This window comes from Paenarthrobacter sp. FR1 (genome assembly GCF_051106045.1).
Classification (GTDB): Bacteria; Actinomycetota; Actinomycetes; order Actinomycetales; family Micrococcaceae; genus Arthrobacter; species Arthrobacter nitroguajacolicus_A.
In genome coordinates this window covers 166,228-223,898 of the sequence record NZ_JBPFSF010000008.1, presented here as the reverse complement: position 1 = coordinate 223,898, position 57,671 = coordinate 166,228, and the positions used below count along the sequence as shown (strand labels likewise).

The window sequence follows — 57,671 nt, the reverse complement described above, 5'->3', positions numbered from 1 at the left end:
GACGTCGCCGGCCAGAGTCTTTCCGGCGATGCCGAGTTCACCCGCTCGCTGGTGTATTTCATGACCGACATCGAGACAGGCAAGGCTTGGCTCGCCGTCACCATCATCGCGGCCGTGGTAACCACTGCGCTGTTCGGGGTCCGTTCGTTGACCGGGCTCGCGTTCACGCTCCTGCTGGCCCTCATCGGCCTGATTCCCACTGCCCTCATCGGTCACTCCTCGAGCTCCAGCGACCACGAGGGTGCCATCAATTCCTTGGGCCTCCACCTGGTGGGTGTCTCCACGTGGGTGGGCGGCATCATCATGCTGGCGGTCCTCTCGGGGATTCTCACAGGGACCAGGAGCAAGGGAACCCAGGACATCACGGAACAGACGCTGAGGCGCTTCTCGTCCTTGGCGGGCTTCGCCTTTGTCTTGGTCTTCGCCTCGGGCGTGATCAACGCAGCCATCAGGGTCACCAACCCCGCCGACCTTTTCGGCTCACCCTACGGCCAACTCATCCTTGCGAAATCGCTGGCCACGCTGGTGCTGGGTGGTATCGGGTTCATGCACCGGCAGTGGGTCATTCCGCAGCTCGGCAAGAACGGGTCCATGTCTGCCCGCCGCGTGCTGTGGCAGCTGGTTTTGGTTGAACTGCTGGTGATGGGCGCGACGTCGGGACTCGCCGTTGCGCTGGGGCGATCGGCTCCGCCGCAGCCCACCACCTACGCACCGGATGCGTCGCCGTCGTTCATTCTCTCCGGCTACGAACTGCCGCCTGAACTCACCCCCGAGCGCTGGCTCACGGAATGGCGCTTCGACTGGCTGTGGGTGGGTGTAGCGCTGTTCGGTGCTGTGACCTACATCCTCGGCATCGTCAAGGTACGCAGGCGTGGCGACAAGTGGTCCTGGTTCCGCACGGTGAACTGGCTGATCGGCCTGATCGTGCTCACGTACATCACCTCCGGTCCGCCCGCCGTCTACGGACGGGTGCTGTTCTCCGCGCACATGGTGGACCACATGGCCCTCACCATGGTGGCGCCTATCTTCCTGGTCCTCGGCGCCCCGGTGACCCTTGCTCTTCGTGCACTTCCGGCCAGGGGCGAAGGCGCCCACGGTTCGCGCGGCCTGCGGGAGTGGTTGCTGCTGTTCGTGCATTCCAAGTTCTCGCAGGTAGTGACGCACCCGTTGTTCGCCGCGGCAAACTTTGCGGGTTCCATTGTCCTGTTCTACTACTCGGATCTCTTCGGCTTGGCGATGCGTGAGCACGTGGGTCACGAACTCATGAACCTCCACTTCCTGCTGACGGGCTACATCTTCGTGCTGAGCATGATCGGCAGCGATCCGCTGCCTCGTCGCGCTCCGTACCCGATGCGCTTGTTGCTCCTGCTGGCCACCATGGGCTTCCACGCCTTCTTCGGAGTGGCCATCATGGGCGGCACCGGGTTGCTTGCCGCTGACTACTTCGGAAACCTTGGCCGAGCCTGGGGGCCGTCAGCCATCGGAGACCAGCAATTGGGCGGTGCCGTGGCCTGGGGCATCGGCGAAGTACCTACGTTGCTGGTGGCGATTGGCGTGGCCGTGATGTGGTCGCGTTCGGACGAACGGGAGACCCGCAGGGTGGATCGGGCAGCCGACAGGAATAACGACGCCGATCTCAGTGCTTACAACGATATGTTTGCCCGGCTTGCTGACCGCGACGCCAAGATGGCCGGCCGAACAGCCCAAGCCACCCGGACGGCCACGGCCGAACCCACCCGGACGGTCACGGCCGAACACTCCGCCAACGACAGCGCACCGGAGCAAGATGGCGCGGTCCAGCCGGACAGCACCACCGGGCAGAACGAACGAAACACCAAGCTGGAAGGACGCTGATGAGCGAAACCGTACGTACCCAACACCGGGTCCGGGCCTCCGAACTGGAGGGCCGCGGCTGGCTCAACACGGGCGGCAAATCCCTGGACCTCGAGTCCTTGCGCGGAAAGATCGTGCTGCTCGACTTCTGGACCTTCTGCTGCATCAACTGCCTGCACGTGCTGGATGAGCTGCGCCCCCTCGAGGAAAAGTACTCGGACGTCCTGGTGACGGTCGGCGTGCATTCGCCCAAGTTCGAGCATGAGGCGGATCCCGTGGCACTGGCATCCGCTGTTGAGCGCTACGAAATCCACCACCCGGTCCTGGATGATCCCGAGCTCGCCACGTGGAAGGCCTACACAGCCCGTGCATGGCCAACCCTGGTTGTGGTGGATCCCGAGGGCTACATCGTGGCCCACCTTTCCGGTGAAGGCCACGCAGACGGACTGGCAGTCCTGCTGGAGGAACTCGTGGCTGAGCACGAAGCCAAGGGGACCCTCCACCGCGGTAACGGTCCGTACGTGGCGCCGGTGCCGACGTCGGGCACTTTGCGTTTCCCCGGAAAGGCCACGCAGCTCGCCAACGGCAACTACCTGGTGGTGGACTCCGGCCACCACCGCTTGGTGGAGCTACGCCCCGACTTGGAGACCGTGGAGCGCGTCATCGGCTCCGGCACCAAGGGGTACTTGGACGGACAATCGGAGATCGCACAGTTCAACGAACCTCAGGGCGTGACCCTGCTGCCGTCGGAACTCGCCTGGAAGCTGGGCTACGACGCCGTGGTCGCCGATACCGTCAACCACCGCCTGCGGGGAGTCACGCTGAGCTCGGGTTACGTGCAGACGCTCGCCGGCAACGGCGTGCAGCGACTGCTCGACGCTGGTCCCGCCCGCGTGACGGACACGGGCGCAGGCACCTGGTCTGAACACCACGACGGCGGTCCGGACGACTTTGCTGCCGACGCCATCGATGTTGGGGCGCTGGGTCTCGGTACCGAGGTTTCCCTGTCCTCGCCATGGGATGTGGTGTGGAGCGAAAAGTTGCAGCGCGTTGTCATCGCGATGGCCGGAACGCACCAGATCTTCGCTTTCGACCCCTTGGCCAACGAGGTTTCCATCCTTGCCGGCTCCGGGCTTGAGGGCCTGCTGGATGGCAAGGCCGAGGAAGCCTGGTTCGCCCAGTCGTCAGGCCTGGCGATCGACGGCGAAGACAACATCTGGGTGGCTGACTCGGAAACGTCGTCATTGCGTCGCTTGGTTGTCAGCGATTCGGGCGTGACCGTGGAGACCGCAGTAGGCAAGGGCCTGTTCGATTTCGGGTTCCGTGACGGTGCAGCCGGTGAAGCGCGACTCCAGCACCCCCTGGGGGTCACCGTACTGCCGGACAACTCCGTAGCCATCGCCGACACCTATAACGGTGCCGTGCGCCGGTACGACCCCGCTACCAAGTCTGTTTCCACGTTGGCCAGGGGCCTCGCTGAGCCCAGTGACGTGGTGGTGGTTCAGGTGGAAGGCAGCGATCCGCTGCTGATCGTGGTGGAGTCCAACAAGCACCAGCTTGTCCTGGTGCCGATTCCCAAGGAAGCCCAGCAGGTGGATGAGGGTGCGTCGCAGACGCACCGGCCAAAGAGCCCGGTCACGCCAGGAAACCTGGAGCTCGCAGTCCGGTTCAAGGCTCCCACTGGACAGAAGCTGGATGACCGCTGGGGTGACCCGACGCAGTTGAAGATTTCCTCCACGCCGCCTGAACTGCTGGTCTCTGGAGGCGGGACGTCTGTGGGACTGTTGCGCACCCTTGAGTTGTCCGCCGATGTTCCGGAGGGCATCCTGCACATCACTGCCCGGGCTGCTGCCTGTGACGGACCCGAGACTGAAGACGGCGAAATCCCGGACCACGCAGCCTGCCACCTCTACCAGCAGGACTGGGGCATCCCTGTGATCCTGCAGGCAGACGGTGAATCCGAGCTGGTGCTGGACCTGCGCGGCATGGACTAAGCCTTATTGATTGACATGGCCCGGGTTGCCCCTCAGGGGATAGCCCGGGCCATTCTCATGCTGTCGGTCTTGTCAGGAACGGTCTTGTCAGGAATACCCTGGTCAGGAATGGTGCCCCGTCAAACGTGGGCGGCACGACGACTAGAACGTCAGCAGCGGGGTGACCGTCACGGTGTCTTTGCTGGTGTCCAGTTGTGTGGTGAAGCTGAAATCGTGCTCCACGTTGAGGTCCTTGCCGAAGCCGGTGAACAGATCGATCTCCCTGGCGGTCAGCTTGGCCTTGCCGTTCAAAGGCGCCACCACCCATTTGCCGCCGAAGGGCTCGATGGTGATTTTGGGGTAATCCGTGATTTCCCATTTGATGGTTCCGTCCACGACGCGCGCGTTACTGGCGTGGTAGAACGGGCAGTCGGGCTGGAGGCGCTGTTGCTCTGTTGCTTGGGCGGCGCAGGTGTCCAGGAACTCGCGGACCTTCCCGGCGACGGCCTCGTTCAGGGCCTTCGTGGAGCGGGTCTGCAGGTTCAGGGGCGCCAAGCCGCCATCGCGGGTGGTCACCAGGGCCGACGCAGCGGGGGCTTCGAAGTAGGTGCCGTTCAGGCTTGCCTCGTACTTGCCGGGGAAGAACACGGCGAAAGTGTTGCGGCCATTGGGCATGTTTACGGGCACACCGTTGAGCGTGGCCTCGCTGGAGTTGACCACGGTGACGTCAATGGTGGGCAGCGTGGTGGGCACGAACGCCCACTTCCCGAAGAACAGCCACTGTGTCCCGGTCCGTTCCATCAGGAACTCGGTGTGGAGTCGGCTGCCGTCCAAGGTGTAGTCGACGGGCACGGCCATCCGGTTGTTGCCCCGTGCTTCGGGGTTGCCCACCTTGACGTCCGACATCTTGGAAGCGGCAGTTTGCAAGGCCGTCCCGTCGAGCATGGCGGCGTTGGCGCTGGGGACTTTAGCGCGGAGCAGTCCAAGTGCCTGCTCGCCTTCGCCCTTCTGCAGGGCTTCCAGATACTCCTTGACGGGCTGCTGGGGACTGGCAACGGACGAGCTCACCAAGTTGATGCAGACGATGGCCCCGGCGGCAGCAAGCATTAGACCGAGCAGCCATCCGGCTGCGGTCTTGACGAATGCTTGACTCAACTGCACGCCCTTTACGTTACCTGCCGCGGCAGCAATCGCTGTGCAGGAAGACCTCCGATTGACTTATATCCATCGTGTGGAGAAGGCTCGACGGCGGGCGGCAGCACGCGGTGCCGCCACCCGTCGTCGTGGTTGTGGGAGCCCGGAAGGGCTAGCGGCGACGCCGTGAGGAGGTGCCGAAGACACCCCGCATGAGATCGCGGCCGAGCTGAGTCCCCATGGAACGGACCATGCTCTTGAGCCCACCGCCCAAGGCTCCACCAAGCGCCCCTGCGATGTCCCCGAACATTCCGTCCTGCTGGGGGGCTTGTTGCGGAGCAGGGGCGGGGGCCGGGGGCGCCGGGTACGACTCGGGTGTCGAACTCCGTGAGCTCGGGCGGCCGAGGATTTCCTCCTCGATGCGGCGTGCCTCGGCGTCGATGTCGGCCTGGGAGGCGCCCGATGAGGAAGCTGGTACCGGCGGCAACCCCGGCGCAGCGTCCCCAGTGGGCACTGCGGTGTTGCCGTTGAGTTTCTCGTAGGCCGAGAGGTTGTCCACTGCCGTGCCGTATTTCACCAACAGCGAGGACGCAGCCACCGTGCTGGTGACCAGTTCGTCGGTGCTGGGCCCCATGACGGACTCCGGAGCCCGGAGTCGGGTCAAAGCCACTGGCGTGGGTGCGCCTTTCTCGTTCATGACGGTGATGACTGCCTCGCCAATGCCCGCGGAGGTGAGTGTTTTTTCCAGGTCGTAGTCGCTCACGGGGAACGTGGACACGGTGGCTTTGAGTGCTTTGGCGTCTTCGGGGGTGAAGGCTCGCAGGGCGTGCTGGATGCGGTTGGCCAGCTGGCCGAGGACGTCGGCAGGAACATCCTTGGGCGTTTGGGTGACGAAGAAGATGCCCACGCCCTTGGAACGGATGAGGCGCACGGTGGTGGTGATGGCTTCCAGGAAGGCCTTGGAGGCGCCGTTGAACAGAAGGTGGGCCTCGTCCAGGAAGAAGACCAGCTTGGGCTTGTCCAGGTCGCCGGCTTCGGGAAGATCCTCAAAAAGGTCCGCGAGGAGCCACATGAGGAACGTGGAGAACAGGAGCGGCTTGGTTTGCAACGTGGGGAGCTCGAGGCAGCTGATCACGCCGCGGCCGTCCGGGGCGGTGCGGAGAAGCTCGGCGGTATCGAATTCGGGTTCGCCGAAGAACTTCTCCATGCCCTGCGCTTCAAGGGTGACGAGCTCGCGCAGGATCACACCGGCCGTGGCCTTGGAGAGTCCGCCAAGGTTCTCCAGTTCTGCCTTGCCCTCGTCCGAGGTGAGGAACTGGATGACGGCGCGGAGGTCCTTGAGGTCGATCAGTTCCAGGTTGTTCTTGTCCGCGAAGTGGAAGATCAACTGGAGGCTGGATTCCTGGGTGTCGTTGAGGTCCATGATCCGGGAGAGCAGGATGGGCCCGAACGAAGTGATGGTGGCGCGGACAGGAATTCCGTGGCCGTCTCCGCCCAGCGAAAGGAACTCCACCGGGAAGTTCTTGGCCTGCCACTGCTGGCCGAGTGCCTCGGTACGTGCCAACAGCTTCTCACTGCCCGTGGCCGGCGTCGCCAGCCCGGACAGATCGCCCTTAATGTCTGCGAGGAAAACCGGAACGCCCGCCGTCGAAAGCTGTTCGGCGATCATGTGCAGGGTGACCGTCTTGCCCGTACCGGTGGCGCCGGCCACCAAGCCGTGGCGGTTCATCATGGCGAGGGGCAGGCGGACCTGCGCTTCCTTATGGATCTCGCCGTCAACGATTGCGGCGCCGAGTTCAATGGTGGCACCTTCCAAGGTGTACCCCTGCTGGATGGTGGCGAGTTTTTCGGCAGTTGTTGCGTTGGGTTCGTTGGCCATGCGGATAGCTTAGCTCTGCAAGGCAAGATCCTTGCTGAAGGCCAAATGCTTGATTTCTTCGGGGTCAGCGGCGAGGTCGAACAGCGCCCGGTAGCCAGTGGCAAGGTACAGATTCTTGGCCTCGGGTTGGCGCGGGCCGGTGGTCAGGTACAGCTTCCGGTACCCGCGGCGACGGGCTTCATTCTCCAGTTCAGTCAGAACCAGGCGGGCCAGGCCGCGGCGACGGTGTGCTGAATGGGTCCAGATCCGCTTGAGTTCGGCCGTGTGCTCGTCGTAGCGGCGGAAGGCGCCGCCGGCCACAGACTCGCCGTTTTCCTGGATGATGATCAGCGCTCCGTGCGGAGCTTCGAATTCCTCGGCCGGGTAGCGGCTCAATTCTTCCGCTGCGCCGCCTGTGCCGAACAGGTTGCCGTAGCGGGTCTCGTATTCGACGGCGAGCTCGTCCAGGAGCGGGCGAACGCGGGGATCGCGCATGGGAAGGCTGAGGACGGTAAGGCCCGACGTCGGCAGGGTGGGGGTGGTGGTCATGTCAGGCCTTTCGTAGGTGGAACCCAAGGAGGGGTCAGCTGATGGTGTAATGACGGTCCAGTGCGGCGTTTGCTGTCCCCTGGTTGGGATGGCTGGTTGGGATGGCTGGTTGGGAAGGGGCGCTGGTACTGAGGCTGAGGCACTCATGCCGGCCCCCTCCAGCGTGGCAGCAACGGTGGTCAGGAGCCGGCGCGCCAAGGCGTCGTTCTCCCTGAAGGGGGCGGCGTTGGTGTTGGGACGGGCGAACGCTCCCGCGCCCCAACCGGAGGTCCATGGGCCCACAGCAAATAAACCATTCTGTGGTGTACCAACAGGGGACAGGACCTGGTGATTCCCGGAGACCAGGAGTTTGCCGGTGGAGTGGGCGCCCTCAGAGGTGAGCAGCCTCTGTTCGGTGCCCCATCCGGCGTCGTGCAGGTTTGCCAAGGCGGGATTCGCTGAGCGTTCCACGGATGCAGACGGCAACCGCGCCTCAATGTAGGCCGACGCATCCACCACAACGGGCGACTGGAAAGACCCGGCCACGAACCGTCCAACGGACTCGTCCGTACGAACCCACATGCCCGGCCCCAGGAATTTCAGGAGTCCGGCACGGTGCAGGGCAAGCATCTCGCGGAGGCGGTGCGACGGCGGACCGGAGTCCACAAAGCTGAAGAATCCGTGCCACCAGCCGTGGATGGCCTGCTGGGAGCGGGCATTGAGCCGTTCCTGGGGGACCAGCCTGCCGAGGTCCATGTACACGAACAGCAATGCGGTGAACAGGGCCAGGGTTTCCGAATGGTCGGGGCTGGTGCGGAGGTTGAGGTCGTTCTGGATGTAGGCAGCTACGGAGCGCTGCACGGCGTCATGGTCGGCGAAAGCGCAGCCGCTGAGCGGGTGGTCAAGCTTCTCAAGATCGAGCCGCAACGCGGGGTCCGGCACGGAGAAGTTCACCAGTTCCTCCCGGGCGGCGCTGTACCAGTCGACGGCGTCGAACCGCGACTCGAAGCTGGTCCACGTCCCCAGGACCCGCTCCGGGTAACCGGTGAACAGCTCACGGTAGTACGCGTAGCCGGCGTCCTTGGCAATCAGCGGCCACAACTGCGTGCGGAAATCGAGCTCGTGGTGCTCCGCAAGCAGCGCGTCGATGGCATCAGCGGTGAAGTATCGCGGCCGCGCAATCGGCTCCCCGCGCAGGGTGGAGGAGATCTTGGAGTGGTACGGCACTCCGCGCCGTGACCCGGCCCAGACGCGCGGCTCGGCGCCGGAGGGCACATAGTCCAGTTCGCCGTCGGGCCTTTCTTCAAAGCGGCCACCCCGGCCCTCGAACAACAGCACCAGCAGGTCCACGAACGCCAAACCCATGCCGGCCACGATCACGTCCTGCCCGGCCTTGACCCCGCTGTAGTCCACGTCCGTGGTGTACGACGGCGGCGCATGGAACCCGCCGTGCCGGGCAGCGAACTCGCTGATCCGGGCTGACTCGTCGTCAAGGGCGGAGTCGGTGTGGCCCAACGCGTAAACCACGACGTCGGCCGTCACCTCCGCGCCGGAAGCCAGCCGCACGCGGTGCGCACCGGCGTCGGGGTTCGTAGCCGCTGCGGGCGCGACGGCGGTGGCCGTGTCCCGGTGGACGGTCACTGTCACGTCGGGGCCGAGACTGGCGACAGCCCGGCGGAAGAACCACTCAAGGTATTTGCTCTGCAGCTGCCGGGTGGGAAAGGACGCTGGCGTCAGGGAGCGGAGCTGTTCAAGCAGGTGCGGCTCCAGCGCAGGAACGTCCCGGATGGTGCCATCCAGCACACCCGCGGCCCAGCTGGACAGGCCGGGGCCGTCAAGGGACGGTCCATCGCAGGCAACAGAAGCGTCAGTGAACATGGTGACGTCCGCGGCGGTGGAGTTCAGGAGCAGGCCGGGATCCTGGTCGTAACGCCAGATCCTCCCGGAACCGGGTTCGTGGGGTTCGATGACGTGGAGGTGCAGGGGGCCCTCGAACAGCGCGGGCCGGTTGGCGGCCAATCGTTCGAGGACGCCGGCCGTGCGCGGGCCGCCGCCGATGAAGGCGATGGCGGGAACTCGTGACGGCATGGGATCTCCTGAAAAACAGTGGGTGGTGCAGCCCAATCTAGGGAGCTTGGGGGACGCCGGTCGAGCAGCGGGTAACCGCCGTTCACTGCACGTCACGCAACGTCAACGCACGCAAAACCACGACGCATAAGACGGCCGGTGTCAGCGATTGTGACGCCGTGAGAACCCCGAAGAAGCCGCGCGAAGTCCAGTGAAGAAGTGCAAATTCCCGCCTTGCTGCAGGGTTTGGCGCCGCCCTAGATTGGCAGCCATCCGATAGACAACAACCGATCTGAAATGAGGTGGCGCATGAGTGCAATCGCACCGCCTGCCACGGCGGACACTGCACCGCCCACCCCGGACTACTCCGAGTACAAGCTTGTCCCTGCCCGCCATCCGTGGCGATGGGTGGGCACCGTGCTGGTTGCCGCCGGTGTCGCTGCCATCGCCTGGTCGCTGGTCACCAACCCCCGCTGGGAGTGGGGAGTGGTGGCCGAGTGGTTCACGGCCCAGTCGGTGGTCAACGGACTCATCGAGACCCTGAAGCTCACAGCCATTTCCGGTGTGCTGGGCTTCGTGCTTGGCTTCATCCTCGCCCTCATGCGCTTGTCGGCCTCACCGCTGCTGGTTTCGGTGTCCTGGACGTTCTCCTGGATTTTCCGTTCGACGCCGCTGCTGGTCCAGCTCCTGCTTTGGTACAACCTGGGCTACCTCTACGAGAAGATCAGCTTGGGCATCCCCTTCACGGACGTCCGTTTCTTCGAAGCCCAAACCACCACGCTCATCAGCCAATTCGCCGCAGCTGTCCTGGGCCTCACGCTTAACCAGGCTGCCTACTCGGCGGAGATCATCCGCGGCGGCATCCTCTCCGTGGACCAAGGCCAGCTTGAGGCTGCGTCGGCTTTGGGCATCCCGGCGTGGAAGCGCTCCACCAGGATCGTGCTGCCGCAAGCCATGCGCGCCATTTTGCCCAACGCGTTCAACGAGATCATCGGGCTGGTCAAGGGCACCTCCATTGTTTACGTGTTGGCCTACTCCGAGCTCTTCTACACGGTCCAGGTCATTTACAACCGGACCCAGCAGGTGCTGCCGCTGCTGCTCGTCGCCACGCTCTGGTACGTGGTGATCACCTCGGTGCTGAGCGTCTTCCAGTACTACATTGAGCGCCACTTCTCCAAGGGCGCCCTCCGGACCCTGCCGCTCACGCCCCTGCAGAAGGCCCGGAAGTTCTTTGCCACCCACGTTGCCGCCTCTCCCACGAAGGACGCCCGATGAGCATCATCGCTGCACGCAAGGAATCCACCACCACGGCACAGGCCGCACACCAGACTCAGGCTGAAACTTCGGCTGCCGCATCAGCGGGCACGACGACGGCCCGGCCCGCCTCTGCTGACCAGCAAGCCACCCGTGGCCAGGTGGACATCGCCAACGTCCGCAAATCGTTCGGCGTCACCGAGGTCCTCAAGGGTGTTTCCTTGTCCGTTCCGCCGGGTGGCGTCGCTGTGATCGTCGGTCCGTCCGGCTCCGGCAAGTCCACCCTGCTCCGGACCATCAACCACTTGGAAAAGGTGGATGGCGGCTACATCACCATCGACGGCGAACTGGTGGGGTATGAGGTCCGCGGCAACAAGCTCCACGAACTGCGTGAGAAGGACATCCTCAAGCAGCGCACCCACATTGGCATGGTGTTCCAGAGCTTCAACCTGTTCCCGCACCTTACGGCGCTGGAGAACGTCATCGAGGCGCCGATCGTGGCGCAGAAGCGCTCCAAGGCCGAGGCCCGGAAGCGTGGCTTGGAACTCCTGGACCGCGTGGGCCTGAAGGACCGGGCCGACGCCTACCCGCGCCAGCTCTCCGGCGGCCAGCAGCAGCGCGTCGCGATTGCCCGTGCCCTGGCGCTCGATCCCAAGATCCTGCTCTTCGACGAGCCCACCTCCGCGCTGGACCCTGAACTCGTCAACGAGGTACTGGACGTCATCCGGGAACTCGCCAAGTCCGGCACAACGCTGATCATCGTGACCCACGAGATGGGCTTTGCCCGGGACGTCGCGGACACCGTGGTTTTCATGGACCAGGGACAGATCGTCGAAGCCGGCACACCGCAGGACATCTTCGCCAACCCCCGCGAAGAACGTACCCGCAGCTTCTTCTCCAAAGTCATCGAACCAGCTTTCAACATCTAGGACACCCTCCATGCTTCGCACTGCCCACGGCTTCGCCGCTCATGAAACAAAACCGCGCTCAATCAAAAGCAGGCTCCTGGCATTCGCTGTACTGCCCGCCGTCGTACTTCCTGCGCTGGCCGGGTGCTCCGATCCCGGGGCGTCGGCTGCCAAGCCGGAGTCGGAAGCTGCCAAGAACGGCATCGTCTACAACACCTCCGTTGACCAGAACCGGATCCGTGGAGAGAAGGACGCTGCCGCAGCAGGGGCCGTTCCCGCGGCCATCGCCAAGGACGGGAAACTGACCGTCGCCACCACGGCCGGCTCGATTCCGCTGTCCTTCCACGCCACGGACGACAAGACTCCCATCGGCGTGGAGGTGGACATCGCCCAGCTCGTGGCCGACAAGCTCGGCCTGGAACTGGACCTGCAGGTGACATCGTGGGAGAACTGGCCACTCAAGACCCAGTCCGGCGACTTCGAGGCCGTCTTCTCCAATGTGGGCATCAACGCCGCCCGCGTTAAGCTCTTCGACTTCTCCACCTACCGAGCCGCGTACATGGGTTTCGAGGCCAAGAAGAGTTCCAGTTATGACATCAAAGGCTCGGACGACATTTCCGGCCTGAAGATTTCCGTGGGCTCCGGCACCAACCAGGAGAAGATCCTGTTGGCCTGGAACAAGGAACTCGAGGCCAAGGGCAAGGCGCCAGCGGTCCTGCAGTACTACTCGTCCGATGCCGACACCATCCTGGCACTCTCCTCAGGCCGCACCGACTTGAACCTGGCTCCGTACCCGTCCGTGACGTATCGCGAGAACACCCGCGACGACCTGAAGGTAGTGGGCAAGGTCAACGCAGGCTGGCCCGCCGAGACGCTGGTGGCAGCCACCACCCTCAAGGGCAACGGCCTGGCCCCGGCCATCACCGAAGCCCTGAACTCCACCATCAAGGACGGTTCCTACGGCAAGGTCCTGGAACGCTGGGGCCTGTCGGAAGAAGCCGTGCCGGAATCCAAGACTGTCACCGAAGCTACTTTCGGAGCAGGCAAGTGAAGTTCCAAGTCCTTGACATCATCCCGCACGTGAAGAACCCGGTGACGGGGGAGATCGTCTCCACCGCCGACCGGCTCAACCAGGTGGTGGAAACGGCTCGCCGCGCGGAGGAACTGGGCTTCGACAGCTTCTCCGTGGGGGAGCGTCACGCCGGCGAATTCGTCTCGTCATCCCCGACGACGGTCCTCGCCGCAATTGCCGCCGTCACCGGCCGCATCCGCCTCCAGACCGGTGTCACCGTGCTCTCCGTTCTGGACCCTGTGCGCGTGGCCGAGGACTACGCCACCATCGACCAACTGAGTCGAGGCCGCCTGGAACTGGTGATCGGCAAGGGCAACGAGGTGCTGCAATATCCGCTTTTTGGCCTGTCCCTGGACGAGCAATGGGATCTGCTCGCCGAGAAATATGCGCTGCTTCGCACGCTGTGGCGTAAGGAAAGCGTCACATGGTCGGGTCGCTTCAGGCCCGCGCTCACCGAACCAACGACGACGACGCCCCGCCCGTTCGCGGGGTCACCCCGGATTTGGCACGGCTCGGCTACAACGCTGACGTCCGCTGCGCTCGCCGCCAAATGGGGTGATCCGCTGTTCACGGCCAACGCCATCCAGCCGCGCGGGAACTACAAGGTCCTGATCGACCATTACCGCGAAGAGTACGAGCGCCACGGGCACGATCCTCGGCACCAGTACCTCGGCTCGGGCAGCGGCGCCGGCGGGGTGTTCATCGCGGACACCACGCAGGAAGCCATCCGCCAGTACGGCCCGGTCTATGAGGCACTTACCGCCAGCCGTAACGTCCCCGGCAACAACTCGCCGTTCCGCGATATCCAGCACGCCGTGGCAGAAGGCCCGGCCCTGGTGGGCAGCCCCGAGCAGGTCATCGACAAGATCCTCAGCTACCACACGCTGTACAACCACGATCTCCAGTCGATCTCCCTGCCCACCACGCTGCCCTTTGAACAGCAGCTCGAGATCCTGGAACGCTTCGCGCTGGAAGTCATTCCGGCCGTCCGAGCTTCTGCGCCGAGCACCTTGTGGGAAACCGAAGACCCCTTCGGTGGCCGGCCGGAGTTTGCCGGGGCCACCGAAGCCGACGCCGCAGCAACCGTCACCGCAGACCACGCCTTCAACAGGAGCGATACCGCCAATGTCTACGCACACTAATAGCGCTACGCACGCCGCATCCGCACTCGAAGCCTTTGACGAGGAATGGCAGGAATGGCACGACGCCCATGAGCGTCACCGTGCCCACCCGCATGGCTTCCTCGCCGTGACGCACCTGCACTGGCTGACCGGGGACGCGACCCGGCTGGAAGGTGCGCCCGGCACCTGGAGTGCGGGAGACGACGTCGTACGGGTTGTCCTGGAACCGGGCGAGAGCCTGCAGCAGGACGGCGTGGAACTGAACACCGGCACTCCTCTTGAGCTTGGGCCGATCGAAGAACGCGGCGGGATCAACCTGGTCTCGGGCGATGCGGTGATCGAGGTGGCCAAGCGTGGCGGCGAGTATATCGTTCGGCCGCGCAACCCTTCGAATGCCCTCTTGCAGGAGTATCAGGGGACCCCCGCCTACACCCCGAACGCGGCATTCGCCGTTGCCGGAACCTTTGTGCCCTTCGAGGCTCCGCGACCCACTACGGTGGGTGCCGCCGTCGAAGGTATCCAGCACGTGTACGAAGCTCCGGGCGAGATTCGCTTCAAGCTGGCCGGCGAGGAGCTCGCGCTGACGGCCTTCAACGGCCACGCTCCCGGTTCACTGTCCGTGCTGTTCACCGACCAGACCTCCGGCAAGACCACCTACGCGGCCAACCGTTCGCTGTCCGTGGTCCCCGCCGCCGACGGCACGGTGCAGCTCGACTTCAATCGGGCCGTGAACCTGCCGTGCGCCTACACCGACCTTGCCACCTGCCCGCTGCCGCCCGCCGAAAACCGCCTTCCGGTGGCCGTCGAAGCCGGCGAAAGATCCCCTACGAACGTCAGGACCAGAAGTGAGCAATGCTGAGAAGGCCGGATTCCTGGCCATTGAACTCGATGGCGCCGGGTATGAGAACCTTGCCCGCACCGTCCTCGCCGCCGAATCCGCCGGCTTCCACGTGGCAACCTTCAAGGACGCCCCGGAAGCCGGGCGGGCCAACGCCCTGCAGCGGGCAGCGTTTGCCGGTCCCGTAACGCGCACCATCGCCGTGGTTCCGGAAGTGGACACCGTCTATACGGAGCCGTTCCACATCTCCACGCAGCTCGCCAGCTTGGACTACGTATCCGGTGGCCGTGCCGGGTGGATCGCCACCGCAGTCGAAGCGCCCGAGGCCGCTGCCGCCGTCGGACGTTCTTACGTTGAAGGCGACGCCCTGGCCCAGGAAGCCGCTGCGTCCATCGAGGTCGGCCGCCGATTGTGGGACTCCTGGGAGGACGACGCCGTGATCCGCGATGTTGCTACCGGCCGCTACATCGACGTGGACAAGCTGCACTACGTGGACTTCGAAACCCCGGAGGACTTCCACGGCGCCGCCTATTCCGTGAAGGGCCCGTCCATCATCCCGAGGCCGCTTCAGGGCCAGCTTCCGGTGCTCGCCGCTGCGTCACTGGTAGGCGAGGGCCTGGTGCCCGCTGACGCCGTGGACGCAGTGCTCGTCACCGCCCCCACTGCGGAGCTGCTCGCAGGCGAGGTTCGCGACGTTCGGGCCCGCCTCGGTGCCGGCGTCGCGATTGTGGCGGAGCTCGACGTCGTCCTGGACGCGCGCGGGCAGGCTGCAGCCTCTCGTTCGGTAGCCGCTCAGGGCGACCGGGCGGGCTTTGTTGGCTCGGCAGCCGGTCTCGCCGAGCTTCTCGACTCACTTCTTCGAGAAGCCGACGGAGTCCGCCTCCACCCGGCCGTTCTGGACGTGGAACTCGAAGAACTGTCACGGCGTGTTCTTCCGGAACTGCGCCGCCGAGGTTCACTGCGGCCGCCCATCCAGGACGGCACGTTCCGCGATGTGCTGGGACTGGGACCGGCGGAGAACCGCTATTCGACGTCTGCCGCGGCTATTGCCGCCGCCGGAAAGTAAGGATCACCATGACACAGCACAACCGTGCTATTTTCCAGCCGAGCGGCCAGATCCAGTTCGGCATCTTCTTCCAGGGCGTCAATTCCGGCACCATCTGGAAGGCAGCCGAGGCTGGCTCGCAGACGGACTTCGAGTCGTTCCGCCACATCGTCCAGACCGCAGAGCGCGGCAAGTTCGCCGCCTTCTTCCTGGGCGAAGGACTACGCCTCCGCGAACACCTCGGGCGTCCCCACGCCCTGGATGTGGTGGGCAGGCCCGACGCCCAGACCATGCTCGCCGCACTGGCAGCTGTCACCACGAACATTGGCTTGGTGGCCACTCAGAACACCACGTACAACGACCCCGCGGACCTGGCACACCGCTTGTCATCGTTGGACCTGATCTCCGGCGGACGCGCGGCCTGGAATGTGGTGACCACGGACAACGCCTGGACCGGCGCCAACTTCCGCCGCGGCGGGTATCTCGACCACGCCGATCGGTACAAGCACGCAGAGGCTTTCGTTGAGACTGCCAAGCGTATCTGGGACTCCTGGGAGACCTCCTCCGGCCCGGCTCGGCGAGTGCTGCACGAAGGCCAGCACTACACCGTGGATGTCACCCCGCGCTTGCCCCGCAGTGCCCAGTACCGGCCCGTGCTGTTCCAGGCCGGTGACTCACCCGAGGGCCGCGACTTCGCTGCCCGCCAGGCTGACGTGATCTTCTCTGCCCACCCCAAGTTCGACGACGCTGTGGAGTTCCGCCGCGACATCGTGGCCCGGTCCGTGGCAGCAGGGCGCGGTGCCAACGCCGTGCAGATCATGCCGGCCAGCGAGTTCATCCTCGCCGCCACTGACCAGGAAGCGCAGGAGAAGAAAGCCTGGGTCCGCAGCCTGCAGATTGGCCCGCAGCAGGCCATCGCGTACCTGGAACAGTTCTGGGGCAGGGAGCTTTCGTCCTACGACCCCGACGGCCCCCTCCCGGAGATCGATCCCGTGGTGGAGGAAACCTCGGAGACCCGTGGCAGCGGCTTCCACGGTGCCAAGGCCCGCCAGCTTGCGGATCAGTGGAGGGCCGAGGCCAAGGACAAGGGCCTCACCATCCGCCAGTTCGTCACCTCAAAGACGGCACGCATCGATGCCACCTTCACTGGTTCCTACACCGCCGTCGCCGATCACCTCGCCGAATACGCCCGGGTTGGCGCCGTGGATGGCTTCAACATTTCGCCATGGCTCATCCCCACCGGCCTGGACGAGATCGTGAACCACCTTGTGCCCGAACTCCAGGACCGCGGCGTGTACCCCACGGAGTACCGGGGCACCACGCTCCGCGAAAACCTGGGCCTGGAAACGCCGGTGCGTTCAGACGAGGCAGTCCGGGCCTGATGATGAAGCGTGCAGATTCTGCTGGATCATTCCGTTGGCGCTGGCGAAAAACCCCGAAAAAGCGGGGGCCGTTCCGCCTGCTTCTGGCAATGATCCAGCAGAATTCGGCATCGGAGGGCGGGGATGATGCCCGTTCGACGGTAAAGCTCCAGCTGGCTGTGTGGGGGCAGCCCCTCTAACAGACCACTAGAGCAGTTCCTTGAACACGTTCCAGCCGCGGCCGATGGGACCGTACGGGCCGTACATTCCTGTAGTTGAAGCACCAGTGGTGTAGGTGATGAGGTCGCCGTTGGCGTCGACGGCGAAGAGCTCGTTGTATTTCGAGTGGCCGGAGCTGCCAAGTCCGGCCACCTCGGAGAAGGTCTGCCACCCGGTGCCGAGGTACCTCGGTTCTTCCCAGCCGCCCTCGCCGTCAGATGGGTACAGGCGCAGATAGCCCTCCCGGTCGCGCCCAAAAACGTCGACGGCGCCGTCCGCGTTCATATCGCCACCGGTGATGATCTTGTTCATGACCTGCCAACCCCATCCCACCTGCTCCGGATCGAGCCAGCCGCCCTCGCCATCACCCGGGTAGAGGAAAAGACCACCTGCGGCGTCGCGTGCGAGCACATCGTTGGTGCCGTCGCCATTGAAGTCGCCCGGGCCCACGATGGTGTTGAAAATGTTCCATCCCTGGCCCACCTGCTCCCGATCGAACCAGCCGCCCTCGCCGTCCCCGGGGTAGAGGAAGAGTTTCCCGGCAGCGTCCCTGGCCAGAAGATCGTTATAGCCATCGCCGTCAAAGTCGCCGGGAGAGAACACGATGTCAAAGACGTTCCACCCCTGGCCTACCTGCCGGGGTTCGTCCCATGAGCCCCAGTACGCAGGGCAGGGCCCCTCGCAGGCCCCCTTGTAGTAGATGTACGTCCGCGGGTACAAGATGAGCCTGCCGTCGTGGGTGCGGGCCAGGGGCTCGAAGTTGCCCCGCGCGGTCCAACCCATCGCCCTGCTGGAAGCCTTGATGGGCTGCGTTTCTGCACTCAGTTGCGTGCCTGTGGGGCAGCCCTGGTTACCGGGAGTGAGGGGATGGACACGCATGGACAAGCGGCTGCCCTGGTCTTCGGGCAGGATGCGCAACGTTTCTCCCTGCCGCTCCTCCGGGAGCGGCTCGCCGTCGCGGAGCCATTCCAAGGTAATGCCATCCGAGGTGCCGTCCGGGTTCCTGCAACCCCAATAGCTGTAGTCGTACTGCCGGCGAAGCTCCGCACCCACGTACGGGACGCCGTCGATAATGGGCGTCGGCTGGGTGTCCGCCGTGGCGGGCTGGATACCCACCAAGGTGGCTGCCATAGCCACGGCAGCGGCGGTTGCAGCAGTCAAAGTCCGCGCACGAAAAATCCCCATTGTTCCCCCAGAAGCCGGCTCGTAAATGCTTAGGTTTGTGCCGAGGTTACCGTACTTCGGGCGCTGTGGTCAGAGGCGCCCGGGAGCCACCATGAAGACGTCGATCGGGTCCTCGGATTCCAGCACGAAGCCGTGCCGCTCGTAGAGGTTCCGGGCAGCGCTGCCCTGCAGCACATTCAGCCGGAAGGGCCGTTCGTCGACGGAAGCTTCCATGACGTGGCGGAGCACCGCCCCACCGAGTCCCTTGCCCTGATGCGCTGGGGCCACGTAGAAGTGTTCAATCCACCTGGCATCGGGCTCGGGCCGGACAGCAATCACTCCCGCATCCACGCCGTCGCTGTGGATCACATACGTGTGTTCCGGCTGGAAGCCGTTCAGGAAGCGCTCGCGGACACGAACGGGGTCGTAGCGCTCCAGCCGTTCCAGGTCCGGGCGCATCACCACGGCACGGAGTTCGGCGATCCACGCAGCATCGGTGGCAATGGAGGGGCGGAGGATGAAGTCGGGCATGGGAACAAGCCTATTCCGCCCGCCTGGCTTTGGAACCATAGGATGAAACGGACGAAAGGTGCCGCCACGATGGTCACACGCGAAGAAGTAGAAGCCGCATACTCACGGACATCAGGCTGGGTCCGCCACACGCCCTTGGCGGAGAGCGGCAACCTGGAGCCCTATCACCTGTGGTTCAAGTGCGAGTACATGCAGCACACGGGTTCGTTCAAGGCCCGGGGTGCGTTCAACCGCCTTCTCACGGCAAAGGAGAACGGCGAGCTGGACCCGGGGGTCGGGATCGTGGTGGCCTCCGGTGGAAATGCGGGCTTGGCCAACGCGTACGCCGCCGCCAAGCTTGGTGTTCCGGCCACCGTGTTCGTTCCTGAGTCGGCGCCGGCCAACAAGGTCCATAAGCTCTACGCTATTGGCGCCAAGGTGGTCCAAGGGGGCGCCGAATACGCCGAGGCCTACGCCGCCGCCATCCGCTTCGCCGAGGAGAAGGGCGCTGTCTACTGCCATGCCTACGACCAGCCGGAGATCGTGGCCGGTGCCGGTGGCGTGGGGCTTGAGTTGTTGGACGAACTACCCGACGTCGAGACCATCCTTGTTGCAGTTGGCGGCGGTGGGCTGATGGGCGGCATCGCGGCAGCCACCGAAGGGCGGGCGCACGTAGTGGGCGTTGAACCTGAGACTGTCCCCACTTTGCATACCGCGCTGGCCCACGGGGGGCCCGTGGATGTGGCCGTCTCCGGGATAGCCGCTGATTCCCTGGGCGCCCGGCGGATTGGCGAGATCGGCTTCGGCGTTGCCCGCCGAACGGGTGTGCAGAGCGTCCTTGTCAGTGACGAGGACATTGTCGAAGCCCGGCGCACACTGTGGGAGAAGCACCGCATCGTGGTGGAGCATGGAGCTGCGGCAGCCTACGCGGCGCTGCTCTCGGGTGCGTACAAACCCCACGACGGCGAAACGGTGGCGGTCATTCTCTGCGGCGCGAACACCGACCCCGCGCACTTCTAACCCCACCCTGGTTGGGGCAGCGTGCGCAAGAATCCCCGCCGGCTGGTGTCCGGCGGGGATTCGGCGTCGGCAGGTCTGCCCTGCCACAGCGGTTCCTACTTCTTGGGCAGGCCTGCCGGGTTCAGTTCGGACGTCGGGATGGCCTCGGAGGACAGTCCCCAGCGGTCCAGGATCTTGGCGTAATTGCCATCTTTGATGAGGGTGTTCAGCGCGGCCTGGGCTGCCACTGCCAAGCCGTTGTCCTTCTTGGTGGTGAAGGCGATCTCAGCCTTCAGCGGCCAGCCGCCTTCCAGCGTGCCCACTTCCTTGGTCTTTCCATCCTTCGCGGCCTTGTAGGCTGCGGACGCGTTGGGCCCGAACGTCAGGTCGGCGCGGCCCGACTGGAGGGCGAGCTGGGAGGCGGAGTCGTCGTCGTAGTACTGGAATTCAACCGGCTTCAGGCCGTTCTTCTTGTTCTCTTCGTCCCAGCGAACCAGGATGGCTTCCTGGTTGGTGCCCGAACCGACGATGATGCGCTTACCAGCGACGTCCTTGGCTTCCTTGATGGTGCTGATGTCGGAGTCTGACTTGGCGTAGAAGCCCAGGAGGTCGTTGCGGTAGGTGGCAAAGTCGAACTTTTCCTTGCGGGCTTCGGTAACGGTCACATTGGAGAGGACGGCCTCGTACTTGCCCGATTCAACGCCGAGGGGCCAGTCGGCCCACGCGACGGGAAGGACCTCGACGTCGAGCCCCAGCGTCTCACCCACGGCGTAGGCAATGTCCACTTCGCTGCCGATCAGCGTCTTGTTGTCGGTAGCGAAGGTACTCAGCGGCGGAGTGCCGCCGGTGGTCACTACCGTCAGCTTGCCATCGGCCTTGATGGCGTCCGGAACCTTGGCGGCTGCAGCCGAATCCACCGTCACCTTGACGCGGTCCTGCTGAGGCGTCAGGTTGAATTCCTTGGTGGTGCTGGTGGATGAGCTTGATGCCGACGGCGCCGTCGCCGCCGTCGCGCCCGGGTCCGAGCAGGCCGCGAGCCCCAGCAGGGCGGTGGCGGCCAGAGCCGCGGTCACGCCGGATTTGGCTGCAAAACGTGCCACTTTATTCTCCTTGGTTTACCCGAATCGGGAAGTCTGATGCGTACTTGTGGCTGCAACTATCCGGCAGGCCTCGGGAGGCGGTCAAAGCGCTCTGAAACGCTGGGATACAAGGGGTCACGGCGGTTAATCGGGCGTCGAACGGTGTCACAAAACCGTCCCTGAAACCCAAGACAGCCACGGCGCGACGCAACTCACAGAAATAAGCCGGGGGCCGCCGTCGTTGTCGCTAGAGTGCCCGGCAACCAACGCGCGGGCATCGCGAAACGTACCGAAAGGCCTCCCCGTGACTGTTCCTCTTTCCATCCTCGACCTGGCAACCATCGGGAAGGGCCAGACGGCGGCGGAAAGCCTCGCAGGCAGCGTGGCCATGGCGCAGAAAGCGGAAGAGCTCGGCTACCGTCGTGTTTGGTACGCAGAGCACCACAACATGTCCGCGATTGCTTCCTCTGCCACGAGCGTGCTGATCGCCCACGTCGCAGCGCACACCAACACCATCCGGCTCGGCGCCGGCGGCGTCATGTTGCCCAACCACTCCCCGCTAACCATCGCGGAACAGTTCGGCACCCTGGAGACGCTGCACCCGGGACGCATCGATCTCGGCCTGGGACGTGCTCCCGGCAGCGACCAGAACACCATGCGCGCGCTGCGCCGTGACCACACGTCCTCGGATGCGTTCCCGCAGGATGTCCTTGAACTGCAGGGCTACCTCACCGGGCCCACCCGCATCCAGGGCGTGGAAGCGACGCCGGGCAAAGGCACCAACGTTCCGCTCTACATCCTGGGATCCTCCCTGTTTGGGGCACAGTTGGCCGCCCAATTCGGCCTCCCGTACGCCTTTGCGTCCCACTTTGCGCCTGCCGCCCTGCAGGATGCCGTGGCTATCTACCGCCGCGATTTCAAGCCCTCCGAACAGTTGTCCGAGCCCTACGTGATTGCCGGCGTGAACGTCACAGCTGCGGACACCAATGCCGAGGCACAGGCCATCCACCTCGCAGTGAAGCGCGCCCGCGTCTCGCTGTTCTTCGGCGGCGGACGCCAGTTCACCGATGACGAGGCGGACATGGTCCTCGACTCTCCGCAGGGCCAGCACATCGCCCAAATGATGAAGTTCTCGGCCGTGGGCACCAAGGACGTGGTGCGCGATTACCTGGACGAGTTCGCACAGCACGCGGACGCAGACGAGCTGATCGTGGCCCACCAGAGCAATGGCACTGAGGAAAGGCTGCGGTCCGTGGAGCTTGTGGCGGAAGTAGCGGGCCTGGTTCCCGCATAAATCCAAGGAAAAGCTTTACGCATTTGCAATCTACTAGGTAGTCAAGCGAAACCGTCCGGGCGGAGACTGTAGCTATCCGCTTCGGAAGGGTCCACCATGCCTACGCATTTGAATCAATCAGTTGCCGATTCAGCGCTGCTGATGAAGTCGCTCCCGCTTGGCCTGCTCCGGACCGTCCTTCAATCCGATGCACAGAACGGCATCACGCCGCAGCTGTTCGCGGAGCTCAGAGTCCTGGCACGCGTCCCGGGCCTGCTGGTGGCGTGCAACTACGGGGGCACCCTCTGCGCCGCCGAGGGCGTGTCCACGGAGACGCTTCCCTTGGACAGTGCGGCGGTTGCCCTCCGTGCACTCGCAGCGTTGCCGAACACGCACACGGCCATCATTTCCGGCAGGTCCCTCAGGGACTTGGCGGCGGTGTCCCGGCTCCCGGCCGAGGTCCATCTGGTGGGCTCCCACGGTATGGAGTTCGACATGGGCTACGCCTACACGCTCTCCATGGCCACGGAGCAACTGCTCCAGCAAGTCGCGGCCGCATTGACCGAGGCCGTGGGATTCGAGAAGGGCATCAGCGTTGTCCGAAAGCCCGTAGGCGTTGCTGTGCACACCCGGCCGGCGACGCCCGAAGTGGTGGACAGGGTGCTCTTCGCCTCCCAGAAGATCGCCATCGAGTTCGGGCTCTACTTCATCGTCGACGGTACGGTGCTTGACCTGACGGTGGAGGAACCGGCAAAAGGCCAAGCACTGGAGCAGCTCCGCGCGCGGCTTGGAGTCAGCGCTGCGCTGTACGCGGGCGACGCCGAAAGCGACGAGAAGGCACTGGCCACCCTGCGGGGACCGGACCTTGGCCTGCACGTCGGTCCGGGGGATACGACGGCGGCGCACACCATTCCGGATCCGGAAGCCTTTGCGCACGTGCTTGCTTTGTTGTTCGAGCTGCGGCGGGCGTGGCTTTTCGGCGAAGATGCGGTTGGCCTGGAACGGCACTCGATGATCGGCAACGGAAGCTCCACGGCCTTGCTCACCCCGGACGCCAAGGTCTGTTGGATGAGCCACCCGTTGCCGGACTCAGGCTCGCTGTTCGCGCACATCCTCGGCGGTGATCCTGCGGGCCACTTCAGCGTTGAGCCCGTGAAGCCTTCGCCGGTGCTGGCACAGCGCTATGTGGACAACACCATGATCGTCGAGACCCGCTGGGCGGATGTCACGGTGACCGACTACTTGGAGCCCGCACCGGAAGGCATCACCAGTTTGGTCCGGGTTCTTTCGGGGACGGGTACGGCGCGAGTGGTGTTCGCACCACGGCCCGATTACGCCAACGCACCATTCAACATGGAGATCCGCGGCGACGAAGTGCACATCATCGGCACCTCGGATCCGATCATCCTTGCCGCGCCGGGAGTCACCTTCCTCATCACGAGCGATGGCAAATACGCGACGGCGACCGCTGAAGTCGCCCTTCAGGACGGGCCCGTCGTATTGAACCTGAGGTGCGGCGACACTGAGCCGCCACCCGCAGACCCGGCCGGCGAGCCTTCCCGGCGTGCCGCCGTCGGGCGGGTTGCGCGTGAGTGGGTCAAAGCACTGCAGCTGCCCACCATCAAAACTTCGCTGGTGCGGCGTTCCGCGCTGGTACTGAAGTCACTGGTCCACGAGCCCACCGGCGCCGTCCTGGCCGCGCCCACCACGTCCCTGCCCGAGGGCATCGGTGGAACAAGGAACTGGGACTACCGTTATTGCTGGCTGCGCGACGGATCCATGACCGTGAACTCGCTGGTGTCCTTGGGATCCACGGATGAAGCGGACGGGTTCCTGCGGTGGCTGGGCCGCATCCTGGACAACGCCCCCGGCCCGGAATGGCTGCACCCCCTGTACTCGGTGACGGGCTCGCCGCTGTCCACGGAGGCCATCGTGGAGAGCCTGCCGGGGTATGCGGGGTCCCGTCCTGTGCGGATCGGCAATGCGGCGGACCACCAGGTGCAACTGGACGTCTTTGGTCCCATCGCCGAGCTGATCCACGATCTGTCCGAGCGGCGCGGGTTCCTGCCGGACGAACACTGGTTCCTGATGGAGCAGATGGCACACGCTGTGCTGGCCCGCTGGCATGAACCCGACCACGGCATTTGGGAGGCACGCCGGCCGCCGCGTCATCACGTGTACACCAAGGTCATGTGCTGGGTGACGCTTGACCGGGCTCTGCGTTCCGCGGCCTTGCACGGACGCTCTCCGCACATGGACTGGGAGCCCACAGCGGCCACGATCCGTGAGGAAGTCCTGCGCGAAGGCTGGGATTCGTCCGCGCGGTCCTACACCGTGGCCTACGACAGCCCGGACCTGGACGCGGCAGTTCTTCACATCGGACTGTCCGGCCTGCTGGACGTCCAGGACCAGCGGTTCCTGGATACCGTGACCGCCGTGGAGCGGGAGTTGCGCGTCGGGCCCACGGTTTTCCGGTACAGGTACGACGACGGCCTGCCTGGTTTGGAGGGCGGCTTCCACATCTGCACCACATGGCTGATCGAGGCGTACCTTGCGGTTGGCCGCCTGGACGATGCGTTGGAGTTGTTCAACCAACTGGTGGCATTGTTCGGCCCCACGGGTTTGCTGCCGGAGGAATACGACCCCGGCACGGAAACCCACCTTGGCAACCATCCCCAGGCGTACTCTCATTTGGGTTTCATCCGCTGTGCGCAACTCCTGGATCACTACCTGGCCAGAGCGGACGTGGAGTAACCCAAGCAGGGGGCAGCGCTAGGTGAGCAGCAGCGCCACTGCGATCATCGCCGGCACGGCCACGATCGTGGTGATGAGGACGGTGTCCTTGGCTACGGTAATTCCTGCTTGGTAGCGGTTGGCAGCGACGAACACGTTCTGTGCCGTGGGCAGGGCCGAGGTGACCACCACGGCGAACAGGGCATGACCGTCCATTCCCAGGGCAAAGCGGGCGAACAGGTACGCGATCGTCGGGTGGACAATCAACTTGAAGCCGCTCGCCAACAGGGTGTCGAGTCGGCGTCCTGTGGACTTCTGCAAAGGCTTGGATCCATTGAGGCTCATCCCGAACGCCATCAGCATTGCCGGAATCGCGGCCCCGCCAATGAGGTGGATCGGCTCCAGGATGAGCGTGGGCACTTGGAAGCCGGTACCCGCCACCAGGAGCCCCAGTGCAGAGCCCACGATCATCGGATTCCTGACGATCATCAGCAGGAAACGCAGGGGAGTGGTGCGGTGCGAACTGGTGCTGGCATCGAGCGCCATGAGGTACAGGGGCGTGAAGAACGCGAGTTGGAAAATCAGCAGCGGCGCCACGTAGCTCGCGTCGCCTAGAACAAAGACAGCGATGGGAATGCCGAGGTTCGCGGAGTTGGCCAAGGACGAGCTCATCGAGGACATGAGCGCTTCGGGCATGCTGCGCTTCAGCCAGAACTTGGCGATCAGGAAGAACAGCAGGCCCGTGATGACCGCACCCACGGCGGTGACCAACAAGGGTGCGGCGAAGACATCATGCAGCTTGGCCTTGCTCAGGGTTTCAAACAGGAGCGCGGGACTGGCCACGAAGAACGTCAGGGAGCTCAGCACCGAGCGGGCATTTTCACCCAGGATGCCGCGACGGCCAACGAACATGCCCACCAGGATGATGGCCCAGACAACGAAGAACCCGGACAGGACGCCGATCATGACAGCAGGCGGGCGGGGATTCGTTGGATCACGGTTCCCAGCCTAGTCAGAACAGGCCGCCGGGTAAGCGTTTTCAGGCGGGTATTCCGTCATATGGACCTCACAACGCGCTCGACGCCGGCACCCTGGTGAGTGCCGACGTCGAGCGTTGCTGTGAAGACTTAGCTGAGGTGCGCTGCGTTGCTGAGTGCGTGCGGCGGGCGCATGAGCCCGGGGGTGTGGCCTTCGGCGGGGTCGTTGCCGAGCTGGAGGATCTTATTGTCCTTGCTGACGTGGACCACCTTGGGCTCGTAGGCCCGGGCCTCTTCCGTGGTCATTTCCGCATAGGTGATGAGGATGACCGTATCGCCGACGTGGACCATGTGGGCGGCCGCGCCGTTGATCCCGATCACGCCGGACCCGCGCTCGCCGGCAATGGTGTACGTCTCCAGCCGGGCGCCGTTGGTGACGTCCACAATGGACACGAGCTCACCGGGAAGGATGTCGGCCGCGTCCAGCAGGTCCAGGTCGACAGTCACCGAGCCGACGTAATGGAGGTCGGCATGGGTCACCGTGGCGCGGTGGATCTTGGACTTGAACATTGTGCGGATCATAGTGGGATCAGTTTAGCGCGGGACCCTCACCCGGCGCTGTGACGTACCAGACTTGGAGCCTGCCGTAGAGCGGGAGATTCACAAGCACGAGACCGGGGGCCTGTTGCTTCCTGACCTTGTTCAGATGCAGGATGGCCGCGGATCAACCTCACTCGGTTGATCCGCGGCCGCATCCGGTTCAAAGAGGGTCAGGACCGGCTGGACTGCAAGGCGCCGGCCGGCTCGTACCTCTCCAACTCCGTTCCCGCAGCCACGAGTTCGCGCAGCTCAGCCAGGTTTCCTTTGACCACACCGGCAGCCCTCGCCTGTACCAGGACGTTGCCCTGCGCGGTGGCTTCAACGGGCCCCGCGATGACGGGTTTGCCTGTTGCGTCGGCAGTGAGCTGGCACAGGAGCCGGTTCTGCGAACCGCCGCCCACGATGTGCACCACGCTGGTGCTTCTGCCGGTCAGCCGTTCGGCGTCGCCCAGGGTTCGCGCGTAACCGGCCGCGAGGCTGTCCATAATGCAACGCACGACGGCGGCAGGTCGGTCCGGGAGTACGGCGCCGGTGTTGCGCACGGCTGCGCGGATGCGATCCGGCATGTTGTCCGGGGCGGTGAAGCCGGGGTCGTCGGCGTTGATCTGAGGTCCGCCGGCAGGTAGTGCCGCAGCGGAATCGAGTAACGCGGTGAGCGCTTGCGTGTAGCCCTCGGCGGCCCAGGCACGTTGGCATTCGCTCAGCAACCACAGACCACCGACGTTACGGAGGTACCGGATGGTTCCATCGACGCCGCGTTCGTTGGTGAAGTTGGCCTTGCGACTGGCCTCGCTGAGGACCGGCAATGCGAGTTCCACGCCTACCAGGGACCACGTGCCGGAGGAGATGTACGCGAAATCCTGGTCCACGGCGGGGACGGCTGCCACGGCAGAGGCGGTGTCGTGCGAACCAACCGCCACCACGGTGGTCTCGGCGGGCAGCCCAGTGTGCTCAAGAATCGCCGGCAGGAGCGTGCCCACGGTTTCGCCGGGCTGAATCAGGGGCGGGAAGATATTCCGGGGCAACCCGAGGGCATCCAGGAATTCCGTGGCCCACTCTCCCGCCACGGCGTCAAAGAGCCCCGTGGTGGAGGCGTTGGTGGCTTCAGTCCGGCGCTCACCCGTCAGCAGGAACGCGATCAGGTCCGGGATGAGGAGGGCCTGGACCCCGTCCAGTTCCGGTTCGGCCGCGAGCTGGTAAAGGGTATTGAACTGCAGGAACTGCAGGCCGGTGGTGGCATACAGCTTCTCCGGGGGAATTGCTGAGTGCACCCGCTCCACTGTTGCCCGGCTGCGTTCGTCCCGGTAGCTGTAGGGTTGCGCGGTGAGTTCACCGGCGTCGTTGACCAGTCCGTAGTCCACGGCCCAGGTGTCGATGCCGATGCTCACGATGCGCTCGCCGTTCGTGGCCGCAACGGAAGCCGCGGCTGTGAGTCCCCTGAGTACCTCAGCGAACAGCGCGTCGAAATCCCAGCGGAGGCCGCCGTCGAGTTCTACGACGCCGTTGGGGAAGCGGTGGATGGTCTCGAGCGAAACCCCTGACGTTGGGGTGACGCGGCCGAGCATGACGCGGCCGGAGGAGGCCCCGATATCTATTGCTGCGAACACTGCGTTGGGGGCTGCCGGAGCGGACACCGCCCCGGCGTCTGCCGGGGCGGTGTTCGTGGTGGTTCCGTTGGTCACTGGTGGTCCTAGCGGAGGAAGGCTGCTGCCACGCCGGCGTCCACGGGGATGTGGAGGCCGGTGGTGTGGGAGAGCTCGTTGCTGGTGAGCACGGACGCGGCGTTGGCCACGTGTTCGGGGAGGACTTCGCGCTTGAGGAGCGTGCGTTGGGCGTAGTACTTGCCCAGTTCCTGCTCGTCCACGCCGTACACGGCTGCGCGCTTGGCGCCCCAGCCGCCGGCGAAGATACCGGAGCCGCGGACCACGCCGTCGGGGTTGATGCCGTTGACGCGGACGCCGTACTCGCCCAGTTCGGCGGCGAGCAGGCGGACCTGGTGGGCTTGGTCTGCCTTGGTGGCGGAGTAGGCGATGTTGTTCGGACCGGCGAACACAGAGTTCTTGGAGGAGATGTAGATGATGTCTCCGCCCAAGCTTTGGTCGATCATGACCTTCGCCGCGGCCTTGGACACCAGGAACGAACCCTTCGCCATGACGTTGTGCTGCAAATCCCAGTCCGTCTCGGTGGTTTCCAGCAACGGCTTGGAGATGGACAGGCCGGCGTTGTTGACCACCAGGTCCAGGCCGCCGAACGCGAGCACGGCCTCCTGGATCGCAGCAGCGATCTGGGCTTCGTCGGTCACGTCGGCCTGGACGCCGATGGCGACATCGGAACCGCCCAGTTCCTCGGCAACCTTTTGCGCGTTCTCAAGGTTCAGGTCGGCAATCACCACGCACGCGCCGTCGGACGCCAAGCGGGTGGCGATCGCCTTGCCGATGCCCGACGCCGCACCGGTCACCAGCGCGATGCGGGTGGCGTGGGACTTGGGCTTGGGCATCCGGGCGAGCTTGGCTTCCTCCAGGGCCCAGTACTCGATGCGGAACTTCTCGGATTCCTCGATCGGGGCGTAGGTGGAGATGGCCTCGGCGCCGCGCATCACGTTGATGGCGTTGATGTAGAACTCGCCGGCGACGCGGGCGGTCTGCTTGTCCTTGCCGAAGGAGAACATGCCGACGCCGGGAACCAGCACGATGGCCGGGTCAGCGCCGCGCAGCGCCGGTGAATCAGCGTCAGCGTGCCGGTCGTAGTACGCCTGGTAGTCCTCGCGATAGGCGGCGTGCAGTTCCTTGAGCCGGGCCACGGAGTCTTCGATCGTGGCGTCGGCCGGGAGGTCCAGGACCAGCGGCTTGACCTTGGTGCGCAGGAAGTGGTCCGGGCAGGACGTGCCCAGCGCGCCCAGGCGCGGGTGCTCTTCCGCGGCAAGGAATTCAAGCACGACGGCGTCATCGCTGAAGTGCCCCAGCTGCGGTTTGTCGGTGGAGGCCAGGCCCCGGATCACCGGTGCGAGGGCGGCTGCCTTGGCCCTGCGCTCAGCTTCGGGGAGGGCGCCGTAGCCGGGGAGCTTGGCACCGAAGGGCTCGGACTTGCCGTTGTCCTTGATGTAGGTCTCTGCCTGATCGATGATCCAGAGCGAGTTGGCCTCGGCCTCTTCGGACGTGGCGCCCCAGGCGGTGATGCCGTGGCCGCCCAGGATGGTGCCGATGGCCTGCGGGTTGGCTTCCTTGATCGCCGCGATGTCCAGGCCCAGCTGGAAACCGGGACGACGCCACGGAACCCAGACAACCTTGTCGCCGAAGACCTTGGAGGTCAGCGCTTCGCCGTCCATGGCGGTGGCGATCGCGATGCCCGAGTCCGGGTGCAGGTGGTCAACGTGCGCTGCGTCCACGAGGCCGTGCATAGCGGTATCGATCGAGGGCGCGGCGCCACCCTTGCCGTGCAGGCAGTAGTCAAAGGCGGCCACCATTTCGTCTTCACGCTCGACGCCGGGGTAAACGGACTTCAGAGCCTGCAGCCGGTCCAGCCGGAGTACGGCAAGGTTCTCCGCCTTCAGCGTGCCGAGGTCGCCGCCGGAGCCCTTGACCCAGAGGAGTTCGACGTCCTGGCCCGTGACGGGGTCCTTCTCGGTGCCCTTGGCGGAGGTGTTGCCGCCGGCGAAGTTGGTGTTCCGCTTGTCCGCACCGAGGCGGTTGGAACGGGAGATCAGTTCTTCAACAGTGGTGTTGGTAGTCATGCTTAGGCGCCCCATCCGGCTTGCTGGCCGCCTGCGCGGTCCTCGTTGATCTTCTTCTGGTATCCGCTGGCCTTGTAGGCGGCCATCGGGTCGGCGGGCAGGCCGCGGGATTCGCGCCACTCGGCCAGGACCGGGCGGACGTCGGTGTAGAAGGCATCGTTGAAGATGCCGTTGGCGGCCAGGACGTCCCCGGCGCGCTGGGCTTCGCTGAGTGCGGCGGTGTCCACCAGCAGGGCGCGGGCCGTCATTTCCTGGACGTTCAGCACCGAGCGGATCTGGCCCGGGATCTTCTCTTCCAGGTTGTGGCACTGGTCCAGCATCAGGGCGACGCCGGAATCCTTCCCGAAGCCGCCGCCACGGATGACCTCGTGCATGATGCGGAACAGCTGGAACGGATCAGCCGCGCCCACAATCAGGTCATCGTCGGCGTAGAAGCGGGAGTTGAAGTCGAAGGAACCCAGTTTGCCCAGGCGCAGGAGCTGCATCACGATGAACTCGATGTTGGTCCCAGGGGCATGGTGGCCGGTGTCCAGGCAGACAAAGGCCTTCTCGCCCAGGGCAAGGGTCTGCGCGTAGGACGTGCCCCAGTCCGGAACATCGGTGTGATAGAAAGCCGGCTCGAAGAACTTGTACTCCAGGACCAGGCGCTGCTCATCGCCCAAGCCCGCGTAGATCTCCTGAAGCGACTCAGCCAGGCGGTCCTGGCGGCCGCGGATGTCATCCTGGCCCGGGTAGTTGGTGCCATCGGCCAGCCAGATCTTGAGATCGCGCGAACCCGTGGCGTGCATGATCTCGATGCACTCCAAGTGATGGTCGATCGCCCGGCGGCGCACGGACTCGTTGGACGAGGTCAGGGAGCCGAACTTGTACTCGTCATCCTGGAACGTGTTCGAGTTGATCGTGCCCAGTCCGACGCCCAAACCAGCGGCGTACTCGCGCAGGGCGGCGTAGTCATCCACCTTGTCCCACGGGATATGAAGGGCCACGGTGGGAGCAAGGCCGGTGAGCTCGTGGACCTTGGCAGCGTCGGCGATCTTTTCCTGGACGGTGCGCGGAGTACCGGGGGTGCCGAAGACCTTGAACCGGGTCCCGGAGTTACCGTAGGCCCAGGACGGCACTTCAATGGCCAATTCCCCGAGACGGCCCAGGGCCGATTCTGTGGTGTTCATGCTTGTTCCTTTTGGTATTCGTGGGCTGAGTCTTTGTCTATGTGTGTGGTGCCGGTGGCATCTGTGACGATGCCTGCAGCGGCCAGTTGGTCCTCAAGGTTGAAAACTTCCTCGACGATCTCGAAGCCCTGGTCCGGAGGGACGTTGCTGTTTGCGAACAGGGTTGCCATCTCGGCCTGCCAGCGGGCGTTGACGTCTGTCAGGGCCATGTGGGCCTGCGCTGCTGCGTAGTCTTCGCATTCCAGGTAGCCGATGAGTTGGCCGTCGGAACCGAGGAACAGCGAGTAGTTGTTCCACCCGGCGTTCTTCAATGCCAGCAGCATTTCCGGCCATACGGCGGCGTGGCGCTCCTTGTACTCGTCCATCAGTTCCGGCTGGACGGAAGAGCGGAAACATACCCTCATGTGCGGATCTCCAGGGTTACTCGTCTTTGAATCGTTTCATTTGTTACGATTCAAATTACCCTCGGAAACGGGAGGGTGTCAAGGCGTTTCCAGCACATTGACGTCAGCCATCGGAGATCGGAAAGCATGTCCCAGACAGCCAGCATCAAAGACGTTGCCACCCACGCCCAGGTAGCCGTGGGAACTGTTTCCAACGTGCTGAATTACCCGGACCGCGTTTCGCAGCGAACCAAGGAACGCGTCCTTAAATCCATTGCCGAACTCGGCTTCGTGCGCAACGACGCTGCCCGCCAACTCCGCGCGGGCCAGAGCAGGACCATCGGCCTCATTGTGCTGGACGTCGGGAACCCCTTCTTCTCCTCCGTCGCCCGCGCTGCGGAGGATGCTGCCGCAGCCCTGGGCAGTGTGGTGCTTGTTGGTGACAGCGGGCAGGACACCTCTCGCGAGGCGCACTACATGGACCTGTTCCAGGAGCAGCGAGTTCAAGGCCTGCTTATTTCGCCCGTCGGCGACGTGACCGAACGTATCGACACCCTTCGCGAACGTGGCGTCCCCACGGTGCTGGTGGACCAACTCGCCGATGAGAACCGCTGCAGCTCGGTCTCCGTGGATGACGACGCCGGGGGATATCTGGCCGCCAAGCACCTGCTGGACACGGGCCGCCGTCGTCTGGCTTTTGTTGGCACCCCCTCCATCCGTCAGGTGGCGCACCGACTCAAGGGTGCGCAACGTGCTGTTGCCGAAGTGCCCGGTGCCACCATCGAAGTCCTCGACTCCGCCGGTCAGACAGTCTTGGCCGGACGGCAAGTGGGCAACAAGCTGGTGGAGCGGGACCCGGAGAAGCGGCCCGAAGCGGCTTTTTGCTCCAACGACCTCCTGGCGCTTGGCCTCATGCAGTCGTTGACCATGCTGCGGACGGTTCGCATTCCCGAGGACATTGCCCTGATCGGCTACGACGACATCGACTTCGCCATCTCCGCTGTGGTTCCCCTGTCCTCCATCCGCCAGCCCACCGAGGCGCTGGGCCGGACTGCGATCGAGTTGCTCGCGGAGGAGCAGGACAGCGGCGGAACCAAGCACAGGGCCGTGGTCTTTACGCCCGAGCTCGTGGTGCGGCAAAGCACTGGCGGCTCACCCGACTAAGTCGAAATCATGGGCGACTTGAGCGGTCATGACGCGCTCTGCTGCGACTCAGTTGGGAGGATTACGACGCGCGGAGACCGGCAAGGTAGCCCATCGGCACCATCGCCTCGGGCTGCTTCGTCTGACGGACAATTCCGGTGTGGGACGCGGCCAGCTTGTCCGCAGCGCGTCCCAGGCATTGCAGGAAGCTCGTGATGGAAACGCCGGCCTGCGTCTTGTGCCGGAGCGCGGATACGTACCGCCGGGCGGTGCATCCGCTGATGCTCGTGGCAATGACCGTGTCCGTGGGCACATGGTCCAAGGAAGGAACCAGGGCTATGCCCAGCCCTGAACGGACCATGCCGCGGATGGCGTCGTAGTTGTTGCTGCGGACTGCGACGCGGGGCTGGAATCCAGCGCCGGCGCACAGGTGCCTCAGGCATGCATCGCCGGACGAGTCTTCCTTGGTGGAGACCCAACTTTCTTCCGCCAGGTCTTGGACGGTGATGGTTTCTGCGCCTGCCAGCCGGTGGTTCCCAGGGAGAAGCAGTACCAGGTCCTCGGCCAACAAGGGCACGGCCACCACGTTCGCCGGCCATTTCTGGGGAACAAGATCGTAGTGGTACACCACTGCAACATCCAGGGCGGAGTCGCGGATCATGGCTGCGAGCTCAGCTGGCCCGCTCTCTTCCAATTCCACGCTCGAATTGGGGTGCCTTCGCAGGTAGGACGCCAGTCCGCCGGGAAGCAGTCGCTGGCTCGCGGTGCTGAAGGCGCCCAGCCGCATCAGTCCGTAGTCTCCTTTGCTGAAGCCCCTCATGTCGTCTTCCAGTGCACTCAGCGCGTGAATGATGTCATGTGCCCGGGAGGCAAGAAACTTCGCGGCTTCCGTTGGCCGGATGCTTTGGGCATCGCGTTCCACAAGCGGTGCCTGCACGGCGCGTTCCAGTGCAGCTACCTGCTGCGACACGGCCGAACCGGTGTAGCCGATCTCGCGAGCTGCATCGGCGAATGAACCTGTCCGGAGGACCACGGACAGTGTGTGCAGGTGGACGGGATTCAGCATGGCCTGGCTATTCTCCTGATGGCGGCGTGAGTAGCCGCTCCACGTCAAGGGCGCCACCGGCCGCTTCGAAATCCAGGCGGACCTGCTCGCGCAGCTGGGCATCGGCGAGGTAGTCGGCCATGGTCAGCGCCAACCCCACGGCCCCATCCACTACGGCGGCGTCCCCCACGGGACTGATGGAGTGCTGGCCAAACTCGACAGTGTGCATCACAGCCGTAGCTTTCGAGATGCTCACGGTCGGGTGGATGGACGGGATCCGGAGGCTGATATTTCCCAGATCCGTAGACCAACCGCCACCAACCAGTTCGGTCTCCAGGGTGATGGCTCTGCCACGCGCCGACATGCGGGAGTGGTACCGGGCGGCCAGCGCGTTGTTGCTGCGCACGGGAAGGTAAGCGGGGAAGGGGTCCCAGTTTGTTTCCAGCCGGGTGCCGGTCGTGAGTGCGGCACCCTCCAGGACGTTTTGCACCTTCTGCGAAAGATCGATCAACCCTTCGGGGTCCAATGAGCGGATTTCGACGACGGCGCGCGCCAGGTGCGGGACGACGTTCACCGCGGTGCCTCCCTCGGTAATGAGGCAGTGCAAGCGGTCCGTTGCAGGTATGTGCTGGCGGAGGGCCGCTATTCCTTGGTACGCGGCGACTACGGCGTCGAGCGCGTTGCGGCCCATGTGCGGGGCGGACGAGGCGTGGGCAGCTACGCCGTGGAAGGTCACTTCGACATCCCGGACCGCCAGCGAGGCAAACGAAGCGACCTCGTACTCTCCGGTGAACGGGTGCAGCATCACCACGGCGTCGATGTCGTCGAAGGCGCCGGCGCGGGCGAGCAGTTCCTTGCCGTTGCCGTTTTCTTCGGCCGGCGTGCCGATGAGCACCACGGAACCGCCGAGTTCCTGCACGTGGGCAGCCAGGCCGAGGAAGGCCCCAACCGCCGCCGCGCAGATCACGTTGTGGCCGCAGCCATGGCCAACCTCAGGGAGGGCGTCGTATTCGGCGAGGACGGCTACCTTGGGGGAGCCGGATCCAGCCTCGGCGCGAAGCGATGTGCGAAGTCCGTAGCGGCCCACTTGGACCGGAAAGCCCCGGTACCTCAGGAATTCGGCCGCGAAGGCCACTGACAGGCGCTCCTCGAAGCCGATCTCGGCTATGCCGTGGATGCCGTGGCTGAGTTCCCGGAGGTCTGTGCTCAGTCCTTCAATGGTGCTTGTGATGTTTCGCGCCAGGGATTCGCTGGCGCCGAGGATGCCGGTAAGGCGAGGATGTGTTTCCACGGTGACCACGTGGCGTCCTTTCACGATGGGAAGTGTTTGGGGCCATTCGGAACTTCGTTGTTCCGCAGGTGGCGTGTTGTTTAACTTAAGATACATACAGTTAGGTGTTAAGCATAGCTAACCATGTAAGAATGTGATCATGACCGAAAAGCCCCTCCCGGACGTCTCACGACTGCGGCTCCTCAGCGAGGTTGCACGGCAAGGATCGCTGGCCGGCGCGGCCCGCGTCCTTGGCATCACCTCGTCCGCCGTTTCGCAACAGATCAGCGTCCTGGAGCGCGAGGCGGGTGTCCAGCTCCTGGACCGTTCGTCACGAGGTGTCGGCCTGACAGGTGCCGGCGAGATCCTGGTGGAGCACGCGCGTGCCGTGGTCCGGCTCCTGGAAGTTACCCGCGCTGAAATGGACCAGCTCAGCGGCGAACTCGCCGGCAGGGTACGGATAGGTTCCATTCCTTCGCTTGCGCGGACAGTACTTCTGCCGGTGGCCGAAAAGCTCGAGGTGACCGTCCCCGACGTCGAACTGACCGTCAACGTCGTGGAGCCGGTGGACAGCATTGAACAGTTGTTGAACGGCGCGCTGGACATTGCCATCGTCGACCTCTACGACAATGTGCCCATGGCCTTTCCGGACTATCTGGTCACCCGGGAAGTCATGAGCGAGCCGCTGGTTTTGGTCACTCCGCCTGACTATGTGGTGCCCTCACGGCTCAAGCTGGCAGACCTCAAGAACGCGGACTGGGTCCTGACGCCGGAAGCCGGTGCCTGCGGGCAAGCGGTCCGGTATGCGTGCCGCAACGAGGGTTTTGAGCCCAACATCCGATGGAGCGTGGACGATCTTCTGCTGTTGGTTGAGTCGATATCGAGGGGGCGGGGAATCTCCTTGCTTCCTCCGCTCTCCATCGACAGCACAGTGGCGCCTGTTGGTATCCATGCCTTCGACAAGCCAGGCATCCAGCGCCGGGTGCTCACCGTGACACGGAGCAGCGACGCCAAACGCCCCATCGTGAAGGCCGTTCTGGATGAAATCCACAACCTCCTGGGTAGAGCCGCGGCGTAAGCCGAGCGCCGCCGTCGTGGGTTAAGCGGCAGTAAAAGAATCTCTTGTGGCAGCGCCAGTAAACATCGTCCTGAAGCCGGCCTTAACCCCTTTTTCTCGCTCCATGCTTGTAGTGATCAGTGACGATCACCACAAAGGAGAACGAAAAAATGACCACCCTCGAACGACGCTTCGCAGAGGTTCCCGGACACTGGCAGGTGCCGGGTCACTTCAAGATCAACCACAGCCACGGCATCCGCGTGGGGGACATGATCTACGTCGGCGGCCAGGAAGACCTCGATGCGGACGGCAACGTCAATAACCCCGGCGACATCGTGGCCCAGTGCAAGAACGTCATGGAGTCCCTGAAACGGGTCATCGAAAACCTCGGCGGCACCATGGGCGACGTGGTCCAGTTCAACACCTTCTACGCCGGCGAACTCAGCTACGAAGAATGGCAGCGCACGTACGACATCCGTTTCAGCTACTTCCCCGCCCCAGGCCCCACCGCCACAGGCATCCTGATCGGCGAAGAACTCAACCTCCCCGGCATCCGCGTGGAAGTTAATGCCGTCGCTATCGTGGGCAGCGCGGCTACCCGCATTGAAGCGTTCGACGGCGGCGCCCAGGCAGTGCTCGACGGTACCGATGCGGGGGAGGCCCCCGGTGTCTGAGGTCAAGCCCCAACTTGGCGTCATCCTGTGCGACCTCGATTCCTACCCCGTGGACTACATCGAGTGCCTCACCCCGGATGCCCCGGGCATCAGCGACAACCCGGTGGGCTTCTTCGAGAACCCTGCCAGTTGGCAAGGTCTTCCCGTTGCCTATGCCGTGGCCCGCGGAGCCCGTGTGGAACCGTTGGTCAATGGCGAACCCGAAGCCATTGAGGCTTTCTGGTCCGCCAGCGAAAAGCTGGCCCACTGCCCCCTGGTCATCACGGATTGCGGGTTCTTCTTCTACGCCCGCGAGGACATGCGCCAAACAGCCAACGTCATCACCAGCGGATTGGACCTGCTTCCCATCGCCTCAGTGCTGACAAGCAAGGACATCGGTGTGTTGACGGTTTCTGAGTCGCTCGCCTCGAAGCTCCTCGGAGACCACGTGCTGTCCTCGCGACTGGTGATCGCAGGCATGGAAGCCGAGCCCGGCTGGTCCACGATGCTGACCAACGACCACGCTTTGGGCAACGGCTGGGATCAGGCCTTGCTGAAGGAAGGCGTAGCTGCTGTTGCCAAGCGTGAGTTCGGCCCCGGCGGACGCCTTGCGAACATCGGCGTCCTGGTCCTCGAATGCACCCTGCTGCCCGAATTCCGCCAGGAAATCCGCAAGTACACCGATGTGCCGATCCTCGACGTCGCCTCCTTCGCGCTGAACGCGTTGGGTAAGGGTTTCGACGCCGGTGCGCCGGCAGCGGCGTCCAGCGCCACCTTGAGCCAATGACACAAGTCAGGAACGAGTCAGTCATGCATGAAGACACCGAGCAGGATCGGATCGCCATATCCCTTGAGTCAGTGGTCAAGAAGTATGGGGATCACACAGTGATCAACGACGTGTCATTGTCCGTTCGGGAAGGCGAGGTGATTGCCATCATCGGCCCCAGCGGTGCCGGCAAGAGCACCCTGCTGAGGTGCATCAATTTGTTGGAGGTCCCCGACCGCGGTCGGATCACGGTGGAAGGCAACCATGTGGATGCCGGAACCCAGATCAGCCACAAGGACCTGGTCCGTCTGCGCCGCAACGTCGGAATGGTGTTCCAGTCCTTCAACCTCTTTCCGCATATGACGGTTCTGCGGAATATTTCGCTCCCCCAGGAGCGTGTGCTCGGGCGGAGCCGGCAGGAAGCAGACGCCCGCTCCATGAAGCTTTTGGAAAGGGTGGGACTGGCCGACAAGGCCCAGCAATATCCCAGCCGTTGTTCCGGAGGCCAGCAGCAGCGCATCGCCATTGCACGGGCGTTGGCACTGGACCCCCGCGTGATGCTCTTTGACGAACCTACGTCGGCGCTGGACCCGGAAGTGGGTCTCGAAGTACTGGCGGTGATGCGCGAGCTGGCGGCTGAAGGAATGACCATGGTGGTGGTCACCCATGAGATGCAGTTCGCCAGGGATGTTTCGGACCGCGTGGTGGTGATGGCAGAGGGAGCCATCCTCGAAGAGGGCGATCCCGCGGACGTGTTCACCGCACCCGCCATGGACCGTACGCGGAAGTTCCTTCGCGCAGTTCTGGAGCGCTGACATGGAACACCTCTCAGTGGTGGCACAGGGCGTCTCCATGACGCTGCTGCTGACACTCTCCTCGCTACTGTTCGGCGCCATCGGCGGTATACCGTTGGTCCTTGCGCGCCGGTCGCGGCTTGCCTTGGTGCGGTTTACTGCCCGCGCCCTTATCGAACTGCTGCGCGGGATCCCGCCGCTGGCCTGGCTCTTCATCATCTACTTCGGTGTAGGTACTGGTGTCATTGAACTGAGTTCCTTCGCGGCCGCCGTCATCGGGTTCGGATTGGTCTCCTCTGCCTACATGGCTGAGATCTATCGAGGTGGGCTGACGGCCATCCATGACGGCCAATGGGAAGCCAGCGATGCCCTGGGCCTGTCGCATGCGGCCACCCTGGTCACCATCATTGGCCCCCAAGTCCTTCGTGTCTCCATTCCGGCCGCTGCAACGTTCGCCATCGGATTGCTCAAGGACTCCTCTGTTGCCTCCGTCATCGGTGTCCAGGACACCATTTATTGGGCCAGCCACGAATCCACGGTGACGGGTGACGCGATCGTGCCCTTCCTTTGGGCTGCCGGGCTGTACGTGGCCATGACCATTCCTTGTGCGTGGGCAACGCGGTTGCTGGATGCCAAGCTCCGAAAGCGGGTTGCGCGATGACGTTCTTCAACGACTGGGTGGACTACTTCCCTGACCTGTTGGGCGGGCTCGGTGTCAGCCTGCAGCTGACCCTGGTAACGCTGCTGATCGGCCTTCCTGCCGGACTTGTGCTGGCTCTTGCTGCTGGTTCAAAGAATCGAGTCGTCCGTGTCGTAGCCATTGGCGTGATCGAGGTGGGCCGCGGAACCCCCGCCCTCGTGGTCCTGCAGCTGTTCTATTTCGGGCTCCCGACCGCCGGAATGACCCTGACCTCCTTCGTGGCAGCATCGCTGGCTCTGGCTTTCACCACTGCGGCCTATACCAGCGAGATCCTGCGAGGCGGGCTGCAGGCCGTGCCGAGCGGTGAAGTGGAAGCAGCGCATGCCTTGGGGATGGCACGCGGCGACATCCTTCGATTTGTTGTGATTCCGCAAGGGATCAGAATCGCCATCCCGCCGCTCATGGGGTTCGCGATCATGGTGTTCCAAGCGACCTCCTTGGCCTACACCATTGCCATGCCGGAATTGATGAGCCAGGCCTACTCCATCGGCTCCATCACGTTCCGCTACCTGAGCATCCTTACCCTCGCGGGTTTGATGTACGCCTTGATCACTATTCCCGCGAGTTCCCTGAGCAACTTCGTTGAGCATCGCCTGGCCCGTCACCGCTGACGTTCCAGGCAACATAGACCCAGAGGACCCACCATGAAACTACGAATGATTGCGTCAACAGTGGCTGCGTTGACATTGGCTGCGGCCCTGAGCGGTTGCGGTGGCAACACCGAAGCTGCCGGATCCAAAGTCTCCGCCGACTGCAAACCTGCTTCCGACTTCGGCACCATCAAGAAGGGCAACTTGACGGTTGCCGTCTATGAAGCGCCGCCCTACGTCACGTTCAAGGGCAATGAACTCGGGGGAGTCGACGGCGACATCCTTACGGGATTTGCCCAAAAGGAATGCCTCTCCATCACCACGGTGTCCGCCGCTGCTGCAGCCGTCATCCCCACGGTCCAGGGCGGCCGGGCCGATATTGCTACGGGCGGCTGGTGGCGGTCAAAGGCTCGGGCCGACATCCTTGATCTGACTGAACCGATCTATACCGACCAGATGGTGCTGATTTCCAAGGACGGGCTCAACAAGGTCACTGACCTTAAAGGCAAGAAAGTAGGGACTGTCAACGGCAACGTGTGGGTGGACGACGCCAAGAGCTACCTCGGCGGCGACTTGCAGCTCTATAAAGCCCCCGTGGACTTGTTCCAGGACCTCAAATCCGGCCGGCTGGACGTTGGAATCGATGGTTTCGGTGAAGCGCATCAAAACAGCAACGGGCTCAAAGTCGAAGTTCTGGACCCGGACAGTGCCATCAAGGCATCGCTCGAGCCGCCGCAGACGTGCTTGCCGGTGACCAAGGGCAACACCGCGTTGGTTACAGCCCTTAACGAGTACGTGGAGAGCCTTCGCCAGGACGGCAGTTTGGAGAAGATCGTGGTGAAGAACGGCTTCCCGGCCTCCTCCATCAAGACGGGGGACGCTCGCCTGATCGGCTGATCTGCCCAAGTACCTGGCAGTAGTGGTTGTTCTGACGCCCCAGAACAACCACTACTGCCAGCCAGTTGGGCTGCGCGGGCAATCCTGATCCTGTGGCAGGCTAACCACATGGTCACGCACGCACACGCCTCCGGAAGTCCGGGATTTGACTCGTCCCATTCGCTCGTCAGCGGGGACGTGCGCCGGCACAACCTTGAGTTGGTGGCTGGGCACCTCGTTGAACATGGTCCCAGTTCCCGCAGCCAGATAGCCGAAGGGACGGGGCTGACGCGGGGCGCAGTGACCGCGCTGACGCGGTTGCTGGTGGATGCCGGGACTATTCGGGAGGTGGAACCTGTGTCTGCTGGAGGGAAGGGCCGGCCGCAGACACTCCTGGAATTGGCCGCCAACGATGTCGCCCTGGTGATCCTTCAACTGGACGCCGACGAGGCCACCGCGGTGGTTGCCTCCCTGGCCGGGGATGTCCTGTTCCGCACCGCTGATCACCACGGGCGGCCCATGGGGGACCCGGAACCTGTGCTTAATGTCCTGGCGACAGTGCTGGAGCGTGCTGTGGCAGCGGCTGGGGGAATGCAGCGGCGCGTGGTGGATGTGACGGTGGTGGTCTTCGCGCCGGTACTTGGTGATCCGCCCGTGGTTTTCGGTGATTCAGACATGGGCTGGGGTGAAGTGGATGTTCTCGGCGGGCTTCGAAAGCGGGTTCCCGGCTTACCGGGGAGTGTCTCCTTGCATTCGGACGCCGGGTTCGCGGCCATGGCCGAGTTCGATCTGCTCCCCGGCATCAGGGACATGGTCTATCTGAAGAGCAATTCGGGAATCGGAGGAGCCATCATTCTTGGCGGCAGGCTCCGCACGGGAGCTCATGGCTTGGCGGGCGGTTTCGGACACCTTCCCATGGACCACCTGGGGGAACGCTGCGTCTGCGGGCAACGTGGCTGCCTGGTCCTGGTTGCGGGACCTGATGTCGTCCTGAAATCTGCTGGGTTGGGCGAAGAACTGGAAACTGCGGGCCTGGGCAGTGCCTTGAGGGAGCTGACTGACCGGATTGCCCGCGGCGACGCAAGGGCGGTCGAGTCCTTCGACGCCGCGGCGGACTGGGTTGCGCGGGCCCTTCACGTCCTCAGCCGTACCCTGGACCCCCAGACGGTGGTGTTGGGCGGGTATTGGTCGGTGCTGGCTGACCGGATCGAACGCTCCTTCGCCGAGCACGCCCCGGTCTCTGCTTCACCGGGGAGTTACCTGCCCACTATCCGGGCCGGACAGCTGGAGAACGAAGCGACCCTTGTTGGGGCGATTCGGGAATCGAGAAAACGGTTGCTCCGTGAGCCACTGGAAGTGCGTTTAATTTAACCCTTGAATTATCTATGGATGCGGCGCATACTCAATCCCAAGTGATCGTCGAATTTCGATGATCCCGCCGTAACTTTCTCGATGAGGAGAGTCGTGTCCTTCCCCCTGCCTGAGATCAATTCCCCGCCCCCGTCCCCGCAGGTTGCCAACAAGTCTTCGCCCGCAACAGCAACGAGCCGCCCAGCTGGCAGAGGCCTGTTGCCGTCGTTGGCCGTCACCTCCATGGTCCTGTTCGCTACCTACTCCGGACTCATCGCAGTGCTACTGCCAAACCAGGTGGCCGCCATCGACGAGGCCAACAAGGTAGCCAACTTCGCCACGATTTCCACGACCTCGTTCTTCTTCACGCTGTTCGCCCAACCCGTTGTGGGGGCGCTCAGTGACCGGACACGGAGCAGGCTCGGCAGGCGGGCGCCCTGGATGCTGATCGGAGCCGCGATCGGCGCGGTGTTCCTCATGGGACTCGGCGGCCTCGAATCGATCTTCTGGATAGTGTGCTTCTGGGTGATCATCCAGGTGTCGCTGAACGCCTTGCAGGGCCCGTTCTCCGCGATTGTCCCGGACAGGTTCCCCCGGGAACGCCGGGGGATCGCCTCGTCCATGGTCGGTGTGGGGACGATGGCCGGCTCCACTGCCGGGGTGATCCTGGCAGGCAACCTTGCAGGCAATGTCGGCCTGGGCTACACGGTGTTCGGCATCGCAGTCCTGGTGGCCGCGCTGCTGTTTGTCCTGCTGCACCGCGACTACCCCAGCCGGAACGTGACGCATCCCCCGTTCAAGTGGAAGCAGTTCCTCGCAGGATTCGTCATCAGCCCGCGGCAGCACCCCGACTTCGCATGGGCCTTCGCGGCCCGTTTCCTCTTCACCCTTGGCTACTTCGTGGTCTTCACTTTCCAGCTGTACATCCTGACGGATTACGTCGGCCTGGCGCTCGCAGAAGCCAACGCCACCATAGGCCTGCTGAGCCTTGCCGGCCTCGGCAGCACCCTGATCTCCGTTTCGCTGGGTGGCTGGTGGAGTGACCGCATCGGCAAGCGCAAGGTGTTCGTCTACGTCGCGTCCGCATTGATGGTGCTGGGACTGCTGATGCCGGTGATCATGCCGAACATCACCGGCATGATCGCCATGGGCGTCGTCAACGGATTCGGCTTCGGACTCTACATGGCCTGCGACACGGCCCTGATGACCGAAGTCCTCCCAGGTGGCGGTACGGCCGCCGCAAAGGACCTCGGAATTCTCAACATCGCCACCAACATCCCGCAGGCAATGAGTCCGGTCGTTGCCAGTGTGCTGATCAGTTCTTTTGGCGGCTACCCCGCCCTCTTCATTTTCGGCATGGCAGCGGTGGCGATCGCCGCCGTCGTGCTTGTCCCCATCAAAAGCGTCCGATAGGAGCCCCACCGCATGACCCCGTCACTTACCCAGGAGTTCGCAGAAGTCACGACGACGGCAGGAGCCGTCCGTGGTCGCTGGCGGGAAGGCTCCGCAGCCTTCCTCGGGATACCGTACGCCGAACCACCCATCGGGGACCTCCGTTTCGCTGAGCCCGCGCCGCACCGGCCGTGGGAGGGCGTCAGGGATGCCCTCGACTATGGGGCCACTCCGCAGAGGAAGCTTCCGGACTCGGAGCTGATCATCACTCCCGAGCCCTCCATTCCCGGTGATTCCATCCTGAACCTCAACGTTTTCACCCCAAGCCCTTCCCGGAACCGGGACAAAGGCCTCCCCGTGCTGGTGTGGATCCATGGCGGCGGCTTCATTGCTGGTTCGCCGGCGAGCCCCTGGTATGACGGTGGTGCGTTCAACCGGGACGGTGTGGTGACCGTCAGCATCTCCTATCGCCTCGGGTTCGATGGATTTGGCTGGATTCCGGACGCACCCAACAACAGGGGCGTTCTGGACTGGATCCTCGCCCTTGAATGGGTCCGCGACAACATTGAAGCTTTCGGCGGGGACCCCTCCCGCGTGACGATTGCGGGTCAGTCCGCTGGAGGGGGAGCGGTGATGACCTTGCTCACGGTGTCTCGTGCCCGGGCACTGTTCGAGAGGGTCATTTCACTCTCCGGAGTCCCCACCGAGAGGACGCTGGGCCAGGCGGAGGCTGCTGGCCGCCGCCTGGCCCGGCTGGCGGGAGTCGAAGCGACGCGCGCCGGATTGTCGGAACTTTCCGAAGAGCGCGTCCTTGAACTGCAGGCGGAGGTAGCGGGGATGGGTAGTTCGCCCGAACATACAGACCCCATCAGGCCACTCGCTGACCTCATGCGGGACGGACTGGTGTTTGGGCCCGTTGTGGACGGCGTTCTTATTCCTGGGCCAACGGTTGAGGCCATGCGCCTGGGGAATGGTTCGGACAAGGCTCTGTTGGTGGGCTGCACTGACCACGAGTTCAATATGTCGACGGCGGGCGCCGGCCCGTTGCTGCCCAAGGAGCCGGACGCGGCACTGCTGGAAAGGTTGGGTGCCTCGCCGGAGATAGCCGAGGCCTACTTGGCAAGCCACGGCGGGCTTCCGAGCGAGGTCCTGGTGGGCCAATACGTTTCCGACAGGATTTTCCGCACCCCCACCCTGAACGTTGCCGAGGCTCGTGCCGGATCGGCGGCACCCACGTGGGTTTACCGCTTTGCGTGGCGGTCACCGGTCACCGGGGATGCCGGCCACTGCTTCGATATCCCGTTCTTCTTTGATGTGACCACGGCCGAACGTGTGGCCGCGATAGCCGGCGAGGAGCCGCCCTCGGCTTTGGCTGCGGACGTACACGGAGCGGCAGTGGCCTTCATCCGGGACGGCCAACCGGGGTGGACGCCCTGGGACGCCGGTGACCATCAGGTGCGGATCTTCGACGAGCCCAGCATCGACATCGAGGATGGTTACGCAGACGTCCGACTCCTGCAACACATCCCCTCAGCCCGGTAAATCCGCCTGACGGGGCCAGCTACAGCGCGTAGATGCTCCACGACGCCGTGTGCCTGGCTCCGGGCTCCAACCGGATCACGTCCGTTCCGCTGTTGAAGGCGTCCGGAGGACAGGTCATGGGCTCCACAGCCAAGCCGATGCGGCTGGGGATCGGTGTCGGCTTATCCGCCGTGTGGATCTGCAGCCAAGGGCAGCTTTCGTCCCAGGAGATTCCGACGCCGGTGCCCGCGGGGTCCCGCAGCGAAAGGCGCGCCAGCCCGCCGTCGAACGCTATTGCGGTAAACGCATGATCGATTTCCGTGCTGCCGATGGCCTTGGCAGCACGGAAATCGAAGGCGTGGCCGTCCGTGGGCACAACGCCGACAGGCAAGAGCCTGTCCGGTGTCACCTCAAGGAACGAGTCGGCGGCGAACTCAAGGACCCATTGGTCCAGTGGCGACGAACCCGCTACCAGGTACGGGTGCGGACAGACGCCGTAGGGGGCATCGATGTCGGCTGCGTTCACCGCGGAAACGGACGTGTTCAACCCCGCCTCGTCCAGCACATACCGTGCCTCCAACTCCAGGACGAACGGGTAGCCCGCCGTGGGTCCCACCGCGCACGTCAAGGTGAGCGAACCGGCGTCGGACTCCTTCAGCGTCCAGTCGAGCGGAAAGGCGAGGCCATGCAGCGCGGTGTCCCGCTCAGGTTCGTTGATCGGCAACTGGTGATCAACGCCGTCGAAACTGTACTTGCCATCGGCGATCCGGTTGGGCCACGGCGCGGCGATGATGCCACGGTAGTCCGGGATCGGGCCGCCTTCCGGGAAGGGAACCACCAGGTCCCGGCCATCGAGTGTCAGCCGACGAAGCGCAGCGGCGCGGGCGGTCACGACAGCGGTGTAACCGCCCGCGCTCAGCGTGAATTCGGCGCTCACAGGCCGCCGGCCAGCTTGTAGTACGCCGCGTTCCAGTTGAGTTCCTTCTTGAACTGTTTGATGGTGGTGTCCTCATCGATGGTGAGAAGTTCGGTCTTGGCGATTTCGGCGAAGTCCTCGAACACGTCCAGGCCCACCTGCGTGGACAATACCGTGTGGTGCGCGGCGCCGGCAGTCAGCCACGCAGCCGCCGAGGTAGCGAAGTTGGGCTTCGGCTCCCAGAGCGCGCGGGCCACCGGAAGGTTGGGGAGCGGTTGGTCAAGGTCGACGACGTCCACCACGTTGGCAACCAGGCGGAACCGGTCGCGCATATCGGACAGCGCCACGACGACGCCTGGGCCAGCGTCCGTATCGAACACCATGCGGACGGGGTCTTCCTTGCCGCCGATGCCCAGCGGGTGGATCTCGACGCGCGGCTTCTTGGCGGTCAGCGAGGGGCAGACCTCCAGCATGTGCGCACCCAGGATCTTCTCGCTTCCCGGTTCCAGGTGGTACGTGTAGTCCTCCATGAGCGACGCGCCTCCGGGCAGGTCACCGCCCATGACTTTGGCAGCCCGCACCAGGATGGCGGTTTTCCAGTCGCCCTCCGCGCCGAAGCCGTAGCCGTCAGCCATGAGGCGCTGGACGGCCATGCCGGGGAGTTGTCGTAGTTCGCCGAGGTCCTCAAACGAAGTGGTGAACGCTGCGGAACCGTTGGCTTCGAGGAAGCTGCGCAACCCCAGTTCGATGCGGGCGCTGTACCGCAGCGACTCGTGGCGGGCGCCGCCTGATTTCAGTTCGGCAACCACCTCGTAGAGGCGTTCGTACTCCTCGACCAGGGCGTCGACGTCGGCCTCGCTGGCCGTGTGGACCGCCTCGGCAAGCTCGTTGACGGACCAGGTGTTCACTGAGACGCCGAAGCGCAGCTCGGCTTCAGTCTTGTCGCCTTCGGTGACGGCGACATTGCGCATGTTGTCGCCAAAACGGGTCAGCTTCAAGGTGCGGACGGCGGCCCAGCCCGCCGAGGCGCGCTGCCACGCGCCCACCTGGCGGGCGACCTCAGGATTGCTGACATGCCCGACGACGGTCTTCCGCGGCACGCCGAGGCGAGACTGGATGTACCCGAACTCGCGGTCACCGTGCGCAGCCTGGTTAAGGTTCATGAAGTCGAAATCGATGTCCGCCCACGGCAGGTCGCGGTTGGCCTGGGTGTGGAGGTGCAGGAGCGGTTTGCGGAGGGCGTCGAGGCCCTGGATCCACATCTTTGCGGGGCTGAACGTGTGCATCCAGGCGGTCACGCCGATCACGGCGTCGTCCGCGTTGGCCTCGAGCGCAGTGCGGCGGATGGCATCGGAATCAGTGAGGACCGGCTTCCACACGAGCTTGACCGGAACGTTGCTGTTGGCGTTGAGGACGTTGGCGATCTCCTGCGATTGCGCTGCGACCTGCTTCAGGACGTCCTCGCCATAAAGGTGCTGGCTGCCCGTGAGGAACCAGACTTCGTACTGTTCGAGGGAGGTGTTGTTGGCGTTGGGCATTCTCGGGGCTCCTGAAGTGTTGTGGTGGCGGGGCTAAAGCTGCGTCGCGTTAGCGGCCGTAGACGTTTTGGTAGCGGTCGTACAGGGATTCGATCTTGGCTTGATCAATGGGCAGGGGATCGCCGAGCTGGCGCGAAATGTGGACCGTCCTGGCCACTTCCTCGCACATGACCGCGGCTTTGACCGCCTCGCGGGCGGACTTGCCGATGGTGAAGGGCCCGTGGTTCTGCATGAGCACTGCGGGGGAGTGGGAGTTCTTGAGCGTCTCCACGATTCCCTGGCCGATCGAGTCATCGCCGATCAGGGCGAACGGTCCCACCGGTATGGGGCCACCAAATTCGTCGCCCATCATGGTGAGGACGCAGGGGATTTCTTCTCCACGGGCCGCCCACGCCGTGGCGTAGGTGGAGTGCGTGTGCACCACGCCGCCTACCTCGGGCATGTGCCGGTAGACGTAGGCGTGCGCAGCGGTGTCCGAGGACGGTGAGAGGTCCGGGTTGCCCCAGTCGACGGTGCCGCCACTGCCAGTGTTGATCCCGCGGACCGGTGTGCCGTAAAGGTCCGTGACCACCATGAGCTCCGGGGTGAGGTCGTCGTAGGAAACTCCGGAGGGCTTGATGACCATCAGGTCGTGGCCAGGGATGCGGCCCGACACATTGCCGGCGGTCCACACGACAAGTTCGTAGCGGGTCAGTTCGGCGTGGAGCTCGCAGACGTCCTTGCGGACCCGCGCGATGGTCTCCAAGAGGGCGCTCATGCGTTGGCCCCTTCCAGGGTGTTCGTCTGGTTCGCTGTATCCTGGGTTGCCGAGCCTTGGATGGCGGCACGCTGGATGGCTTTGAGGCGGTGCATGACGTTGTTGGCCCCGCGGCCGAAGTAGTCGTGGAGCTCTTTGTACTCTTGAAAAAGGACCTCGTACGCGGCGACATTTTCCGGGATGGGCGTGTAGACAGAGCCGGGGGCCGCAGCCATGGAAGCGGCGGCTTCGCGGATGTCCTTGTACTTCCCGCCAGCCACGGCCGCGTGGATGGCGGAGCCCAGAGCCGGGCCCTGTTCCGATCCGATCGTGGAGAGCTGCAGGCCGGTGATATCGGCGTAGACCTGCATCAGAAATTTGTTCTTCAAGAGTCCACCGGCCACGATGAACTCCTTGACCGGGACGCCGGAATCGCGGAAGGCATCCACGATGGTCCGCGTGCCGAACGCCGTGGCTTCCAGCAGCGCACGGTAGGTGTCCTCAGGCTTGGTGGCCAGGGTCTGGCCCACCACGACGCCGGAGAGTTCGTGGTCCACCAGCACTGAACGGTTGCCCGAGTGCCAGTCCAAGGCAATCAGGCCGTGCTCGCCGATGGCCTGCTTCTCTGCGAGTTCCGTGAGGTATTCGTGAATTCCCAGGCCCTTCTCAGCTGCGGCCTGGTGGTATTCGGGCGGTACGCCGTTCTTGGTGAACCAGCCGAAGATGTCGCCCACTCCGGACTGGCCGGCTTCGTAGCCCCACAAGCCGTCAACGATCCCGCCATCTACAACGCCACACATGCCCGGGACTTCGCGCAGGACGTCGCCATTCATGACGTGGCAGGTGGAGGTTCCCATGATTGCGACGAGCTGGCCGGGTTCCACGGCGTTGGCAGCAGGTGCACTGACATGGGCGTCCACGTTGCCTACCGCCACAGCGATACCCGCCGGGAGCCCGGTCCATCCCGCGGCTTCTTCGGTGAGGAAGCCGGCGGCGTCGCCCAGGCGGCCAATCGTGTGCTCCAGCTTTGCGCTGACAAAGTTTTTGAAATCAGGGTTGAGTGCTTCCAGGAAGTCCTCGGACGGATACTGTCCGTCCTGGTAGATGCCCTTGTAGCCGGCAGTGCACGCGTTGCGGACGTAGCTGCCGCAGAGCTGCCAGACGATCCAGTCCGCCGCTTCAACCCAGTGCTCCATGGCAGCGTAGACTTCCGGGTCTTCCTCCAGGAGCTGCAGGCCCTTGGCAAATTCCCATTCAGAGGAGATCAGGCCACCGTAGCGGGGGAGCCAGGATTCGCCGCGATCTTCGGCAAGCTGGTTGATGCGGTCCGCCTGTGGCTGCGCGGCGTGGTGCCGCCACAGCTTCACAAAGGCGTGCGGCCGGTTCGCGAAGCGTTCCAGTTCGTTCAGTGGCGTGCCGTCCGCCGTCGTCGGAACCATGGTGCACGCCGTGAAGTCAGTGGCGATGCCCACCACATTGGCCGGGTTGATTCCAGCATTGGCGACGGCGGCCGGTACTGCGTTGCGAAGGACGTCGCGGTAGTCGTTGGGCACCTGAAGCGCCCAGTCAGCGGGCAATCGCTGGCTGCTGCCGGGCAGGCTTTCCGTCACGACGGCATGCGGATACTCGAACACGCCGTTTCCGAGCTCGGTGCCATCCGATACACGCACCACGACGGCGCGTCCGGACAAAGTGCCGTAATCCACACCGATGACAAACTGCTCGTCGAGCGGGAGGTTTTCAGAGGTATTCATGGGTCTCCATCCGGCTGGCCAGGGCCTCATTGCCGGGGGTCGGGGTGGAAAACTGAAGAAGGTCTGATGCAATTGTTAGCGCTCACAACTTTGATGTCAAGAGGCTCCCTGGCTCATGTCACTGTTCTCTCGCCCCCGGAGGGGTTAGTTGCTGAGCCGCGCTGTGGTCTCGCGGACGACCAAGCGGGGTGTCACCGTGATGGGGGTGCCCGGCGCGCCACTTTCCAGGCGATCCAGAAGCAGGCCGATGCAGCGCTGGCCGAGTTCCTCAAAGTCCTGGGCAACGGTAGTCAGCGGGGGAATGAAGTAAGCCGACTCCGGCTGGTCGTCGAAGCCCACAATGCTGATGTCCTTTGGCACGTGAACCCCTGCTTCATGGAACGCCCGGAGGACGCCAAGGGCCATCTGGTCGTTGGCGACGAACAGCGCACTCACGGAGCGGTCGGCAGCAATTTTCAGGCCTTCCCTGTAACCGCATTCGGCGCTCCAATCGCCCTCGATCAGGGTGGTTGGCTCAAGTCCTGCGTCGGTCAACGCGTCCCGCCAGCCGTCGATCCGGGCAGCGGCATCAATCCAATCAGTTGGCCCGGAGAGGTGTCCGATGCGCTGGTGTCCCAGATCCAGGAGGTGCCGGACGGCAAGCAGGGCGCCTTGCCGCTGGTCAACGGTGGCTCCGCTGAGGTGTTCATCCCCGATTGACCCCACGGCCACCAGCGGGACCTGAGACGTGATGTCCTTGAGGACGTCAAACGTACCCGGGTGGGGGACGGTCACCACAATGCCGTCAACGCCCTGGTCCATGAAGTGGGCGATGGCGTCCTTGATGGTCTCCGGCGTGACTTCCCGCAGGGCTGCCACGCTGACGAAATAGCCCGCGTCCCTCGCTGCCTGTTGGACTCCCAGCAGGGTGTGGGACGGCCCATACTGGGCCATTTCGCTGCCGAGCACTCCGATGGTTTGGGAGCGCCGGGTCACCAGGCTGCGGGCGGCCGTGTTGCGGCGGTAGCCAAGTTCCGTGATGGCTTGTTCCACGCGTTCGCGGGTCTTGGAACTTACGTTGGGGTGATTGTTCAGAACCCGCGAGACCGTCTGGTGGGAGACTCCCGCCACGCGGGCCACGTCCTCCATGACGGGAGGTCGGATCGGTGCAGATTGTTCAGAGCTCACCCTGTCACGATAGAGCACAAGCTGCGCTGATCAGCCCATGGCCACCCCGGCGGCGTAACGCCGATACCTCGTCAGGAAGGGCGCTGGCCCATCAGAGTTCAGGGGGCTCACCTCGACGCCTTCCAACTCCCAATCAGGCAGTTGGCCCGTGAGAACCCCAGCTGCTTGCCGGGCGGCGCCGTCGGCCACGTATTCCCCGGGACTCGGGACGAACACTGGCAGGCCGAACACTGAGGCAGCCACCTGCTGCACAGCTTCCGATTGGGCGCCGCCACCCACCAAGATGATGCGCTGCGCGGCGACCCCTTGTGCCTGCAACGCTGCCAAACCGTCGGCCAATGAGCAGAGGACACCCTCCACCGCAGCCCGGGCCAGGTTGGCTGGTGTGTAGTTGGAGAGAGTGAGGCCGTGGAGGGAACCCGAGGCATCGGGAAGGTTGGGCGTCCGTTCACCCTCGAAATACGGAACAAGTGTCAGGCCGTTGGCTCCCTCCGGGGCGGAAAGCGCGAGTTCTCCAAGTTCCGTGAGGTTTACGCCGAGCAACGTAGCTGTCGCGTCGAAGATCCGGGTGGCATTAAGCGTGCAGGCAAGCGGAAGGAAGTTTCCGGTCGCGTCCGCGAAGCCAGCCACCAGACCGGAAGCGTCCCGGGCGGGGACGTCCGATACCGCGAACACGGTCCCCGATGTGCCGATCGAAATGACGACGTCCCCGACGGCGGCACTGACGCCCAGGCCCGCTGCGGCGTTGTCGCCCGCGCCCGGACCGATCAATGCGCCCGTGGGAGTCTTGCCCGTAGTTTCCAATGGTCCGACGACGGTTGGCAGCACCGGGACATGGCCCAGGGTGCTCTTGAGGACATCGGGCAGGTAGTCCCCGGTGATGGCCGAAAAGTAGCCCGTGCCCGAGGCGTCGGAACGGTCGGTCCTGAGCAGCTCCAAGGACTGAGGTCCGGTCCCTGGACCGTGACCGGCCAAGCGCCAGGAGAGCCAATCGTGGGGAAGGCACACTGCGGCTGTGCGCTGAGCGTTGGCGGGCTCATTCCGGGCCAGCCAACGGAGCTTGGTGGCGGTCAAGGAAGCCACTGGGACGGTTCCGGTGCTGGATGCCCAGAATGAGGCCCCGGCAGCAGCATCGCCATCACCGGCTTCGATGATGAGTTGGTCAGCGTCTGGTGCCGAACGGGTGTCGTTCCAGAGCAGGGCCGGTCGAACCACATCGCCGGATTCGTCCAGGCACACCATGCCATGTTGCTGTCCGCCTATGGACACGGCCTCGACGTCGTCCAGGCCACCGGCCTGTGAGATCGCTTCCTGCAGGGCAGTCCACCAGTGTTCGGGGTGGACCTCCGTGCCGTCAGGATGGGAGGCCCGGCCCTGACGCACCAAGGCCCCCGTGGCTGTGTCCCTGATGACCACCTTGCAGGACTGGGTGGAGCTATCGATCCCGGCTACGAGAGGCATGCGTTTGTTCCTTTGGGGGACCGGCGCCGGGCTTGCCAAAGAATAATCCTGGCAAGCCCGTCGACGGGGTTGAGGTGGATGGAGTGGTTAGCGGGAACCGAGCAGGTGCTCGATGGCCAGCTGGTTGAGGCGGACGAAAGCGAACGAGCGCTCGGCGGCCTTGTCGGCGTCGAACGTTTCGAACGCGCTGGCGTCAGCCAGCAGGTCCGCGGTGGTCTCGCCGGCGTTCAAGGTGGTCTCGCCCAGCTCGAACACGCCCGAGGTGGCCAGCGCTTCCTGGGCCTCGGGATCCGCACGGAAAGCAAGGGCGCGTCCCTTCAGCAGGAGGTACATGGACATGTTGGACTTGGCTGATTCCCACACACCGTCGTAGCCATCGGTGCGGGACGGCTTGTAGTCGAAGTGCCGGGGGCCGTCGTACTTCGGTCCGCCGTTGGGGAAGCCGTTCTCCAGCAGGTCCACGGTGAAGAAAGCGCTGGTGAGGTCGCCGTGTCCGAAGACGAGGTCTTGGTCGTACTTGATACCGCGCTGCCCGTTGAGGTCGATGTGGAAGAGCTTTCCGGCCCACAGGGCCTGTGCAATGCCGTGCGTGAAGTTCAGGCCGGCCATCTGCTCGTGGCCCGTCTCCGGGTTGAGGCCCACGATGTCGCCGTGTTCCAGCTGCGCAATGAACGCCAAGCCGTGGCCAACGGTGGGCAGGAAGATGTCGCCGCGGGGTTCGTTCGGCTTGGGCTCAAGGGCGATGCGCAGGCCGTAGCCCTTCTCCTTGATGTAGCCGGCCGCGGTGTCCACGCCTTCCTTCATGCGGTCCAGCGCTGCGGAGAGGTCCTTGGAACCGTCGTATTCACTGCCTTCGCGGCCTCCCCACATGACGAACGTCTCGGCGCCCAGTTCAGCGGCGAGGTCGATGTTACGAAGGATCTTGCTCAGCGCGAAGCGGCGAACGGCGCGGTCGTTCGAAGTGAATCCGCCGTCCTTGAAGACCGGGTGGCTGAAGAGGTTGGTGGTCACCATCGGAGTCTTCAGGCCGGTCTCCGCCAATGCTGCCTTGAAGTTCTTCAAGATCAGGTCGCGCTCGGAGGCGGTGGCGTCGAAGGGGATCAAGTCATTGTCGTGGAAGGTGATGCCATACGCCCCGAGTTCACTGAGCTTGTGTACGGCTTCCACGGGATCCAATGCGGGGCGGGTAGCTACACCGAAGGGATCCGCGCCAGTCCAACCGACGGTCCAAAGGCCAAAGGTGAAGCGGTCCTGGGGGGTGGGCTGCGGGGTCATTTTTGCTCCTTTGCAAAGCACTGGGGAGGCGTGGAAGTTTTCCACTCCAATTAGTTTTCAATCTGAACTATATGGGGGATGATGGATCATGGTCAATGGAAGTCAGCAAAAAAACTTCGAATCCACAGGGAGGTCCCACGCCCGTGAATGAGGCAACCGCGCCCGGACGCGTAGGCGACGTCCGCCGTCGAAATCTTTCGTTGGTACTGGACTCGATCGCTCGAACGGGCGATGCCAAGCCAAGCCGTGCGCAACTGGCCGCTGGAACGGGGCTGACCAAAGCTGCCGTGTCCAGCCTCGTTGCCGACCTCGTGGAGTCCGGGCTGGTGTCCGAAGTGGGCCTCTACCGCGATGGTGAGAGGGGAAGGCCCGGCCAGGGCTTGGAGCTCAGCTCGCATCGCGGCGTGATTGGCATGGAGATCAATGTGGACTACCTGGCCGTGGGGCTGGTGGACCTCGGCGGAAACCTGCGGTTCCACTCAGCTGTTGAATCGCGCAACAGGGGCTTGGCGCCTGCAAAGGTGATGGAACGCCTTGGGGGGCTTGCAGCTGAAGCGAAGGCTGCGGCTGCAGCCGAAAACATCGCCATCTTGGGTGGCGGATTGGCCGTTCCGGGTTTGGTGGACCAGCAGCGAAACGTGGTGCTTTCCGCTCCGAACCTTCATTGGGAAAACGAACAGCTGAATCCGCGGTCCCTGCTGGAAGGTGCTCCGCTGGGCGTCAGGCTCTCCAACGAGGCCAACAGTGCCGCCCTGGGAGAGCTTTGGTATGGCGGTGGCCAGGCGGACTTCCTGTATGTGTCCGGTGAAGTGGGCGTCGGCGGCGGCGTCATCATCGGCTCGGAACTCTATACAGGGCCGGGTGGATCTGCGGGCGAACTGGGCCACATTGTGGTGCACCCGGAAGGTCCCGCCTGTTCCTGCGGCGGGGCGGGGTGTTTGGAAACGTTCGCCGGCCAGGAAGCCATTTTTGAGGCCGCGGGCACACCCGACGGCACGTTGGGTGAACGTACGGAACTGCTCCTCACGGCCCTGCGGAGGAAGGATCCGCGGGCCACTCAGGCGGTTCACGACGCCGGGCGGTACTTGGGCGTCGCGCTCGCCTCCTCTGCACGGTTGATGGATATCGAAGCCGTAGTGCTGGGTGGCCATTTTGCCGTGTTGGGGGAGTGGCTCAGGCCGGCGCTGTTGGGCAGCCTGGAGCGTTACGCCCCAGGGCTCTTGGATCCTGCCAACCTCACGGTCTCCGGCTTGGAGCACTCCGGGACGCTCCTTGGTGCTGCCGGCCAAGTGATCCGGTCTGTCATTGAGTCCCCGTTTGAGTTCCTGCTGGCAGGCAAGCTGGCGTAGGCCTGCCGTTGGCTACCCGGGCTGGTCCGCGCCGGAGCCGCGGCGCGCCATCAGCGCTTCCATGCCGTCCAGATAGCGCTCCAGCGCGAAGCTGAGTTCGTCTCCGGCATCTTCCATCACGGCCAGCTCGGGGTCGCTGAACAGTCCCAGGACTTCGCGGTGTTGTTCCGGGTCCAGGAGTTGGAAGAGCAAGCCCACGTACGCTTCAAAGGCGTCCGGGGTGTCGTTGTCCGCCACATCGAGTTCCATTCGGGTGCTGGACCGAACCAGGTTGGCCAGCATGAGGGCGGAGTTCAACTTCTCTGAGGCCGTCAAGGTGGTTGGTGCGAGAGCGCGCAGCAACTGTTCCAGCCAGAGGAGCTCGTTGGGTGAGGCGGGTGGCCCGGTGACGGGGTAGTCCAGAATCCAGGGATGCTCCCTGTATCGCTGCTCGATGGCTTTGGCCCATCTCCGGGTGGCGGTTCGCCAGTCAGGCTCCGCCCGGTCCCCGACCTCCGGCGCGGCGAGGTCCGGATCGCCAAACGCGGCGTCCACCATCAGGACCAGCAGCTCTTCCTTGGAGCGCAGGTGTCGGTACAAGGACATGGTGGTGAAGCCCAAATCCTTGGCAACCCGGGCCATGGAAACAGCTGCCAGGCCTTCCTTGTCGGCGAGTCGTATGGCCACCTCAATGATCCGTGCGGGGCTCAGCTCCGCTTTTGCCCCACGAGTGGACGGTCGGTCGAGCCCCCACGCAATGGCGACGCCCGGGGGCAGGTCCGTGAGGCTTAGGTCTTTCTGTGGCATGGCTTCCTTCCTTCACGGCCAGCCTAACTGTTTCGGGTATACACACATAAACTGTTTATGCTATAAACAGTTTATGCCGTAAACACTCGATGGGATGGATGATGAATGCAGGACCAGCTTTGGATGTATCTGACCTCCGCAAGAGCTATGGCCACAAGACGGCGTTGGATGGCGTCAGCCTGAGGGTTCCCGAAGGTGCTGTTTTCGCCCTTCTGGGCCCCAACGGCGCCGGCAAGTCCACACTCGTTGGGGTCCTCACCACGCTCCTGCGAGCCGACGGCGGGTCGGCCGCCGTAGGAGGGTTCGACGTCGGACGCCAAAGTGCCGCCGTCCGGAACCTTCTCAGCGTCACCAGTCAGTCGTCCGCGGTGGATGACTTCCTGACCGGCAGGGAGAACCTGGCCATGATCGGCCGATTGCTCCGCTTGGGTGGCAAGGATGCCCGTGGCCGGGCCGACGAGCTGCTGAAAGTCTTCGATCTCCAGGACGCCGCGGACCGCAAGGTCTCCTCCTACTCCGGCGGCATGGTTCGGCGCCTGGATCTTGCCATGAGCCTGGTGCGGCGCCCGGAAGTTCTGTTCCTTGACGAGCCCACCACGGGATTGGACCCCCGCAGCAGGCTGGCGGTATGGAGTGCGGTGCGCACTTTATCGGAGCAAGGGGTCACGGTATTCCTGACCACCCAATACTTGGAAGAAGCCGATCAGCTGGCCGACTCCATCGCGGTGCTGAATGAAGGACGCATCGTTGCGCTGGGAACGGCCGAAGAACTGAAGCGGTTGGTTCCCGTTGGCCATGTGGAATTCGGGTTCCAGGACCCGAGCGACTTCGCCAGGGCCGTGGCACTTCTTGAGGCAAGCGGCGGTGAGGCCGACCAGGATGGCGAACGCCTCACCCTGCGCATCGCGACAGCCGACACCGCTGCGGTCATCACCTCGGTGGTGAGTGCCCTGGGCGCCGCGGGCTGTGCTGCCGACAGTATCGCCATCATCAAGCCCACGTTGGACGACGTCTTTCTGGCGTTGACTACCAAGCAGGAGGCGAACCAATGACCTCGGCATCCCTCTATGTCGCCAATACCGGGACCATGGTCCGGCGTGAAGTTTTCCGGACGATGCGGACCGTGGACTCCATTGTGATCTCACTGATGGTCCCGGTGGGTATCCTTTTTGCCTTCGTCTGGGTTTTTGGCGGTGCCATCCAAACCGGTGGCGGGTACGTGAATTACGTGATGCCCGGCCTGCTGCTCATGTGTGCAGCGTTCGGCTCGTCGCAGACTGCTGTCAGTGTGGCCCAGGACGTCAAGTCCGGGGTGGTGGATCGGTTCAGAACCATGCCCATTGCCGGCTCCACGGTGCTGGCGGGACATGTTGTGGCGAGCACCCTCAGGAATCTGGCCACCAGTGCAGTGCTAATTACCTGCGCCCTGCTCCTGGGATTTCGGCCACAGCCTACCTTGGGGAGTGCGCTCGCAGCGGCGGCCTTGCTCCTGGCGTTCGTCCTTGCTTTCACGTGGTTGTCCACCTTGGCGGGGCTGCTCCTGAGCCCGGAAGCTGCCAGTGGTTTAACCAGTGCCACCATTTTCCTGCCCTATGTCAGCAGCGCGTTCGTGAAGCCTGAAACCATGCCCGCATGGTTGCAGGGATTCGCTGAGAACCAGCCGTTTACCCCCGTCACTGAAGCACTCCGGGCCTTCCTGCTGGG

47 protein-coding genes and 2 pseudogenes (2 of these 49 only partly in view) are annotated in these 57,671 nt (G+C 64.2%); 26 read left to right on the top strand and 23 right to left on the bottom strand.

Features of this window, described 5'->3' with window-relative positions; translation table 11 throughout:
- Both ACR30Z_RS16505 and ACR30Z_RS16500 read left to right on the top strand, forming a co-directional pair.
- On the top strand, positions 1-1,854 hold the 3' portion of the coding sequence (locus ACR30Z_RS16505) for a cytochrome c oxidase assembly protein (RefSeq protein WP_434373610.1). The gene continues 432 nt to the left of window position 1, outside the view; the window shows 1,854 of its 2,286 coding nt (coding positions 433-2,286); its start codon lies beyond the left edge, outside the window; the stop codon is at positions 1,852-1,854.
- Positions 1,854-3,827 carry an NHL domain-containing thioredoxin family protein gene (locus tag ACR30Z_RS16500; RefSeq protein ID WP_434373609.1) on the top strand — a complete coding sequence of 658 codons (1,974 nt, stop codon included), beginning with the start codon at positions 1,854-1,856 and terminating at the stop codon, positions 3,825-3,827. Before ACR30Z_RS16505 ends, ACR30Z_RS16500 begins: the two co-directional genes overlap by 1 nt.
- 141 nt (positions 3,828-3,968) lie before the next feature.
- On the opposite strand, the gene ACR30Z_RS16495 is transcribed toward ACR30Z_RS16500, so the two are convergent.
- From ACR30Z_RS16495 to ACR30Z_RS16480, 4 genes and pseudogenes are all read right to left on the bottom strand, one after another.
- The gene (locus tag ACR30Z_RS16495) at positions 3,969-4,997 is read right to left on the bottom strand and encodes a hypothetical protein (RefSeq protein ID WP_434373619.1); all 1,029 of its coding nucleotides are present in this window, start codon (positions 4,995-4,997) and stop codon (positions 3,969-3,971) included.
- A gap of 115 nt (positions 4,998-5,112) precedes the next feature.
- The gene (locus ACR30Z_RS16490) at positions 5,113-6,819 is read right to left on the bottom strand and encodes a helicase HerA-like domain-containing protein (RefSeq protein ID WP_434373608.1); all 1,707 of its coding nucleotides are present in this window, start codon (positions 6,817-6,819) and stop codon (positions 5,113-5,115) included.
- A gap of 9 nt (positions 6,820-6,828) precedes the next feature.
- A complete protein-coding gene (locus ACR30Z_RS16485; protein WP_144649132.1) occupies positions 6,829-7,347 on the bottom strand; it encodes a GNAT family N-acetyltransferase in 519 nt (172 codons plus the stop codon).
- 162 nt (positions 7,348-7,509) lie between these two features.
- Positions 7,510-9,414: pseudogene (locus tag ACR30Z_RS16480) on the bottom strand (FAD/NAD(P)-binding protein); the annotation flags it as partial.
- Between the two features lie 288 nt (positions 9,415-9,702).
- Here ACR30Z_RS16480 and ACR30Z_RS16475 point away from each other — a divergent pair.
- The 7 genes and pseudogenes from ACR30Z_RS16475 (at position 9,703) to ACR30Z_RS16445 (ending at position 17,013) form a co-directional block, all read left to right on the top strand.
- Positions 9,703-10,668, top strand: a complete 966-nt coding sequence (locus ACR30Z_RS16475; protein WP_175538632.1) for an amino acid ABC transporter permease — start codon at positions 9,703-9,705, stop codon at positions 10,666-10,668.
- The gene (locus tag ACR30Z_RS16470) at positions 10,665-11,576 is read left to right on the top strand and encodes an amino acid ABC transporter ATP-binding protein (RefSeq protein WP_434373607.1); all 912 of its coding nucleotides are present in this window, start codon (positions 10,665-10,667) and stop codon (positions 11,574-11,576) included. Before ACR30Z_RS16475 ends, ACR30Z_RS16470 begins: the two co-directional genes overlap by 4 nt.
- A gap of 10 nt (positions 11,577-11,586) precedes the next feature.
- The gene (locus ACR30Z_RS16465) at positions 11,587-12,606 is read left to right on the top strand and encodes an ABC transporter substrate-binding protein (RefSeq protein ID WP_434373605.1); all 1,020 of its coding nucleotides are present in this window, start codon (positions 11,587-11,589) and stop codon (positions 12,604-12,606) included.
- The gene (locus tag ACR30Z_RS16460) at positions 12,603-13,769 is read left to right on the top strand and encodes an LLM class flavin-dependent oxidoreductase (protein ID WP_144649135.1); all 1,167 of its coding nucleotides are present in this window, start codon (positions 12,603-12,605) and stop codon (positions 13,767-13,769) included. Before ACR30Z_RS16465 ends, ACR30Z_RS16460 begins: the two co-directional genes overlap by 4 nt.
- Positions 13,753-14,597, top strand: a pseudogene (locus ACR30Z_RS16455) (DUF1684 domain-containing protein). Before ACR30Z_RS16460 ends, ACR30Z_RS16455 begins: the two are co-directional and overlap by 17 nt.
- Positions 14,594-15,652, top strand: a complete 1,059-nt coding sequence (locus ACR30Z_RS16450) for an LLM class flavin-dependent oxidoreductase (protein WP_434373604.1) — start codon at positions 14,594-14,596, stop codon at positions 15,650-15,652. Before ACR30Z_RS16455 ends, ACR30Z_RS16450 begins: the two are co-directional and overlap by 4 nt.
- An 8-nt stretch (positions 15,653-15,660) precedes the next feature.
- Entirely contained in the window at positions 15,661-17,013 is a 1,353-nt protein-coding gene (locus tag ACR30Z_RS16445; protein ID WP_434373603.1) for an NtaA/DmoA family FMN-dependent monooxygenase, read from the top strand.
- Between the two features lie 186 nt (positions 17,014-17,199).
- On the opposite strand, the gene ACR30Z_RS16440 is transcribed toward ACR30Z_RS16445, so the two are convergent.
- Positions 17,200-18,396 carry an FG-GAP repeat domain-containing protein gene (locus ACR30Z_RS16440; RefSeq protein ID WP_434373602.1) on the bottom strand — a complete coding sequence of 399 codons (1,197 nt, stop codon included), beginning with the start codon at positions 18,394-18,396 and terminating at the stop codon, positions 17,200-17,202.
- A gap of 69 nt (positions 18,397-18,465) precedes the next feature.
- Positions 18,466-18,906 carry a GNAT family N-acetyltransferase gene (locus ACR30Z_RS16435; RefSeq protein WP_167510433.1) on the bottom strand — a complete coding sequence of 147 codons (441 nt, stop codon included), beginning with the start codon at positions 18,904-18,906 and terminating at the stop codon, positions 18,466-18,468.
- 69 nt (positions 18,907-18,975) lie between these two features.
- On the opposite strand from ACR30Z_RS16435, the gene ACR30Z_RS16430 reads away from it, so the two are divergent.
- Positions 18,976-19,905 carry a threonine/serine dehydratase gene (locus ACR30Z_RS16430; protein WP_434373617.1) on the top strand — a complete coding sequence of 310 codons (930 nt, stop codon included), beginning with the start codon at positions 18,976-18,978 and terminating at the stop codon, positions 19,903-19,905.
- A 95-nt stretch (positions 19,906-20,000) separates the two neighbouring features.
- Here the strand turns inward: ACR30Z_RS16430 and ACR30Z_RS16425 are convergent, their stop codons facing one another.
- Entirely contained in the window at positions 20,001-20,984 is a 984-nt protein-coding gene (locus tag ACR30Z_RS16425) for an ABC transporter substrate-binding protein (protein WP_144649141.1), read from the bottom strand.
- A gap of 283 nt (positions 20,985-21,267) precedes the next feature.
- On the opposite strand from ACR30Z_RS16425, the gene ACR30Z_RS16420 reads away from it, so the two are divergent.
- Together ACR30Z_RS16420 and ACR30Z_RS16415 are read left to right on the top strand one after the other, a co-directional pair.
- Complete coding sequence (locus ACR30Z_RS16420) at positions 21,268-22,257, top strand: LLM class flavin-dependent oxidoreductase (RefSeq protein ID WP_144649142.1); 990 nt, start codon at positions 21,268-21,270, stop codon at positions 22,255-22,257.
- Positions 22,258-22,353: 96 nt separating this feature from the next.
- Positions 22,354-24,990, top strand: coding sequence for a trehalase-like domain-containing protein (locus ACR30Z_RS16415; protein ID WP_434373601.1), 2,637 nt, complete (start codon positions 22,354-22,356; stop codon positions 24,988-24,990).
- 18 nt (positions 24,991-25,008) lie between these two features.
- Here the strand turns inward: ACR30Z_RS16415 and ACR30Z_RS16410 are convergent, their stop codons facing one another.
- The 6 genes from ACR30Z_RS16410 to ACR30Z_RS16385 all read right to left on the bottom strand — a co-directional run bounded on the left by ACR30Z_RS16410 (position 25,009) and on the right by ACR30Z_RS16385 (position 31,849).
- Positions 25,009-25,935: an AEC family transporter gene (locus ACR30Z_RS16410; protein WP_434373600.1), complete on the bottom strand. Its 927-nt coding sequence runs from the start codon at positions 25,933-25,935 to the stop codon at positions 25,009-25,011.
- Between the two features lie 161 nt (positions 25,936-26,096).
- Complete coding sequence (gene panD, locus ACR30Z_RS16405) at positions 26,097-26,528, bottom strand: aspartate 1-decarboxylase (RefSeq protein WP_208759965.1); 432 nt, start codon at positions 26,526-26,528, stop codon at positions 26,097-26,099.
- Between the two features lie 188 nt (positions 26,529-26,716).
- Positions 26,717-28,228: a rhamnulokinase gene (locus ACR30Z_RS16400; RefSeq protein ID WP_434373598.1), complete on the bottom strand. Its 1,512-nt coding sequence runs from the start codon at positions 28,226-28,228 to the stop codon at positions 26,717-26,719.
- An 8-nt stretch (positions 28,229-28,236) separates the two neighbouring features.
- The gene (locus tag ACR30Z_RS16395) at positions 28,237-30,276 is read right to left on the bottom strand and encodes a bifunctional aldolase/short-chain dehydrogenase (RefSeq protein ID WP_434373597.1); all 2,040 of its coding nucleotides are present in this window, start codon (positions 30,274-30,276) and stop codon (positions 28,237-28,239) included.
- A gap of 2 nt (positions 30,277-30,278) precedes the next feature.
- A complete protein-coding gene (gene rhaI, locus ACR30Z_RS16390) occupies positions 30,279-31,445 on the bottom strand; it encodes an L-rhamnose isomerase (RefSeq protein WP_142937712.1) in 1,167 nt (388 codons plus the stop codon).
- Entirely contained in the window at positions 31,442-31,849 is a 408-nt protein-coding gene (locus ACR30Z_RS16385) for an L-rhamnose mutarotase (protein ID WP_144649148.1), read from the bottom strand. The genes rhaI and ACR30Z_RS16385 overlap by 4 nt, the downstream gene beginning before the upstream one ends.
- Positions 31,850-31,975: 126 nt before the next feature.
- On the opposite strand from ACR30Z_RS16385, the gene ACR30Z_RS16380 reads away from it, so the two are divergent.
- The gene (locus ACR30Z_RS16380; RefSeq protein WP_144649149.1) at positions 31,976-32,992 is read left to right on the top strand and encodes a LacI family DNA-binding transcriptional regulator; all 1,017 of its coding nucleotides are present in this window, start codon (positions 31,976-31,978) and stop codon (positions 32,990-32,992) included.
- A 61-nt stretch (positions 32,993-33,053) separates the two neighbouring features.
- Here ACR30Z_RS16380 and ACR30Z_RS16375 read toward each other — a convergent pair whose 3' ends face one another.
- Positions 33,054-34,037, bottom strand: a complete 984-nt coding sequence (locus ACR30Z_RS16375; RefSeq protein WP_434373596.1) for a LysR family transcriptional regulator — start codon at positions 34,035-34,037, stop codon at positions 33,054-33,056.
- 7 nt (positions 34,038-34,044) lie between these two features.
- On the bottom strand, positions 34,045-35,331 hold the full coding sequence (locus tag ACR30Z_RS16370; protein WP_434373595.1) for an amidohydrolase: 1,287 nt from the start codon (positions 35,329-35,331) through the stop codon (positions 34,045-34,047).
- Between the two features lie 115 nt (positions 35,332-35,446).
- Between ACR30Z_RS16370 and ACR30Z_RS16365 the strand changes: the two genes are divergently transcribed.
- The 10 genes from ACR30Z_RS16365 to ACR30Z_RS16320 all read left to right on the top strand — a co-directional run bounded on the left by ACR30Z_RS16365 (position 35,447) and on the right by ACR30Z_RS16320 (position 45,006).
- Positions 35,447-36,364, top strand: coding sequence for a LysR family transcriptional regulator (locus tag ACR30Z_RS16365; RefSeq protein WP_434373594.1), 918 nt, complete (start codon positions 35,447-35,449; stop codon positions 36,362-36,364).
- A gap of 149 nt (positions 36,365-36,513) precedes the next feature.
- Complete coding sequence (locus ACR30Z_RS16360; RefSeq protein WP_144649153.1) at positions 36,514-37,017, top strand: Rid family hydrolase; 504 nt, start codon at positions 36,514-36,516, stop codon at positions 37,015-37,017.
- A complete protein-coding gene (locus ACR30Z_RS16355) occupies positions 37,010-37,783 on the top strand; it encodes a hypothetical protein (protein WP_434373592.1) in 774 nt (257 codons plus the stop codon). Before ACR30Z_RS16360 ends, ACR30Z_RS16355 begins: the two co-directional genes overlap by 8 nt.
- Before the next feature lie 23 nt (positions 37,784-37,806).
- Positions 37,807-38,577: an amino acid ABC transporter ATP-binding protein gene (locus tag ACR30Z_RS16350; RefSeq protein ID WP_144649485.1), complete on the top strand. Its 771-nt coding sequence runs from the start codon at positions 37,807-37,809 to the stop codon at positions 38,575-38,577.
- A 1-nt stretch (position 38,578) separates the two neighbouring features.
- Entirely contained in the window at positions 38,579-39,217 is a 639-nt protein-coding gene (locus tag ACR30Z_RS16345; protein WP_144649155.1) for an amino acid ABC transporter permease, read from the top strand.
- Positions 39,214-39,867 carry an amino acid ABC transporter permease gene (locus ACR30Z_RS16340; RefSeq protein ID WP_434373591.1) on the top strand — a complete coding sequence of 218 codons (654 nt, stop codon included), beginning with the start codon at positions 39,214-39,216 and terminating at the stop codon, positions 39,865-39,867. The genes ACR30Z_RS16345 and ACR30Z_RS16340 overlap by 4 nt, the downstream gene beginning before the upstream one ends.
- A gap of 33 nt (positions 39,868-39,900) precedes the next feature.
- The gene (locus tag ACR30Z_RS16335; protein WP_144649157.1) at positions 39,901-40,743 is read left to right on the top strand and encodes a substrate-binding periplasmic protein; all 843 of its coding nucleotides are present in this window, start codon (positions 39,901-39,903) and stop codon (positions 40,741-40,743) included.
- Between the two features lie 108 nt (positions 40,744-40,851).
- Complete coding sequence (locus ACR30Z_RS16330) at positions 40,852-42,093, top strand: ROK family protein (protein WP_434373590.1); 1,242 nt, start codon at positions 40,852-40,854, stop codon at positions 42,091-42,093.
- A gap of 93 nt (positions 42,094-42,186) precedes the next feature.
- Positions 42,187-43,485: an MFS transporter gene (locus ACR30Z_RS16325; RefSeq protein ID WP_434373588.1), complete on the top strand. Its 1,299-nt coding sequence runs from the start codon at positions 42,187-42,189 to the stop codon at positions 43,483-43,485.
- A 12-nt stretch (positions 43,486-43,497) separates the two neighbouring features.
- Positions 43,498-45,006, top strand: a complete 1,509-nt coding sequence (locus tag ACR30Z_RS16320; protein ID WP_434373587.1) for a carboxylesterase/lipase family protein — start codon at positions 43,498-43,500, stop codon at positions 45,004-45,006.
- A gap of 19 nt (positions 45,007-45,025) precedes the next feature.
- On the opposite strand, the gene ACR30Z_RS16315 is transcribed toward ACR30Z_RS16320, so the two are convergent.
- The 7 genes from ACR30Z_RS16315 to xylA form a co-directional block, all read right to left on the bottom strand.
- Positions 45,026-45,922: an aldose 1-epimerase family protein gene (locus ACR30Z_RS16315; protein ID WP_434373586.1), complete on the bottom strand. Its 897-nt coding sequence runs from the start codon at positions 45,920-45,922 to the stop codon at positions 45,026-45,028.
- A complete protein-coding gene (gene araA / locus ACR30Z_RS16310; RefSeq protein ID WP_434373585.1) occupies positions 45,919-47,439 on the bottom strand; it encodes an L-arabinose isomerase in 1,521 nt (506 codons plus the stop codon). Before araA ends, ACR30Z_RS16315 begins: the two co-directional genes overlap by 4 nt.
- Before the next feature lie 49 nt (positions 47,440-47,488).
- The gene (locus ACR30Z_RS16305) at positions 47,489-48,196 is read right to left on the bottom strand and encodes an L-ribulose-5-phosphate 4-epimerase (RefSeq protein WP_144649163.1); all 708 of its coding nucleotides are present in this window, start codon (positions 48,194-48,196) and stop codon (positions 47,489-47,491) included.
- Positions 48,193-49,929, bottom strand: coding sequence for a ribulokinase (araB, locus tag ACR30Z_RS16300; protein ID WP_434373584.1), 1,737 nt, complete (start codon positions 49,927-49,929; stop codon positions 48,193-48,195). Before araB ends, ACR30Z_RS16305 begins: the two co-directional genes overlap by 4 nt.
- A 144-nt stretch (positions 49,930-50,073) precedes the next feature.
- Positions 50,074-51,057, bottom strand: coding sequence for a LacI family DNA-binding transcriptional regulator (locus tag ACR30Z_RS16295; RefSeq protein WP_144649487.1), 984 nt, complete (start codon positions 51,055-51,057; stop codon positions 50,074-50,076).
- 69 nt (positions 51,058-51,126) lie between these two features.
- A complete protein-coding gene (gene xylB / locus ACR30Z_RS16290) occupies positions 51,127-52,557 on the bottom strand; it encodes a xylulokinase (RefSeq protein ID WP_434373582.1) in 1,431 nt (476 codons plus the stop codon).
- Positions 52,558-52,644: 87 nt separating this feature from the next.
- A complete protein-coding gene (gene xylA, locus ACR30Z_RS16285) occupies positions 52,645-53,832 on the bottom strand; it encodes a xylose isomerase (RefSeq protein WP_434373580.1) in 1,188 nt (395 codons plus the stop codon).
- A gap of 143 nt (positions 53,833-53,975) precedes the next feature.
- Here xylA and ACR30Z_RS16280 point away from each other — a divergent pair, with 143 nt between their 5' ends.
- On the top strand, positions 53,976-55,181 hold the full coding sequence (locus tag ACR30Z_RS16280) for an ROK family transcriptional regulator (RefSeq protein WP_244296591.1): 1,206 nt from the start codon (positions 53,976-53,978) through the stop codon (positions 55,179-55,181).
- Between the two features lie 12 nt (positions 55,182-55,193).
- On the opposite strand, the gene ACR30Z_RS16275 is transcribed toward ACR30Z_RS16280, so the two are convergent.
- Positions 55,194-55,967, bottom strand: coding sequence for a TetR/AcrR family transcriptional regulator (locus ACR30Z_RS16275; RefSeq protein ID WP_434373579.1), 774 nt, complete (start codon positions 55,965-55,967; stop codon positions 55,194-55,196).
- Positions 55,968-56,086: 119 nt separating this feature from the next.
- Here ACR30Z_RS16275 and ACR30Z_RS16270 point away from each other — a divergent pair, with 119 nt between their 5' ends.
- The gene (locus ACR30Z_RS16270) at positions 56,087-57,019 is read left to right on the top strand and encodes an ATP-binding cassette domain-containing protein (RefSeq protein WP_434373577.1); all 933 of its coding nucleotides are present in this window, start codon (positions 56,087-56,089) and stop codon (positions 57,017-57,019) included.
- Positions 57,016-57,671: the 5' portion of an ABC transporter permease gene (locus ACR30Z_RS16265; RefSeq protein ID WP_434373575.1), read on the top strand. 106 nt of this gene lie beyond the right edge of the window; the window shows 656 of its 762 coding nt (coding positions 1-656); the start codon lies at positions 57,016-57,018; its stop codon lies beyond the right edge, outside the window. Before ACR30Z_RS16270 ends, ACR30Z_RS16265 begins: the two co-directional genes overlap by 4 nt.

Bases quoted from the DNA above. Each gene is read 5' to 3' on its own strand.
- ACR30Z_RS16335 (WP_144649157.1), top strand. From the start codon at position 39,901: ATGAAACTACGAATGATTGCGTCAACAGTGGCTGCGTTGACATTGGCT.
- ACR30Z_RS16340 (WP_434373591.1), top strand. From the start codon at position 39,214: ATGACGTTCTTCAACGACTGGGTGGACTACTTCCCTGACCTGTTGGGC.
- ACR30Z_RS16410 (WP_434373600.1), bottom strand. From the start codon at position 25,935: ATGATCGGCGTCCTGTCCGGGTTCTTCGTTGTCTGGGCCATCATCCTG.
- ACR30Z_RS16500 (WP_434373609.1), top strand. From the start codon at position 1,854: ATGAGCGAAACCGTACGTACCCAACACCGGGTCCGGGCCTCCGAACTG.
- ACR30Z_RS16295 (WP_144649487.1), bottom strand. From the start codon at position 51,057: ATGGAGGACGTGGCCCGCGTGGCGGGAGTCTCCCACCAGACGGTCTCG.
- panD (WP_208759965.1), bottom strand. From the start codon at position 26,528: ATGATCCGCACAATGTTCAAGTCCAAGATCCACCGCGCCACGGTGACC.
- ACR30Z_RS16430 (WP_434373617.1), top strand. From the start codon at position 18,976: ATGGTCACACGCGAAGAAGTAGAAGCCGCATACTCACGGACATCAGGC.
- ACR30Z_RS16435 (WP_167510433.1), bottom strand. From the start codon at position 18,906: ATGCCCGACTTCATCCTCCGCCCCTCCATTGCCACCGATGCTGCGTGG.
- ACR30Z_RS16445 (WP_434373603.1), top strand. From the start codon at position 15,661: ATGACACAGCACAACCGTGCTATTTTCCAGCCGAGCGGCCAGATCCAG.
- ACR30Z_RS16350 (WP_144649485.1), top strand. From the start codon at position 37,807: ATGCATGAAGACACCGAGCAGGATCGGATCGCCATATCCCTTGAGTCA.
- ACR30Z_RS16360 (WP_144649153.1), top strand. From the start codon at position 36,514: ATGACCACCCTCGAACGACGCTTCGCAGAGGTTCCCGGACACTGGCAG.
- ACR30Z_RS16385 (WP_144649148.1), bottom strand. From the start codon at position 31,849: ATGAGGGTATGTTTCCGCTCTTCCGTCCAGCCGGAACTGATGGACGAG.
- ACR30Z_RS16365 (WP_434373594.1), top strand. From the start codon at position 35,447: ATGACCGAAAAGCCCCTCCCGGACGTCTCACGACTGCGGCTCCTCAGC.
- rhaI (WP_142937712.1), bottom strand. From the start codon at position 31,445: ATGAACACCACAGAATCGGCCCTGGGCCGTCTCGGGGAATTGGCCATT.
- ACR30Z_RS16465 (WP_434373605.1), top strand. From the start codon at position 11,587: ATGCTTCGCACTGCCCACGGCTTCGCCGCTCATGAAACAAAACCGCGC.
- araA (WP_434373585.1), bottom strand. From the start codon at position 47,439: ATGCCCAACGCCAACAACACCTCCCTCGAACAGTACGAAGTCTGGTTC.
- ACR30Z_RS16380 (WP_144649149.1), top strand. From the start codon at position 31,976: ATGTCCCAGACAGCCAGCATCAAAGACGTTGCCACCCACGCCCAGGTA.
- ACR30Z_RS16485 (WP_144649132.1), bottom strand. From the start codon at position 7,347: ATGACCACCACCCCCACCCTGCCGACGTCGGGCCTTACCGTCCTCAGC.
- ACR30Z_RS16275 (WP_434373579.1), bottom strand. From the start codon at position 55,967: ATGCCACAGAAAGACCTAAGCCTCACGGACCTGCCCCCGGGCGTCGCC.
- ACR30Z_RS16395 (WP_434373597.1), bottom strand. From the start codon at position 30,276: ATGACTACCAACACCACTGTTGAAGAACTGATCTCCCGTTCCAACCGC.
- ACR30Z_RS16330 (WP_434373590.1), top strand. From the start codon at position 40,852: ATGGTCACGCACGCACACGCCTCCGGAAGTCCGGGATTTGACTCGTCC.
- ACR30Z_RS16475 (WP_175538632.1), top strand. From the start codon at position 9,703: ATGAGTGCAATCGCACCGCCTGCCACGGCGGACACTGCACCGCCCACC.
- xylA (WP_434373580.1), bottom strand. From the start codon at position 53,832: ATGACCCCGCAGCCCACCCCCCAGGACCGCTTCACCTTTGGCCTTTGG.
- ACR30Z_RS16345 (WP_144649155.1), top strand. From the start codon at position 38,579: ATGGAACACCTCTCAGTGGTGGCACAGGGCGTCTCCATGACGCTGCTG.
- ACR30Z_RS16470 (WP_434373607.1), top strand. From the start codon at position 10,665: ATGAGCATCATCGCTGCACGCAAGGAATCCACCACCACGGCACAGGCC.
- ACR30Z_RS16320 (WP_434373587.1), top strand. From the start codon at position 43,498: ATGACCCCGTCACTTACCCAGGAGTTCGCAGAAGTCACGACGACGGCA.
- ACR30Z_RS16415 (WP_434373601.1), top strand. From the start codon at position 22,354: ATGCCTACGCATTTGAATCAATCAGTTGCCGATTCAGCGCTGCTGATG.
- ACR30Z_RS16375 (WP_434373596.1), bottom strand. From the start codon at position 34,037: ATGCTGAATCCCGTCCACCTGCACACACTGTCCGTGGTCCTCCGGACA.
- araB (WP_434373584.1), bottom strand. From the start codon at position 49,929: ATGAATACCTCTGAAAACCTCCCGCTCGACGAGCAGTTTGTCATCGGT.
- ACR30Z_RS16440 (WP_434373602.1), bottom strand. From the start codon at position 18,396: ATGGGGATTTTTCGTGCGCGGACTTTGACTGCTGCAACCGCCGCTGCC.
- xylB (WP_434373582.1), bottom strand. From the start codon at position 52,557: ATGCCTCTCGTAGCCGGGATCGATAGCTCCACCCAGTCCTGCAAGGTG.
- ACR30Z_RS16490 (WP_434373608.1), bottom strand. From the start codon at position 6,819: ATGGCCAACGAACCCAACGCAACAACTGCCGAAAAACTCGCCACCATC.
- ACR30Z_RS16305 (WP_144649163.1), bottom strand. From the start codon at position 48,196: ATGAGCGCCCTCTTGGAGACCATCGCGCGGGTCCGCAAGGACGTCTGC.